The sequence below is a fragment of the Pseudomonas zanjanensis genome, assembly GCF_014268745.2.
In the GTDB taxonomy this organism is placed as follows: Bacteria; Pseudomonadota; Gammaproteobacteria; order Pseudomonadales; family Pseudomonadaceae; genus Aquipseudomonas; species Aquipseudomonas zanjanensis.
On the sequence record NZ_JABWRB020000003.1, the window covers coordinates 115,343 to 173,013 of the forward strand.

General features: G+C 59.7%; 52 protein-coding genes (1 of these 52 cut by a window edge). 17 read left to right on the forward strand and 35 right to left on the reverse strand.

Annotation, left to right across the window (positions count from 1 at the left end; translation table 11 throughout):
• The 7 genes in view from gmd to HU715_RS20320 are tightly spaced (at most 3 nt apart) and all read left to right on the forward strand, a layout consistent with a single transcriptional unit that may run on beyond the window.
• Nucleotides 1–51, forward strand: the 3' end of a protein-coding gene (gene gmd / locus HU715_RS20290) for a GDP-mannose 4,6-dehydratase (RefSeq protein WP_186706486.1). It extends 918 nt beyond the left edge of the window; 51 of the gene's 969 nt are visible here — the last part of the coding sequence; the start codon falls outside the window, past its left edge; its stop codon occupies nt 49–51.
• Between the two features lie 3 nt (nt 52–54).
• The gene (locus HU715_RS20295; protein WP_186706485.1) at nt 55–1,506 is read left to right on the forward strand and encodes a mannose-1-phosphate guanylyltransferase/mannose-6-phosphate isomerase; all 1,452 of its coding nucleotides are present in this window, start codon (nt 55–57) and stop codon (nt 1,504–1,506) included.
• Entirely contained in the window at nt 1,497–2,294 is a 798-nt protein-coding gene (locus HU715_RS20300; RefSeq protein ID WP_186706484.1) for an ABC transporter permease, read from the forward strand. Before HU715_RS20295 ends, HU715_RS20300 begins: the two co-directional genes overlap by 10 nt.
• Nucleotides 2,294–3,559, forward strand: a complete 1,266-nt coding sequence (locus HU715_RS20305) for an ABC transporter ATP-binding protein (RefSeq protein ID WP_186706483.1) — start codon at nt 2,294–2,296, stop codon at nt 3,557–3,559. The genes HU715_RS20300 and HU715_RS20305 overlap by 1 nt, the downstream gene beginning before the upstream one ends.
• Complete coding sequence (locus HU715_RS20310; protein ID WP_186706482.1) at nt 3,556–4,926, forward strand: glycosyltransferase family 4 protein; 1,371 nt, start codon at nt 3,556–3,558, stop codon at nt 4,924–4,926. Before HU715_RS20305 ends, HU715_RS20310 begins: the two co-directional genes overlap by 4 nt.
• Nucleotides 4,917–6,047, forward strand: coding sequence for a glycosyltransferase family 4 protein (locus HU715_RS20315; RefSeq protein ID WP_186706481.1), 1,131 nt, complete (start codon nt 4,917–4,919; stop codon nt 6,045–6,047). Before HU715_RS20310 ends, HU715_RS20315 begins: the two co-directional genes overlap by 10 nt.
• Nucleotides 6,048–7,178, forward strand: coding sequence for a glycosyltransferase family 4 protein (locus HU715_RS20320; protein ID WP_186706480.1), 1,131 nt, complete (start codon nt 6,048–6,050; stop codon nt 7,176–7,178).
• A 151-nt stretch (nt 7,179–7,329) separates the two neighbouring features.
• On the opposite strand, the gene HU715_RS20325 is transcribed toward HU715_RS20320, so the two are convergent.
• Both HU715_RS20325 and HU715_RS20330 read right to left on the reverse strand, forming a co-directional pair.
• Nucleotides 7,330–7,956, reverse strand: a complete 627-nt coding sequence (locus tag HU715_RS20325; RefSeq protein WP_186706479.1) for a glutathione S-transferase family protein — start codon at nt 7,954–7,956, stop codon at nt 7,330–7,332.
• 125 nt (nt 7,957–8,081) lie between these two features.
• Nucleotides 8,082–8,984 (reverse strand): LysR family transcriptional regulator, encoded by a 903-nt coding sequence (locus HU715_RS20330; RefSeq protein WP_186706478.1) that lies wholly within the window; start codon nt 8,982–8,984, stop codon nt 8,082–8,084.
• A 331-nt stretch (nt 8,985–9,315) separates the two neighbouring features.
• Here HU715_RS20330 and HU715_RS20335 point away from each other — a divergent pair, with 331 nt between their 5' ends.
• A complete protein-coding gene (locus HU715_RS20335) occupies nt 9,316–11,538 on the forward strand; it encodes an LTA synthase family protein (protein ID WP_186706477.1) in 2,223 nt (740 codons plus the stop codon).
• Nucleotides 11,539–11,591: 53 nt separating this feature from the next.
• Here HU715_RS20335 and HU715_RS20340 read toward each other — a convergent pair whose 3' ends face one another.
• Nucleotides 11,592–12,581 (reverse strand): aspartate-semialdehyde dehydrogenase, encoded by a 990-nt coding sequence (locus tag HU715_RS20340; RefSeq protein ID WP_186706476.1) that lies wholly within the window; start codon nt 12,579–12,581, stop codon nt 11,592–11,594.
• Nucleotides 12,582–12,711: 130 nt separating this feature from the next.
• Between HU715_RS20340 and ftrA the strand changes: the two genes are divergently transcribed.
• Nucleotides 12,712–13,698, forward strand: a complete 987-nt coding sequence (gene ftrA, locus HU715_RS20345) for a transcriptional regulator FtrA (protein WP_186706475.1) — start codon at nt 12,712–12,714, stop codon at nt 13,696–13,698.
• Here ftrA and nudK read toward each other — a convergent pair.
• The 4 genes from nudK to HU715_RS20365 form a co-directional block, all read right to left on the reverse strand.
• Nucleotides 13,695–14,291: a GDP-mannose pyrophosphatase NudK gene (gene nudK, locus HU715_RS20350; protein WP_186706474.1), complete on the reverse strand. Its 597-nt coding sequence runs from the start codon at nt 14,289–14,291 to the stop codon at nt 13,695–13,697. The genes ftrA and nudK overlap by 4 nt on opposite strands.
• Before the next feature lie 249 nt (nt 14,292–14,540).
• Entirely contained in the window at nt 14,541–15,374 is an 834-nt protein-coding gene (gene nadE / locus HU715_RS20355; RefSeq protein ID WP_186706473.1) for an NAD(+) synthase, read from the reverse strand.
• Between the two features lies 1 nt (nt 15,375).
• Nucleotides 15,376–16,605 (reverse strand): nicotinate phosphoribosyltransferase, encoded by a 1,230-nt coding sequence (gene pncB / locus HU715_RS20360; protein WP_186706472.1) that lies wholly within the window; start codon nt 16,603–16,605, stop codon nt 15,376–15,378.
• A 9-nt stretch (nt 16,606–16,614) separates the two neighbouring features.
• Nucleotides 16,615–17,262, reverse strand: coding sequence for a nicotinamidase (locus HU715_RS20365; RefSeq protein ID WP_186706471.1), 648 nt, complete (start codon nt 17,260–17,262; stop codon nt 16,615–16,617).
• Nucleotides 17,263–17,441: 179 nt separating this feature from the next.
• Here HU715_RS20365 and HU715_RS20370 point away from each other — a divergent pair, with 179 nt between their 5' ends.
• Both HU715_RS20370 and HU715_RS20375 read left to right on the forward strand, forming a co-directional pair.
• Nucleotides 17,442–17,999 (forward strand): adenylyltransferase/cytidyltransferase family protein, encoded by a 558-nt coding sequence (locus HU715_RS20370; protein WP_186706470.1) that lies wholly within the window; start codon nt 17,442–17,444, stop codon nt 17,997–17,999.
• A complete protein-coding gene (locus HU715_RS20375) occupies nt 17,989–18,696 on the forward strand; it encodes an NUDIX hydrolase (protein WP_186706469.1) in 708 nt (235 codons plus the stop codon). The genes HU715_RS20370 and HU715_RS20375 overlap by 11 nt, the downstream gene beginning before the upstream one ends.
• 273 nt (nt 18,697–18,969) lie before the next feature.
• Here the strand turns inward: HU715_RS20375 and HU715_RS20380 are convergent, their stop codons facing one another.
• The 26 genes from HU715_RS20380 to rpmH all read right to left on the reverse strand — a co-directional run bounded on the left by HU715_RS20380 (nt 18,970) and on the right by rpmH (nt 45,623).
• Nucleotides 18,970–20,403 (reverse strand): FAD-binding oxidoreductase, encoded by a 1,434-nt coding sequence (locus HU715_RS20380; RefSeq protein WP_186706468.1) that lies wholly within the window; start codon nt 20,401–20,403, stop codon nt 18,970–18,972.
• 14 nt (nt 20,404–20,417) lie between these two features.
• Complete coding sequence (locus HU715_RS20385) at nt 20,418–21,575, reverse strand: L-talarate/galactarate dehydratase (RefSeq protein ID WP_186706467.1); 1,158 nt, start codon at nt 21,573–21,575, stop codon at nt 20,418–20,420.
• A 70-nt stretch (nt 21,576–21,645) separates the two neighbouring features.
• On the reverse strand, nt 21,646–23,166 hold the full coding sequence (locus HU715_RS20390) for a tripartite tricarboxylate transporter permease (protein WP_046063370.1): 1,521 nt from the start codon (nt 23,164–23,166) through the stop codon (nt 21,646–21,648).
• A 9-nt stretch (nt 23,167–23,175) separates the two neighbouring features.
• Nucleotides 23,176–23,649, reverse strand: a complete 474-nt coding sequence (locus tag HU715_RS20395; RefSeq protein ID WP_186706466.1) for a tripartite tricarboxylate transporter TctB family protein — start codon at nt 23,647–23,649, stop codon at nt 23,176–23,178.
• A gap of 76 nt (nt 23,650–23,725) precedes the next feature.
• Nucleotides 23,726–24,697, reverse strand: coding sequence for a tripartite tricarboxylate transporter substrate binding protein (locus HU715_RS20400; protein WP_186706465.1), 972 nt, complete (start codon nt 24,695–24,697; stop codon nt 23,726–23,728).
• A gap of 504 nt (nt 24,698–25,201) precedes the next feature.
• Complete coding sequence (glmS, locus tag HU715_RS20405; RefSeq protein WP_186706464.1) at nt 25,202–27,034, reverse strand: glutamine--fructose-6-phosphate transaminase (isomerizing); 1,833 nt, start codon at nt 27,032–27,034, stop codon at nt 25,202–25,204.
• Nucleotide 27,035: 1 nt separating this feature from the next.
• On the reverse strand, nt 27,036–27,812 hold the full coding sequence (locus tag HU715_RS20410; protein ID WP_060739917.1) for a DeoR/GlpR family DNA-binding transcription regulator: 777 nt from the start codon (nt 27,810–27,812) through the stop codon (nt 27,036–27,038).
• Nucleotides 27,813–28,024: 212 nt separating this feature from the next.
• A complete protein-coding gene (glmU, locus tag HU715_RS20415; protein WP_186706463.1) occupies nt 28,025–29,392 on the reverse strand; it encodes a bifunctional UDP-N-acetylglucosamine diphosphorylase/glucosamine-1-phosphate N-acetyltransferase GlmU in 1,368 nt (455 codons plus the stop codon).
• Between the two features lie 123 nt (nt 29,393–29,515).
• The gene (locus HU715_RS20420) at nt 29,516–29,932 is read right to left on the reverse strand and encodes a F0F1 ATP synthase subunit epsilon (protein WP_186706462.1); all 417 of its coding nucleotides are present in this window, start codon (nt 29,930–29,932) and stop codon (nt 29,516–29,518) included.
• Between the two features lie 45 nt (nt 29,933–29,977).
• Nucleotides 29,978–31,354 (reverse strand): F0F1 ATP synthase subunit beta, encoded by a 1,377-nt coding sequence (gene atpD, locus HU715_RS20425; protein ID WP_014340987.1) that lies wholly within the window; start codon nt 31,352–31,354, stop codon nt 29,978–29,980.
• A gap of 27 nt (nt 31,355–31,381) precedes the next feature.
• Entirely contained in the window at nt 31,382–32,242 is an 861-nt protein-coding gene (atpG, locus tag HU715_RS20430; RefSeq protein WP_014340988.1) for a F0F1 ATP synthase subunit gamma, read from the reverse strand.
• Nucleotides 32,243–32,292: 50 nt separating this feature from the next.
• Nucleotides 32,293–33,837 carry a F0F1 ATP synthase subunit alpha gene (gene atpA, locus HU715_RS20435; RefSeq protein ID WP_003207093.1) on the reverse strand — a complete coding sequence of 515 codons (1,545 nt, stop codon included), beginning with the start codon at nt 33,835–33,837 and terminating at the stop codon, nt 32,293–32,295.
• A 21-nt stretch (nt 33,838–33,858) separates the two neighbouring features.
• On the reverse strand, nt 33,859–34,395 hold the full coding sequence (locus HU715_RS20440) for a F0F1 ATP synthase subunit delta (protein ID WP_003207094.1): 537 nt from the start codon (nt 34,393–34,395) through the stop codon (nt 33,859–33,861).
• Nucleotides 34,396–34,407: 12 nt separating this feature from the next.
• Nucleotides 34,408–34,878, reverse strand: a complete 471-nt coding sequence (locus HU715_RS20445) for a F0F1 ATP synthase subunit B (RefSeq protein WP_003187193.1) — start codon at nt 34,876–34,878, stop codon at nt 34,408–34,410.
• Between the two features lie 58 nt (nt 34,879–34,936).
• Nucleotides 34,937–35,194: a F0F1 ATP synthase subunit C gene (gene atpE / locus HU715_RS20450; RefSeq protein WP_003097235.1), complete on the reverse strand. Its 258-nt coding sequence runs from the start codon at nt 35,192–35,194 to the stop codon at nt 34,937–34,939.
• Nucleotides 35,195–35,325: 131 nt separating this feature from the next.
• Nucleotides 35,326–36,195, reverse strand: a complete 870-nt coding sequence (gene atpB / locus HU715_RS20455; protein WP_039593180.1) for a F0F1 ATP synthase subunit A — start codon at nt 36,193–36,195, stop codon at nt 35,326–35,328.
• Between the two features lie 16 nt (nt 36,196–36,211).
• The gene (locus HU715_RS20460) at nt 36,212–36,619 is read right to left on the reverse strand and encodes a F0F1 ATP synthase subunit I (RefSeq protein WP_053126821.1); all 408 of its coding nucleotides are present in this window, start codon (nt 36,617–36,619) and stop codon (nt 36,212–36,214) included.
• Between the two features lie 148 nt (nt 36,620–36,767).
• On the reverse strand, nt 36,768–37,640 hold the full coding sequence (locus tag HU715_RS20465; protein ID WP_053126822.1) for a ParB/RepB/Spo0J family partition protein: 873 nt from the start codon (nt 37,638–37,640) through the stop codon (nt 36,768–36,770).
• Between the two features lie 9 nt (nt 37,641–37,649).
• On the reverse strand, nt 37,650–38,447 hold the full coding sequence (locus HU715_RS20470; RefSeq protein ID WP_003187199.1) for a ParA family protein: 798 nt from the start codon (nt 38,445–38,447) through the stop codon (nt 37,650–37,652).
• 18 nt (nt 38,448–38,465) lie between these two features.
• Nucleotides 38,466–39,101 carry a 16S rRNA (guanine(527)-N(7))-methyltransferase RsmG gene (gene rsmG / locus HU715_RS20475; RefSeq protein WP_186706512.1) on the reverse strand — a complete coding sequence of 212 codons (636 nt, stop codon included), beginning with the start codon at nt 39,099–39,101 and terminating at the stop codon, nt 38,466–38,468.
• A gap of 5 nt (nt 39,102–39,106) precedes the next feature.
• Nucleotides 39,107–41,005 carry a tRNA uridine-5-carboxymethylaminomethyl(34) synthesis enzyme MnmG gene (mnmG, locus tag HU715_RS20480; protein WP_186706461.1) on the reverse strand — a complete coding sequence of 633 codons (1,899 nt, stop codon included), beginning with the start codon at nt 41,003–41,005 and terminating at the stop codon, nt 39,107–39,109.
• A 692-nt stretch (nt 41,006–41,697) separates the two neighbouring features.
• On the reverse strand, nt 41,698–43,068 hold the full coding sequence (gene mnmE, locus HU715_RS20485; RefSeq protein ID WP_186706460.1) for a tRNA uridine-5-carboxymethylaminomethyl(34) synthesis GTPase MnmE: 1,371 nt from the start codon (nt 43,066–43,068) through the stop codon (nt 41,698–41,700).
• Nucleotides 43,069–43,147: 79 nt separating this feature from the next.
• Nucleotides 43,148–44,830: a membrane protein insertase YidC gene (yidC, locus tag HU715_RS20490; RefSeq protein WP_186706459.1), complete on the reverse strand. Its 1,683-nt coding sequence runs from the start codon at nt 44,828–44,830 to the stop codon at nt 43,148–43,150.
• Between the two features lie 2 nt (nt 44,831–44,832).
• Nucleotides 44,833–45,078 (reverse strand): membrane protein insertion efficiency factor YidD, encoded by a 246-nt coding sequence (yidD, locus tag HU715_RS20495; RefSeq protein WP_010465488.1) that lies wholly within the window; start codon nt 45,076–45,078, stop codon nt 44,833–44,835.
• Entirely contained in the window at nt 45,071–45,472 is a 402-nt protein-coding gene (gene rnpA, locus HU715_RS20500) for a ribonuclease P protein component (protein ID WP_003207107.1), read from the reverse strand. Before rnpA ends, yidD begins: the two co-directional genes overlap by 8 nt.
• A gap of 16 nt (nt 45,473–45,488) precedes the next feature.
• Complete coding sequence (gene rpmH, locus HU715_RS20505) at nt 45,489–45,623, reverse strand: 50S ribosomal protein L34 (protein WP_003213577.1); 135 nt, start codon at nt 45,621–45,623, stop codon at nt 45,489–45,491.
• 568 nt (nt 45,624–46,191) lie between these two features.
• Here rpmH and dnaA point away from each other — a divergent pair.
• The 5 genes from dnaA (at nt 46,192) to gabP (ending at nt 54,099) form a co-directional block, all read left to right on the forward strand.
• On the forward strand, nt 46,192–47,718 hold the full coding sequence (gene dnaA / locus HU715_RS20510; protein WP_186706458.1) for a chromosomal replication initiator protein DnaA: 1,527 nt from the start codon (nt 46,192–46,194) through the stop codon (nt 47,716–47,718).
• A 38-nt stretch (nt 47,719–47,756) separates the two neighbouring features.
• Nucleotides 47,757–48,860: a DNA polymerase III subunit beta gene (gene dnaN, locus HU715_RS20515; RefSeq protein WP_003196145.1), complete on the forward strand. Its 1,104-nt coding sequence runs from the start codon at nt 47,757–47,759 to the stop codon at nt 48,858–48,860.
• A 14-nt stretch (nt 48,861–48,874) separates the two neighbouring features.
• Complete coding sequence (gene recF, locus HU715_RS20520; RefSeq protein WP_092167953.1) at nt 48,875–49,978, forward strand: DNA replication/repair protein RecF; 1,104 nt, start codon at nt 48,875–48,877, stop codon at nt 49,976–49,978.
• Nucleotides 49,979–49,983: 5 nt separating this feature from the next.
• On the forward strand, nt 49,984–52,401 hold the full coding sequence (gyrB, locus tag HU715_RS20525; protein WP_186706457.1) for a DNA topoisomerase (ATP-hydrolyzing) subunit B: 2,418 nt from the start codon (nt 49,984–49,986) through the stop codon (nt 52,399–52,401).
• A gap of 303 nt (nt 52,402–52,704) precedes the next feature.
• Nucleotides 52,705–54,099 (forward strand): GABA permease, encoded by a 1,395-nt coding sequence (gene gabP, locus HU715_RS20530; protein WP_186706456.1) that lies wholly within the window; start codon nt 52,705–52,707, stop codon nt 54,097–54,099.
• A 120-nt stretch (nt 54,100–54,219) separates the two neighbouring features.
• Here the strand turns inward: gabP and HU715_RS20535 are convergent, their stop codons facing one another.
• The gene (locus HU715_RS20535) at nt 54,220–54,954 is read right to left on the reverse strand and encodes a response regulator transcription factor (protein WP_186706455.1); all 735 of its coding nucleotides are present in this window, start codon (nt 54,952–54,954) and stop codon (nt 54,220–54,222) included.
• A 218-nt stretch (nt 54,955–55,172) separates the two neighbouring features.
• On the opposite strand from HU715_RS20535, the gene HU715_RS20540 reads away from it, so the two are divergent.
• Nucleotides 55,173–56,690, forward strand: a complete 1,518-nt coding sequence (locus tag HU715_RS20540; RefSeq protein WP_186706454.1) for a sensor histidine kinase — start codon at nt 55,173–55,175, stop codon at nt 56,688–56,690.
• Between the two features lie 201 nt (nt 56,691–56,891).
• Here HU715_RS20540 and HU715_RS20545 read toward each other — a convergent pair whose 3' ends face one another.
• Nucleotides 56,892–57,671 (reverse strand): lysophospholipid acyltransferase family protein, encoded by a 780-nt coding sequence (locus tag HU715_RS20545; protein WP_186706453.1) that lies wholly within the window; start codon nt 57,669–57,671, stop codon nt 56,892–56,894.

Sequence of the window (57,671 nt, forward strand, 5' to 3'; positions counted from 1 at the left end):
TTGATCCGCATGATGATGGATGCGGACATGAAACGCGTCGCCAAGGAGTAGGCCATGCTCATTCCCGTGATTCTCTCCGGCGGAGCCGGGACGAGGTTGTGGCCGGTGTCCCGCGAGGGTCATCCCAAGCCTTTCATGCGCTTGCCCGACGGCCAATCGTTGCTGGGCAAAACCTACCGGCGTGCCGCGGGGTTGTTCGATGGCCGGGGCGATATCGTCACGGTCACCAATCGCGAATACTATTTCCAGAGCCGCGATCACTATCAAAGTGCTCACCTGGAGCGTCACCGTGGTCACTTCGTCCTCGAACCCACGGGCCGCAACACCGCGCCAGCCATTGCCACGGCCACCCTCGCCATTCAGGCGTTGCATGGTGACGAGGCGATCCTGGTGGTCATGCCGGCCGATCACCTGATCCAGGACGAGGCGGCCTTCCAGGCATCGGTGGCGCATGCCGTGGAACTGGCGAAGAGCGGTCACCTGGTGACCTTCGGCGTGCTGCCCTCGGCGCCGGAAACCGGATTCGGCTATATCGAACGGGGCCAGCCGCTGGACACCAAGGGCGCGGCCAAGGTCGTTCGCTTCGTCGAAAAGCCCGACTTGCCGACCGCCACGCAGTATCTGGAAAGCGGCCGTTTCTTGTGGAACTCAGGAATGTTCTGCTTCTCGGTCAAGACCCTCTTGGCGGAGTTGCAAGCCCACGCCCCCGAGCTGCTGGAACAGGCGCGCGCCTGTGTCACGGCCAGCACGGCGGTGGAAACCTCAGGGTGCTTGCAGCAGGAGTTGTCCGCGGCGCATTTCGCCGACATGCCAGACATCTCCATCGACTATGCCCTGATGGAGCGCTCCGCCAATGTCGTGGTGATCCCGGCCACATTCGATTGGAGCGATATCGGCTCCTGGAGCGCCGTCGCCGGCCTGGTGCCCGCCGACGCGCAGAACAACCGCGCCACCGGCGAGGCCCTGTTCATCGACAGCCAGCACAACTTCGTCCAGAGCGAAGGCCGTCTGGTGGCGGCCCTGGGCGTGGAAAACCTGATCATCATCGACACCGCCGACGCCGTGCTGGTGGCCCATGCCGACCGCGCCCAGGATGTGCGCCGCGTCGCCCGGCAACTCAAGGACAAGGCGCACGAAGCCTATCGCCTGCATCGCACGGTCAGCCGCCCATGGGGCAGTTATACCGTGCTCGAAGAAGGGCCACGCTTCAAGATCAAGCGCATCGTGGTCAAGCCTGGCGCGTCGCTGTCGCTGCAAATGCACCACCATCGCAACGAACACTGGGTGGTGGTCGAAGGCATGGCCAAGGTCACCAACAATGGCTCGGGTTCGCACTTGGTCGCCAAGAATGAATCGACCTTCATCCCGGCCGGACACAAGCATCGCCTGGAGAATCCCGGCGTGATCGATCTGGTGATCATCGAAGTGCAAAGTGGCGAATATCTGGGGGAAGACGACATCGTTCGCTTCGAAGACCACTACGGCAGGGTCGACGCATGTTGCTGAGCTTGCCCCACTCCCTGTGGAATTACCGCGGCTTCGTCCTGGGCAGCGTCAAGCGCGAGTTCCAGGCGCGGTATCGCAACTCGTTGTTCGGCGCGTTGTGGACGGTGCTCAACCCGTTGTCGATGATCCTCGTCTACACGGTGATTTTTTCCCACATCATGCGTGCCCGCCTGCCCGGGGTCGAAGATGGCATGGCCTATAGCGTCTACCTCTGCGCCGGGCTGCTGACCTGGGGCTTGTTCGCGGAAATCACCACCCGCAGCCAGGGCATGTTCCTGGAAAACGCCAACCTGCTGAAAAAGATCAGCTTCCCGCGGATCTGCCTGCCGGTGATCGTGCTGTTCAACGCCGGGATCAACTTCGCGATCATCCTTGGGCTGTTTCTCGGTTTCCTGTTGATCACCGGACGCTGGCCAGGCATGACCTTGCTGGCCCTGGTGCCGCTGCTGGCCCTGCAAGTGATGTTCGCCGCCGGGCTGGGCATGCTGCTGGGGATCCTCAATGTGTTTTTCCGCGATGTCGGGCAGCTGTTCGGCATTTGCCTGCAATTCTGGTTCTGGCTCACGCCGATCGTCTACCCGATGACGATCCTGCCGCCGTCGATCCAGCAACTGCTCGCTTTCAACCCCATGACCGCCCTGATGCAGAGCTACCAGAACCTGTTCCTCTATAACCAGTGGCCGGCCTGGAGTTCGCTGGTGCCGTTGCTGGTGCTCGCCCTGCTGTTGTGCGCCCTGGGCTTGCGCATGTTTCGCCGGCGCGGCGGTGAAATGGTGGATGAACTCTGATGGGACATTTGCGTGTCACCGGCCTGGGCAAGGCCTACAAGCAGTATCCGAACCGCTGGAGCCGGCTGTTGGAGTGGTTGATTCCCTTTTCCCGCCAGCGTCACCACCTGCACTGGATCCTCCAGGGCGTGGATTTCGAGATACAGCCCGGGGAAGCCGTTGGCATCGTCGGGGTCAACGGCGCCGGCAAAAGTACGTTGCTCAAGATGATCACCGGCACCACCCAACCCACCTGCGGCCACATCCAGCTACAAGGCCGCGTTGCCGCGTTGCTGGAACTGGGCATGGGCTTTCATCCGGACTTCACCGGTCGCCAGAACGCGTTCATGGCCGGTCAGTTGCTGGGCATGCAGGTGGAGGAAATCGAAGCCCTGATGCCCGAGATCGAGGGCTTCGCCGAAATCGGCGAGGCCATCGACCAACCGGTACGCACCTATTCCAGCGGCATGCAGATGCGCTTGGCGTTCAGTGTCGCCACCGCCCGGCGCCCGGACATCCTGATCGTCGACGAAGCGCTGTCGGTGGGCGATGCCTACTTCCAGCACAAGAGCTTCGAGCGCATCCGCAGCTTCCGCAAGGCCGGCACCACGCTGCTGATCGTGTCCCATGATCGCTCGGCGATCCAGTCGATCTGCGACACCGCCATCCTGCTCGAACACGGGCGCATGGCCATGCGCGGCAAGCCGGAAGAGGTGATGGATTACTACAACGCGATGCTGGCCCAGCGCGAAGGCCAAGTGGTCCGCCAGGAAATGCTCGCCAACGGTCAGGTGCGGACCATTTCCGGCACCGGCGAGGCCGGCATCGTCGATGTGCAGTTGCTCAACAGCCAGGGGCAGTCGGTGGAAGTGGCCGAGATCGGCCAGCCGATGGTGCTTCAAGTGCGGGTTGAGATCCGCCAGGACATCGAGCGGCTGGTGCTGGGCTTTCTGATCAAGGACCGCCTGGGCCAGCCCATGTACGGCATCAACACCCATCGCCAGGACAAGGCCGTGACCGACCTCAAGGCCGGCGAACAGATCACCTTCCGTTTCAGTTTCGACATGCGCCTGGGCAAGGGCAATTACTCCGTCGCGCTCAGCCTGTCGCGGCTGGACTCGCACCTGGACCGTAATTTCGAATGGCGCGACTACGGATTGGTGTTCCACGTGATCAATAATCGCCAGGAGGATTTCGTCGGCTGTTCCTGGCTCCAGGCCCGGACCAGTATCCAGCGTTCGAGCCAGACGGCCGTCGAGGCGGTGCCGCAAAAGGAGTTGCCATGAGCCGTCTGTTGGTGGATTGCACCTACGTATACGACCACCCGAATGACAACTCCGGCATCCAGCGAGTAGTGCGCAACGTCATTCGCGAACTGCCGGCCAGGGACCAAGAACGCGAATGCATTCCCGTGGTGATGCTGCAGGGCAAGCTGTACGAAGTGAAAAGCCTGGCCCCCCTGCCATCGAATGGGCTGGATCTGGCTGACCTGCGGGCACGGTTGGTGCAGTTCGCCAACCTGTTCTGGCTCCGGCAGCGGACCCTCGAACGGTGGCGCCCCTTCAACCAGTCGATCTGGGCTCGCCGCTTCTTGTACATTGCCTGCCGGCTGTTCGCCCTGGCATGCCTCAACCTCCCCATTCGAATCCTTGATCGCCTACTAAGACGCGAACCGCCCCCCTCACGCAGCGTACCGCTGAAGCATCGGGCCGGTGATCAACTGGTGTTGCTGGATTCTTCCTGGCACTCGGGCTTTTTCCCCCTGGCCGAACAGCTCAAGCGTGATGGCGTCGGGATCATCTCGGTGATCTATGACCTGATTCCCCTGACCCATCCGCAATTCTGCGATGCCGGACTGGTCAAGGTGTTCAACCATTGGTTCGACTGGATCGCTCGCACCGCCGACGGCTACATCGCCATTTCCACCACCATCCGCGACCAGCTTCGCCAGGAATTGGTCCGGCGCATTGGCGAGCAAGAGGTGCGCAAGCGCTGGTTCGACTATTTCCACCTGGGCAGCGAACTGGACCTGGTTGACGCCACCCAACCCGTCGACCCGCACTTGCTGCGACTGTTCGAACAACCCGAACCGGTATTCCTGATGGTCAGCACCATCGAGCCGCGCAAGAACCACGCTTACCTGCTCGATGCCTTCGAACGGGCCTGGGCCGCCGGTTCACAAGCGCGGCTCTGCATCGTCGGCAAGATCGGCTGGAAATGCGAAGCCCTGATCGAGCGCATTCAACGCCATCCGCAGCTCGACAGCCGCCTGTTCATGTTCAACAACCTGGCGGACCAAAGCCTGGAACACGCCTACCGACACGCCACGGCGCTGGTGTTCCCGTCCTATGTGGAGGGCTTCGGCCTGCCGTTGGTAGAAGCCATGCAACGCGGCTTGCCGGCGATGGGCAGCGACATTGAAGTGTTTCGGGAAATCGGCGGAGAGTTCATGGCCTATTTCGATCTCGACGATCCCCAAAGCCTGGCGAACCTGGTCATCGACATGGAGCGCACCGGGGTATTCCCGGCCAAGCGCAACCTGGATCAATGGCAATGGCTGAGCTGGCGCCAGGCCAGTGCGCAATTGGTGGAGCGAATCGAGGGCCACATTATTGGTGCAGCGATCGTCGACAGGGAAACAACATGCGGATAGCCCTCAACGCACGCATTCTCCAGGCGCCCCGCACCGGCATCGGCCACTACGTAGCGGAACTGACGACTGCGTTGGCGCGGGAGCCGGACGTACAGTTGTCGTTGTTCCACGGTTGGGGCTGGAGCCCGCAGTTGCCACCAACAGCCAAGCCAGGCTATTCCAAGCTGAGCCCGTTGCTGCGACGGGTTCCGGGCGCCTACCAAGCGCGGCGCTGGCTGGAGCAGAAACGCTTCGATCAAGGCCGTTCAAAGGCTATCGACCTGTATCACGAACCCAGCCTGTGGCCGTTGGCTTTCGAAGGACCGACGGTGATCACTCTCCATGACCTCACGCACCTGCGCTACCCCGAGACGCAGCCACCGGCACGCCTGAAGGAAATCGAGCGACGGCTCAGCCGCGCGGTAGAACAGGCGCAGCTGATTCTGACCGATTCGCAGTTCATCGCCGATGAAGCCCAACAGTATTTCGGCCTTCCCGCCGAGCGCCTGCGGGTCGCGCCGCTTGGGGTGGCGACACGTTTCCACCCGCGCGAACCGGAAGTGATCGACAGCGTGCTCAAGGCTCATGGGCTGGAGCACGGCCGATATTTTCTCTGTGTCGGCACCCTGGAGCCACGCAAGAACTTGTCATTGGCCTTGCGCGCCCATGCCGGGCTTCCTGAGTCCATACGTCAGGCTTTTCCTTTGTTCATTGTAGGAATGAGCGGATGGCAACAGGCACAGCTCAATGATGAGTTGAAACGCGCCCTGGCTGATGGTCATGTCTGTCTGGCGGGTTACCTGCCTGACGAACAGGTCGCCCAGTTGTTGGCGGGGGCACGGGCATTGGTTTTCCCGTCGTTCTATGAAGGTTTTGGCCTGCCGGTGCTCGAAGCCATGGCTAGCGGCACGCCAGTGATGACCACCCGCTGCTCGGCGATGCCGGAAGTGGCCGGGGCGGCTGGCATTTATTGCGAGCCCGACGATCCACAAGGCATGCGCGACGCCATGCAGCGGTTGATTGAGGATCGCCCGCACTGGCAGGCGTGTCGGGAAGCAGGCTTACAACAGGCTGCGCTGTTTTCCTGGGAGCGCTGTGCAAAGGTCACTGCCCACGCGTATCGCCAGGTCTTGGGAGGTTGAATGCGAGTCCTGCACTTTTACAAAAGTTATTTGACTGACTCCATGGGCGGTATCGCACAGGTCATTTTCCAGCTGTGCGACAGCAGTGACCAACTGGGTATCGATAACACCGTGCTCACGTTGAGCGAACATCCCGCACCGGGTCCGATCCAGCTTCGACAGCATGTCGTCCATCAAGCCCGAATGGACTTCCAACTGGCGTCCACGGGTTTCTCCTACAGCGTTTTCAAGAAATTCCGTGAGCTGGCCGCCGAAGCGGACATCATTAATTTCCACTTTCCTTGGCCATTCATGGACCTGGTGCACTTTTGCAGTGCCGTGAAAAAACCCTACGTCGTAACCTACCATTCGGACATCGTTCGCCAGCGGCAACTGCTCAAGCTTTATCGGCCGCTGATGAAACGTTTCCTGGACGGCGCCGATCGCATCGTCGCGGCCTCGCCTAACTATGTGCATACCAGCGATGTGCTCAAGGAATACAGCGCCAAGACCCGGATCATCACCTACGGCCTGAACAAGACGAGTTATCCACAGCCTGATGCCGAGCGCATGGCGGGATGGAAGGCCAGACTGGGTGAGCGGTTCTTTTTGTTCGTGGGGGTGATGCGTTATTACAAAGGCCTGCACATTCTGCTCGACGCCCTCAAAGGCGTGGATTACCCCGTGGTCATCGTGGGTGCCGGGCCTCTGGAAAAACAACTGCATGCCCAAGCCGCGGCACTGGGCTTGCGCAACTTGCATTTCCTCGGCCGCCTCGGGGACGAAGACAAGGTTGCATTGCTGGAACTGAGTTATGCCATCGTATTCCCTTCGCATTTGCGCTCTGAAGCCTTTGGCATTTCACTGCTTGAAGGCGCGATGTTCGGCAAGCCGATGATCTGCAGCGAAATCGGCACCGGCACCAGCTACATCAACATCCACGACGAAACCGGCCTGGTAGTGCCACCAAGCAACCCAGAGGCCTTCCGCGAGGCGATGCGTACCCTGTGGGAAAACCCGGCACAGGCCCAGATAATGGGTGCCAGGGCCGAAGCTCGTTACCGCCAATTGTTCACGTCCGAAGAGATGGGCCGCAAGTGGGTGCAGTTGTATGAGGAATTGCTGGAGGAAAAGGCGCTTTCCTACGCATGAATCGCTGCGGTGAGGGGCCTATCTATCCTGTGGGAGCATAGCTTGCTCGCGAAACAGGCACCTGGATCTCTAAAAGACCGCAGTGCTCCCATCGCGGGCAAGCCTTGCTCCCACAGGGCAGAGATAAATCTTCTCGTCACCAGGTTCCGTTTCAGGCGTGCTTTTGCAACCCGACAACCGTACGCGGCATGCCCACGAACCCGGGCAAGGCTTCGATCCGCCCCAGCCAGGCCCGCACATTGGCGTAGCCCTCCAACGACACATTGCCTTCCGGTGCGTGGGCGATGTAACTGTAGCCGGCGATGTCCGCGACGGTCGCCGCGTCACCCGCCAGGAAAGCACGGGCGCTCAATTCTTGATCAATGACGTTCAACACAGTGTGGGATCGGGCAATCACGTCCTCAGCGTTGTAGGCCGCGCCAAACACTGTGATCAGCCGCGCCGAGGCCGGCCCCGCATGGATCGGCCCGGCCGCCGCCGACAACCAGCGCTGCACCCGGGCGGCACCGACTGGATCGGTGGGCAGCCAGCGGCCCTTGCCATATTTTTGCGCCAGGTACACGAGGATCGCGTTGGAGTCCGCCAGCACCACACCGTTATCATCGATGACCGGTACTTGGCCAAACGCATTGAGCGCAAGGAAATCCGCCTGTTTGTGCGCGCCCTTGGCCAAGTCGACAAAGATCTCCTCGACCGGCAGTTCGAGTAACGACAGCATCAGTTGAACGCGATGGGAATGGCCGGAAAGCGGGAAGTGATAGTGCTTGATCGGGTTCATGGTCGACTCCGCTGGAAGTGACGCCATCAGCACAACGGCGTCGATGGGGTCATCTTCCGCCCAAGGCAAAAACAAGAGAATCACCTGCAGATGCAATCCATTGTTTCAGCCAGAGAAACAATGCTTCAGCCGCTCAAGGCTGGATGTTCGCGCAATGCACTGACAACAAAATCGACAAAACTGCGGACCCGCGCCGGCGCATTGCGCCCGCCTTGGTACACCACATGGATCGGCAGCGGCGGCAATTCGAAATCGGCCAGGACGATTTCCAGCTCACCGGCGGCCACGTTGTCCGCCACCTGATAAGACAGGATTCGCGTCATCCCCAGTCCCTGACAAGCGGCGGTAATCGCCGCCTGGTTGGCCGTCACTACCAACCGCGGCACGGGCCGGACGGCCAACGGTTGGCCTGAATCGATGAAGGTCCAGCTTTTGACCTGGCCAATGGCCGATGACGCCACCACGGGCATTCGCTCCAGGTCATCCGGATGCCGGGGCCGCCCGTGGCGCGCGAAGAAATCCGGGGAGCCGCACACCACCCGCCGCACTTCACCGACCCGCACGGCGTGCAGGTTGCTGTCCGGCAGCTCGCCAATGCGCAGGGCAACGTCGATGCCCTCCTCTACCAGACTGACCGTGCGGTCCAACAACAAGGCGTTGATGCTGACCTCAGGGAATCGGTGCAGGTAATCCACTAGCAGCGGCGTGACGAACAATTGCCCAAACAGTACCGGCGCGGTAATCGTCAACTGCCCGCGGGGCTGGACGTGACTGCCAGCCGCCGAATCCTCGGCTTCCTGCAAATCGTTCAGGATCCGCCGACAGTCCTCGAGAAAGCGCTGGCCGGCTTCGCTCAGGTACACGTTGCGAGTGGTACGGACCAGCAGTGGCGTGCCGATGCGTTGCTCCAACGCTGCCACCGCCCGCGTGACGCTGGCCGCCGACAGGCCCAGGCGCCGCGCCGCCGACGAAAACCCCGACGCCTGGGCCACGGCGAGGAAAACCTGCATTTCCTGGAACCTGTCCATCCATCCCCCCGATGAGAAATCCTGATACAAGTTTTCTGCACGCCTCAAAGCAGCGCGACACGGCCATTGTAGGGGCCTGTGCCAGTGAACCACAGCGTAGCGCAGCCGAACACCGGGCCATTGGCCCGGCCAGGGGCGACAGCCCTTGCTACCATCCCTCTTCATGACAGTTTCATGACCGACGGAAGCCCCCTGTGGGAGCGAGCCTGCTCGCGATGGCGGTGTGTCAGTCACTATGAACTCAGCTGATCCGGCGCTATCGCGAGCAGGCTCGCTCCCACAGGGGCAGTGTCCGTCCAGTAGAATGACTTCAACCGAAAGGCCTGCTTTTGTGAACGTTCTTTATCGCGCTTCAACCCATCCCCGCGCCTCGCTCATCGCCCTGATTGGCTGCGTATTGATGGTCCCCATGGGCCTGCGTCTCGCCCTGGGTTGGTCCGACCCGCTGGGTTATCTCTCGGACCTGGGTATCGGCGGGTTGTTGATCGTGCTGCTCCATCGCCGTCCCGGGTGGCTGGCATTCCCGGTATTACTGGCCTGGAGCGCATTGACCCTGGCCAGCATCGAGCTGGTCAGCGCGGTCGGGCGGATGCCCGGTCCTTCGGATATTCATTACCTGACCGACCCGCAGTTCGTTGAAAACTCTACCAGCGGCGGCTTCGCCCATCCGTGGCTGGCCGCGATCCAGTTGGCAGCCCTGGCGTTGTGGCTGGTGAGCCAATGGACCCGCCGCCCCCACCAGGCGCCACGCTTGCCGCGCCGCGCCTGGGCGGTGCCGGTGTTGCTCCTGCTGAGCCACGGCGCACTGCAAGCCTGGCGTCCCAGTGAGGCGGACCAATGGAATGTGTTCAACCTGCCCCACCAACTCGTCACGGCGGGGATCGCCGCCGGGCAGGACCAAGCCCGGCAATGGCTCGATGGCGACACCGTTGACCCAATCCCGCCCATGGAAGGGCTGACCCGCCTGGACCTCGATGGCCGCAAATTGCTGGCCGAACCGGGGCGTGCGCGCAACGTGCTGGTTATCGCCCTGGAAGGCATTCCCGGCGCCTATGTGGGTGCCAATCGCCAGGCCTTGAGAAGCAGCTACCAGGAAAACCTGATGCCACACCTCAGCGCCTGGGCCGAGCGCGGCATGAACACCCCCGATTACGTCCTGCACAGCCACCAGACCATTCGTGGCTTGTACGCGATGCTGTGTGGCGATTACGACAAGCTCGACGACGGCACGCCCAAAGGCGTCGAAATGCTCAACCAGACCCAGCGCAACCAAGCCTGCCTGCCGGCCCAGTTGCGCCAGAACGGCTTTTCCACGCATTTCCTCCAGGGCGCGGGCCTGCGCTTCATGGCCAAGGACCGGATCATGCCGCACATCGGCTTCGACACGACCCTGGGCATGGAGTGGTTCACGCGCCCCGCCTATCTGGAATTTCCTTGGGGCAAGGACGACAAGACGTTCTTCGAAGGCGCGCTGGACTACGTCGGGCAACTGCAACAAGCGAACAAGCCCTGGATGCTGACTCTGCTGACCGTGGGCACGCACCAGCCCTACTCCGCGCCAGACGACTACCTGCAACGCTACGACACGGCCAAGCAGGCGGCGGTGGGTTACCTGGACGACGCACTGGCGAACTTCCTGGCGGGCCTGGAACGCCAGGGCATCCTGGACAACACCCTGGTGGTCATCACCTCGGACGAATCCCATGGCATCGACGATGTGCGGCTGGCCTCGTCCTGGGGGTTCAACCTGACGCTGGCGCCGGAACCCTTGCCCCGGATCAAGTCAGGCACCTACGGGCATGTGGACCTGACCGCCTCGATCCTCGATTACTTCGGCTTTGCGGTGCCCAAATCGTTGTCCGGCCGCTCGATGTTCAGGGACTACCCGACGGGTCGGGAAATCATGTCGTTCACCAACGGCAAGCTGCGCTACCACGATGGCAAGGGCACGTTTACCGAATGCGATTTCCTCCAGCATTGCCGTGACTACACTAGCGAAGGCTTCATCGCCGACCGCGTCATCTATGGCGGGCAATACAGCGGCCAGCGTGCCCGATTGATCAGCGCCCGGGCCACCGCCCTGGACCAGACACTGTTGCGCACGCCCTTGAACCAGCATTATCAGTTCGGCAGCACGGACAAAATCCCGTTGCCGGCCCAGGTCACCAACGACTGGACCGACAACCTGATCGGTGCCCAATACCTGGAAATGCCCAAGGGCTCGCAGACCCGCGTCAGCCTGACCATCCGAGCCGTGGAAGCTGACCATGCCGCCTACATTTCCCTCAAGGCCAAGGAGTTCGAACAGCATGTGCCGATGGACCTGCCGACCGAGGTGGCGGTGACACCCGACCAACCACTGGTGATGAACATCAGTTTCGACAACCCACAACAGCGCAAGGCGTTTTCCTTCCATCTGCTCGGTCATGGGGTCGGCGCCATCGAGATCAGCGACTTCAGCGTCGTGACCGAGCTGCCGGATCAGGCAAGCCAGACGGACCAGCCGCAATACCTGGACGATATGCAGGAAGACAGCGAGGCCCAATCCAGCTGAACAAAAAACGCGCAGCCATGGCTGCGCGTTTCAATGTTCGGGGTTGGACTTGATCAATGTTTGATCAATTGCATGATTTCAAATGCATTCAATGCCGCCCCGCGCAGCAGTTGGTCGCCGCTGATGAACACGTCCAACCCGTACTCGCCGTAGATCAGGTTGTAGCGAATCCGTCCGACTTCCACCGCGTGTTTGTAGGTCGAGGTCATGGGCATCGGATAAGCGCCGTATTCCGGCTCATCCACCACTTCAACCCCTGGCGCGTTGCGTAACAGCTCGCGCACCTGCGCCAGCGACTGGATGGGGGTGTTGAAGCGCAGGCTGAGACTTTCGGCATGGGAACGCAAGGTCGGCACCCGGACCGCGGTGGTGCTGATCGCCAATGCCGGTTCATCGAGCACCTTGCGCAACTCCCAGACCACTTTCATTTCTTCACGGGTGTAACCGTTGGCTTCGAACGAGTCGACCTGGGGAATCACGTTGAAGGCCAGGTTATGGGCGAAGTGCTCGCTGTCATCGCGGTCGCCATAGTCGCTGAAGGACTTGGCCTTCTCCCGCAGTTCCAGCATCGCCGGCTGTCCCGCCCCACTGGCCGCCTGGTACGTAGAGATGATCACGCTCTGCAGCCCGAACGCGTCATGCAGCGGACCCAGCACCATCAGTGCGATGGCTGATGAGCAATTGGGATTGGCGACCAATTTCTCGCCCCTGTAGCGCTGCCCATTAATGGGCGGTACGAGCAAAGGGATATCGTTGTGATAACGGAACGCCGATGAGTTATCGATGACGTAGGAATTTTCCGCCAAGCGCTCACCGTATTCCAAGGCAAAGGCCCCGGAAACACACAGAAAAACGATATCGCACGCGGCGCAACCTTCAAGGGAAAAAGGCTCGATCAGATGTCGCGCCCGCCCCACCGCCAAGCGCTTGCCGGCCGAACGCCCCGAGGCCATGCAGACCACTTCATAGTCGGTATCTTCAAGCAATTGCAGCATGGTCATGCCCACTGCACCGGTGCAGCCCACCACGGCGATTTTCTTCATTTTCCGTCCCTTATCCACCTTTGCAAGGCTCAACCGTCTTGGTGTCCCTGATTGCCTGCGATCGATTGTAGGGAGACGGGCCAGTCCGCTACAGTGCGGCGCAAGACAATAAACGGTGGAATCACGCCAAATGCACGCTCACCCCGGAACCGTGGCGATCCTGGTTTATGAAGGCTTGTGTGTATTCGAATTTGGCATCGCCCTGGAGATTTTCGGCCTGCCGCGCCCGGAACTGGATGTAGCGTGGTATGACCACCAAATCGTCGCCGTCGATCCAGGACCGATGCATGCGCTGGGCGGCCTTCGGATAGCCGTCGACGCGGGGCTCGAAGCCCTGGACAGCGCGCGAACCGTCATCATCCCCGGCTGGCGCAGCCACCACGAACCGCCTCCCGAGGCGTTGCTGCAAGCACTGCGCCGCGCCCACGCCCGCGGCGCACGCCTGTTGTCGATCTGCTCGGGGGTGTTTGCCCTGGCCGCCACCGGGCTGCTCGACGGCAAGACCGCGACCACCCATTGGCAATTCTGCACGGAACTGGCCGAGCGGTTCCCGCTGATCAAGGTTGATCCAAACGTGCTGTACGTCGATTCCGGACCGTTGATCACCTCAGCCGGCAGCGCGGCGGGCATTGACGCCTGCCTGCACCTGATCGCCCGGGATTTCGGCACGCATGTCGCCAACTCCGTGGCCCGTCGCCTGGTCATGGCGCCGCAACGGACCGGCGGCCAGGCGCAATTCATCGTCGCCCCCGTAAGCAAGTCGCCACGCAACGAACTGAGCCGCGTCCTGCAGTGGCTTCGCGAGCATCTGGATCAACCCTTGAGCGTCTGCGACATGGCGGCCCGCGTCGCCATGAGCGAGCGCACCTTCCTGCGGCGCTTCGTCGAGACCACCGGCCTGCCGCCCAAGACCTGGCTGCAACAGGAACGCTTGAACCGGGCCCGGGAGCTGCTGGAAAGCACCGACCAGAGCACGGCCGGCATCGCCCAGGCTTGCGGCTATCGGTCGGTGGAAAGTTTCCGCGCCGCGTTCCGCAACGCTGTCGGTTTGCCGCCCACCGCCTATCGCGAACGATTCGGCAGCGGCGCGCCCCGCCCACAGCAGGCCCGGGGCTAATCCAGCAACCGGTGCAGCTTGGCGTACTGCAACAGCATGATGGTCTTGCCGTCGCAAATTTCCCCGGTCTCGATCATGCCCAAAGCCTGGTCGAGGGACAGCTCCAACACTTCGATCTCCTCGCCTTCGGCTTCCAGGCCACCGCCTTCGTGCTGCTTGTCTTCGTCAAAATATTCGCCGACGAAAAAATGCACCCGCTCAGTCACCGAGCCCGGGCTCATGAAGGCGTCGAACACCTTGCGCACGTCCTGGATGATATAGCCGGTTTCCTCCTGGGTTTCCTTGCGGATGCAGGTGTGGGGATCGTCGTTGTCCAACAGGCCGGCGCAGGTTTCTATCAGCAGGTCATCGTGCCCGTTGACGAAGGCCGGGAAACGGAATTGCCGGGTCAACACGACCGTTTGCTTGGCCTTGCTGTAGAGCAGGATGGTGGCGCCGTTGCCGCGGTCATAGGTTTCGCGCGTCAGTTCGCGCCATTGGCCGTTGCGGCCGAGGTAGTCATAGGTGGTCTTGCGCAGCACATACCAGTCGTCCGAGAGGACTTCGACGTGCTTGATGCGTACACGGTCCTTGATGCCGATTGCCTGTGTCATTTACCCACTCCGTTCAAGGTCAAAAGTCTCCTTTGGAACCCAATGCTGTTCACTTGAGAGAAATGATGGACCTATGGCCAGAGATTGCTCCCGCTCGGCTGCGAAGCAGTCGTAAACCGGCGTGGGCGGTATGCCTGATGCTCCGCATTAGGCAGGTTTTGGGGCCGCTTCGCGGCCCAGCGGGAGCAAGCTCCCTCGCCACGGGTTTGTCGATTGCCTTAAGTGAACAGCATTGCATTTAGAACCCTATTACAACGATGCAGGGACGCGTGGCAATGCTCGTTTGTGGGCTGTCTTGAGGTAGGCGCCTTCAATGATCTGTCGCGCCTGCGGCGACACCTCTTCACCCATCAGGTACGCATCGATTTCCTCATAGCTACAGCCATACGCCACTTCATCCAACTTACCGGGCGCCAGGTCTTCCAAATCCGCGGTCGGCGCCTTGCGCACCAGGTACGCGGGGGCACCCATCGCGTCGGCCAATAATCTCACCTGGGTTTTCGTCAGCCCGGACAGCGGTGCCAGGTCGCAAGCGCCGTCGCCGAACTTGGTGAAGAACCCCATCACCGCCTCCGCCCCATGATCGGTTCCCACCACCAATCCGTTGCTCAAGTTGGCAATGGCGTATTGCGCCAGCATCCGTGCCCGGGCCTTGGCGTTGCCTTTGGTAAAGTCGATGAGTTCGGCCGAAGATTGCAAGCCGTCGATGGCGATACTGCCCATCAGCCCGTCGACACACGCGGCGATGTTGCTGGTGGTGATCGCGTCCGGTCGGATGAAGTCAAGGGACGCCTTGGCGTCCTGCTCATCGGCCTGGGCCTTGTACGGCAGTCGGACGGCGATAAACCGCGCCGCGTAGTCTTCCCCCCGCAGTTGCTCCACCGCCAACTGGCACAGGCGGCCGGCGGTGAGCGAGTCGACGCCGCCGCTGATCCCCAGCACCAGGGACTGGCAGCCCGACTCGCGCAGGATCTGCTTGATGAACTCGACCCGGCGAGCAATCTCAGTGGCTTCGCCACCCCGAGTAAGTTGGCGGTCGATGCCCAGCTCCCGGGCAATGCGTTCTTGCGCGAGCGTAGTCATATCAGGCTCCCATTTGTGGATTGATCAGGGCGACGTTGAACACTTGGGCGGCGTAGCGCAGGAACGAGGCATCCTCGCAGACGTTCTTGATCGGATCGTCGGAGAACTTCACCACCGGCTCGCCGTGGACCCGCACCAGTTTCATGACAATGCTCAGCGGTTCGACACCGTCGACATCACAGGCCAGGCTGGTGCCCATGCCAAAACCGAATTTGGCCTTGCCGCGAACATGACGCAGGATCGGCAGGCACTTCTCGAAATTGAGGCCATCGGAGAACATCAGGTCCTTGGTGCGCGCGTCGATGCCCAGCGCCTGGTAACGCCCCAGCACCTTGTCCGCCCAGACGATCGGGTCACCGGAATCCTGGCGCAGGCCGTCATAGAGCTTGGCAAAGTACAGGTCGAAATCCTTGAGAAAAAAATCGGTGCTGATGCAGTCCGTCAAGGCGATACCGAGGCGGCCGCGATACTCGCGCACCCAATTTTCCAACGCCGCGTTCTGGCTCTCGCGCAAACGCCCGAGTTGCTGGTGCACCATCAGCCATTGGTGGGCCATGGTGCCGATCAGGGGGAGATCGAACTCGTAAGCTAGGTGCGCGTTACTGGTGCCGACAAAGACGCCAGGAAAATCGCTGCGCATGACGTTCACCACTTCACGCTGGGCCCAGAACGACAGCCGCCGCCGGGTGGAGAAGTCTGAAACGCGAAACTCGGCGAGCTCTTCACGGCTGGCATTTTTCTCCAGCCATTCGAACTTCTGGTACAGCTTGCGAGTGACGTCGGCCAACTCGACTTCGGGGTACTTCTCGCGGTTGCGCAGTTCGCTGACCATCGCCAATACCGGTTGCTCGAACATGATGCAGTGCAGCATCGGCCCGCGGACGCGGATGTGCAGTTGGCCGTCGACTTCCGAAACGTGGATGTAGCGCAAATTGAAGCGAAACAGGCCGAGAAACTGTTCGAAGTCCGGTGTCAGGTACTCACGGAAACGCTTGTTGAACAAAAACCGCTGCTCTCCCTCGCGCAGTTGCAACCCGGCGAGTTTTTCCAGTTCGACACGAATGTCCGGGATCAGGTGACCGAGCCGCTCCTTGGAACGCACGATGAACTGGTATTCCACCTCGACATTCGGGTGCTGGTGCAAGACCGCCTGCATCATGGTGAAGGTGTAGTAGTCGGTATCCAGAAGACTCTGGATGGTGCCGCTGTTTGTGTCGAATGCACTGTCCATGTCTGTTCCTTATGCGTTTGCCAAGCGGAGGATGTCTTCGCGCGTCGCGGCGACCGAGATGCCCGCTTGCTGCATGTCGGCAATGGCTTGAACGGCCCCCTGCTCACTGATGGCCCGGCAGGCCGGAAGGTGAACGATCACCTTGAAGCCAGCGGCGGCCAGTTGCAGCGCGGTGGTCTTGACGCAGAAGTCCAGCGCCAGCCCACCAACGATGACCTGCTCCACAGCCTGGCCTTTGAGGTACTCGATCACCCCGGTGGACAGCTTGCCGTGCAGGTCGTGGTAGCAGGCGCCGTACGGGTGCAAATCCGGCTCGACGCCCTTCCAGACGAAATAGTCGTAGTCGTAGGGGGTCGGCAGTTGGTCCAGCAAGGCGAAACCTTCGGTGCCGGGAACGCAGTGGCTGACCCAAGTGATGTCGGCGTGCTCCAGCCCGGTCGGCACGAACATCTGTGCGTGATCGGCGACCACCCAAGGGGCCTTGGGCGAATGGGCGTCCTTGCTGCCGATGCGGAGGCTGGCCAGGGACGCGATGAAATTCAGCTCACCGGCAATCTGGTCACCGCCCGGCACCGGGAGCTCATCGGGGCATAGCGGCGTGAAGCTCTTTTGCGCATCGACATCGAAAGAAGCGGTTTTCCGGGTCAGGCTGTTCATGCTGGGTTTCTCCTCTTCATGGCCACGAGAGTACATAAGGTGTACTTTCATAACAAGCTATTCGGAGAAATATTTTTGATGATTCATTCTTATCCAATGAAGTCGCACCAAAAAAGCAGGTTTCCGTCAAAAAGATTTTTCTGCTAGAGTACATGTCGTGTACCAAAAGAGGATAAGCCATGTTCGAAATTGCCCTGTATGGCGGCGCCTTCAATCCCCCTCACGCCGGCCACGCCCAAGTGATGATCGAGGCCTCACGCCAGGCCAGGCGCGTGCTGGTGGTCCCCAGCTTCCGGCATCCTTATGGCAAGCAAATGGTCGACTATGAGGTGCGCCTGAACTGGCTGGAATCGATCGTCGAGAACGTCCAGCCGCTGTGTTGCGCCGAAGTGCGTGCAAGTCGGGTGGAGCAAGTCGTGGCCCGTGGCGTCGAAGGCGCCATCTACAGCTACACCCTGCTTGCCCACCTCGCCGACAGCCTGGCCCTGAACGGCAAGCGGATCGCGTTGGTGGTGGGCCAGGATGTCGCGGATTCGCTGCCGACCTTCTATCGCGGCCAGGAATTGCTGGAGCGGTTTTCTGTCCTTTGCGTGGAGGAAAAGATCCACGTGCGCAGCACCGGGGTTCGCGAACGCCTGGCCTTGGGCAAGCCGCTTCCCACCGACTGGATGGCACCCGGCATGAACCCGTTAAACTATGACCTATACGCTACCCACGGAAATCGACATGCCCACTAGCACAGCCCCTGCGCGCGGTTATCTGCACACTATCGACCTCTGTGTGCTGCGCTTTTGCCGGGAGACCCAGGCGCTGGAAATCCTCCTGAACCGACGGGAAGCCGAGCCGTTCGCCGGCCATTGGGCGCTGCCCGGGATCGTGGTCAATGGTGACGTCGAAGACCTCACGCTGAACGACGCCGTGGAGCGCCTGCGCAATTCAAGCAAGGTCGGCATGCCGCTGGCCTGGATCGAACAGGTCGGCACCGTCGGCGACGCGTTCCGCGATCCGCGCTGCTGGTCGTCCTCGACGTTCTACCTGGCGATTGTCAGCGAAGCGGTCCAGCTCGCCGAACACCAGGGGTTTTTCCCATTCAAGGACGTCGCGAACGCCTCGATCAAACTCCCTTTTGATCACAACAGCCTGGTGGCGACGGTCCAGGAGCGGTTGCTGTCCAAAGCCCTCTACAGCAGCCTGCCGCTGATGTTCCTGGGCCCGGAATTCAGCGCGCCGGAAGCGGTGAACATCTTCTCCGTAGTACTCGACCGCCCGGTGCTCAAGACCAGCATGCGCCAGCGTTTGCTGAAGATGACCGAGGCGGGCTATTTGCAGGAAACCGGCCGTAAAAAAGCCGGCGACGGCGGACGCCCGCAACGCACGGTGGAAAATCTCAAACCGGCTAGCGTTTATCTGTTTGATCGGTGTTTTCTGGAGTGACTTTTGCGTATGGCCAGCACACCTTCCTGGCCCGATATCAGAGGCCATGGAGTCTCTGCTAGATCAGAAAACAGCTTAGGAGAGGCCTTCGAGCAATCCGGCCTCGCCCAATAAGTCCATGATGCCTCGAGAGACGCATAGTGATCGCCTTTGGCACTCATGACGCGGACAACGGCGAACGCCGCGTTCTCATTTATAGACAATTATAGAGCGACTATAGACCGATCAGCCTGAGCGCTTCCCAGCGCTAGTTTTTCTGATCCCGAAAGCTGTTCACTCCAGCCCGGCAGTAAAGACCTTGCCAGGGTTCATCAGCCCCGCCGGGTCTAGCGTGCGTTTGATGGCACGCATCAGCTCGATCTCCAGGGGATCCTTGAACTGGGCTGCGGCATGAGGCTTGGCTTGTCCCAGCCCATGTTCAGCACTGATGCTGCCATTGAACGCACTGGTCATCCGGTAGATGACTTGCATGATCGCGTGTTCGCGGGCCTTGAACGAGGCGTCGTCATCGCCGACCGGCTTGCTGATGTTGTAGTGCAGGTTGCCGTCGCCCATGTGGCCATAGGAAACGATGCGCACGCCGGGAAAGTCCTGTTGCAGGGCTTTGTCGGTGCGTTCAATGAATTCCGGTATCCGGCTCACGGGTACGCTGATGTCGTGCTTGAGGCTGGGGCCTTCATGGTTCTGCGCCTCGGAAATACCTTCGCGCAGCGCCCACAACGCCGCGGCCTGCGCCTGGCTGCTGGCCAATACCGCGTCGATGACCCAACCGCATTCGAAGGCATGGGCCAGGCCGTTTTCCAGCAACAGGGCCAAGGGCGCGTCGGGCACGGTGTCGCGCAGTTCAATCAAGGCGTACCAAGGGTGCTTCGCTTCCAAGGGATCCGTACAACCCGCCACATGGTCCAGGACAAACTCCAGGCTCTGGCGCGACATCATCTCGAAGCCGGTCAGGCGGTCGGCGCACAGGCTGCGCACATGGCCGATCAAGTCCACCGCCGCTTGCGGCGAAGGCAGCGCCACCCAGGCTGTCGCGGTGCTGTGGGTCGCCGGAAACAGCTTCAGCACCGCTGCCGTGATGATGCCCAGCGAGCCCTCCGAGCCGATGAACAAATGCTTGAGATCGTAACCGGTGTTGTCCTTGCGCAAGCCTCGCAAGCCATTCCAGACACGACCGTCAGGCAGCACCACTTCCAGCCCGAGGGTCAGCTCACGCATGTTGCCGTAGCGCAGTACCGCCGTGCCGCCGGCATTGGTCGCCAGATTACCGCCCACCGTGCAACTGCCCTCCGCTCCCAACGACAGCGGGAACAGGCGACCGGCCTGGCTGGCGGCGTCCTGTAGCTGCTGCAGGATCACCCCGGCCTCGACCGTGATGGTTTCATTGGCCAGGTCGATTTCACGGATGCGCCGCATACGGGTCAAGGACAACACCACTTGGTTGCCGGAGGCATCAGGGATCGAGCCGCCACATAACCCGGTGTTGCCGCCCTGCGGCACCAAGGCAACCTGGGCGTCATGGCAGATGCGTACAACCTCGGCGACTTCTTCGGTCGTTGCCGGGCGCACCACCAACGCAGCCCGGCCTTGATAGGCGTTACGCCAGTCCGTCAGATAGCGGTGCACCAGTTCAGGGTCGCGCACCAACCCTGCCTGCCCGACCACTTGCTCGATCCGCTGGAGCACTTCATCGCTCAACGATGACATTCCTTCCCTCCCGGTTACGGACGCTGCCCGAACTCTGCCTGACCGGCCGTCCAGCCCGCCACGCGCTCGCTCAGGGACAGCCCAAGGCCAGGCCGGGTGGGCACCAGCATGCGCCCATCGCGGGTTTGCATGCGTTCGTTGAACAACGGCTCCAGCCATTCGAAATGTTCCACCCAAGGCTCGCGGCTGTAAGTTGCGGCCAAATGGATGTGCAATTCCATGGCAAAGTGCGGCGCGATCATCAGCCCCGCTTGCTCGGCCAATGCCTGGACCTTGAGATAGGGGGTGATGCCACCGACACGAGGCGCGTCGGGCATCAGATAATCCGCCGCACGCAGCTTGATGAATTCCCAATGCTCGGCAACGCTGGTGAGCATTTCACCGGTCGCGATCGGCGTATCGAATTGCTCGGCCAGCGCGGCATGACCTTCGGCGTCGTAGCAATCCAGCGGTTCCTCGATCCAGACCAGGTTAAGCGGCTCAAGACGGCGGCACATGCGCTGCGCAGTGGGCCGGTCCCATTGCTGGTTGGCGTCGACCATCAAAGGGAAGTCATCCCCCAGGTGTTTGCGGATGGTGCTGACCCGGTGCAGATCCAGCGCCTGGTCAGGCTGGCCGACCTTGAGCTTGATCCCGCCGATACCCTTCTCCCGAGAGAGGTCAGTATTGATCATTAATTGATCAAGCGGTGTATGCAGGAATCCACCCGATGTGTTGTAGCACTGGACAGAATCGCGATGGGCACCCAGCAAGCGAGCCAGGGAAAGATTGGCCCGCTTGGCTTTCAAATCCCACAGGGCGACATCAAATGCGCCGATCGCCTGGGTTGCCAGGCCGCTGCGCCCCACCGAGGCACCTGCCCAGCAGAGCTTGTCCCACAGTTTGGAAATGTCGCTGGGGTTTTCGCCAAGCAGGCTGGGGGCGACTTCCTGGGCATGGGCAAATTGCCCGGGGCCACCGGCTCGCTTGGAATAGCTGAACCCCAGGCCACGGTGGCCGTCCCTGGTTTCGATCTCCACGAACAGAATGGCGATTTCGGTCATTGGCTTTTGCCGACCGGTCAACACCTTGGCGTCGCTGATGGGGTTGGCCAACGGCAGGAAAACCGAGGCCACGCGCACCCAGGCAATGCGGTCGTCGTCGGCCGAAGGCGTTTGAGGCGTGTCTTGCATGACTGTGCTCCGAACGGTTGGGTTCGGCTGCTGCAACACGGCGTCGTGTTACAGCAGCGAATGCAATGGGCTAGCTGCGCATCAATTCAATCGCCGCACTTTTGCGGTTGCGAATGACCGTCACCAGGTGCCAGGAGATGGACGCGGCGGCCAGGATGAGGAAGCCCGCCGAGATGGGATTGGTCAGGAAGCCGCCGAAATTGCCATCGGACAGCATCAAGCCGCGACGCAAGTTGGTTTCAGCCATCGGACCGAGGATGAAACCGATGATGAACGGTGCAATCGGCAAACCGGCCTTGACGAACCCATACCCCAGCAAGCCAAACAGCAGCACCGCCCAGACGTCGAAGATCCGGCTGTTCAGGCCAAAGGCACCGACCACACAAAGCACCAGGATGATCGGCAACAGAATGTGCTTGGGCACCGCCAGCAACTTGATGAACATGCGCAGGCCGTAGAACTCCAGCACCAGCATGAGCACGGAAGCGAGGATCAGCGCGGCGAAGATCGTGTAGACCAACGGTGCCTGGCTGATGAACAGCAGAGGCCCGGGCTGGATGCCGTGGATCATGAAACCACCGAGCATCACCGCTGTGGTGGTGTCGCCGGGAATGCCGAGCGTCAGCAGGGGAATCATCGCGCCGCCAATACCGGCATTGTTCGCCGTCTCGCTGGCGACCACGCCGTCGATCTTGCCTTTGCCGAACTCCTCCGGGGTCTTGGAACGTTTCTTCGCCACGATGTAGGAGACGATATTCGACGTACCGGCACCGATGCCGGGCAAGATGCCGATGCCCAGGCCGATCAGGGATGAACGGGTAGCATTGGGCAGTTGGCCGACGAACTCCTTCATCGAAAAACCAAACCCTTTCACGCCTTTCATGCTGACGTGCTGGGGTTTGGCCCGGTGGCTCAGGCGCGCGCTTTCCGCGAACTTCAGCACTTCGGCGACCGCGAACATACCGATCATCACCGTGAGCATGGCGAAGCCGCCGTTGAGGCTCGGCAGGTCAAAGGTAAAACGACGGATGGCCTCGACCGGGGCAATCCCCACGGTGGAGAAAGCAAAGCCCAAGGCACCGGCAAACAAACCTTTGACCAGCGAGCCGGTGGACAGCGTGGCAATCAGCGTCAGCGAAAAGATCGCGATGGAAAAGTATTCGTGCGGGCCAAAGCTCAGGGCCAGTTCCGCCAGGATCGGGGCGATGAACATCAGCGCGGCGATACTGAAAATCGTGCCGAGGAACGAGAACACCACGCCAATGCCAAGGGCCTTGACGCCATGACCTTGTTTCATCAGCGGCCAACCATCGAACGTCGTCGCGATGGAGGCCGGCGTTCCCGGTATGTTGAGCAATATCGCCGATATCAGCCCTCCCGAGGTGGCGCCAACGAACAGCGCAACCAACAGCGCCAGGCCAGTACCAGGCCCCATCGAGTAAGTCAGCGGCAGAAATAGAGCGATCGCCATCGTGGCCGAAAGTCCAGGAATCGCACCAAAGATAATTCCTACTACCACGCCGAGGGTGATTATCAGGAAAGCGTAGGGTGTCAGTACGGCTGCGAAGCCTGTTTGCATGAGTTCAATCATGGCCGTCCCCTAGAAATCCAATAGGCCGACCGGCAGAAGCAAGTCGAAGCCATGGCGAAAGATGTAAAAGATCAGAACAGCCGAAACGACCGCGATCAGTGCGTATCGCAGGTGCTTGACCTTTTCGTCCGCCGGGGTCAATACGATGAACTGGGCATAGAGATAAAGCACAGTGGTGATCACGAAACCCAGCGGTTCCATCAGCGCCGTGTAAAGCAGCACCAATGCCATGGATTTGATGACGGTTGGGTAATCGATCGCCTCGGGCTTTTCCACGGGCTCGGCACTTTTATCCGGCAGCTTGCGCCACACCCACAATTGCAACGCCCCCAACAGGCACAACGCGACGGCGAGTACCCAAGGGACAAACGCGGCATCGATCGTCCCGCGACGCGGCAGGTTCATGGTCAATACCAGGTAAGCGATGCCGGCGCCGAGCATGGCCAGGCCGGCGATCAACTCGTTTCTTTTATAGGAATCCATACAGGCTCCTCTTGCTGGGAAGGACGGGGAGTCGGGTGCTGGCCAGCGCGGCGCGCACCCGAACCGTTACGCAAAATTATTTGGCTTTACGCATCTCGTCCTTGAACTGCATGAAGCTGTCGCGGGTTTTATTCAACGTGGCGACGGCTTCTTCGGAGCCCTGGAAGCTGACCGGCTGCTTGAAGGACTTCTTCAGTTCTTCGGCATATTCCGGCTCTTCGGTGATTTTCTTCATGGTGTCGGCCATTTTCTTGACGATGGCCGGGTCGGTGCCTTTCGGGAAAGCAACGACGTAAGGCTTGTCCAGGACCAGGTCCACGCCTTGCTCCTTGAAAGTCTTGACGTCGCCCAGCAGCGCGTTGCGCTCGGCGTTAGGCTGGCCCAGGGCGGTCATCTTGCCGCTGGAAATGTAATCCTGGACCGAGCCATAGCTGATCGCACCGAGGTCGATGCGCTTGCCCAGCAAGGCAACGATTTTTTCCGAGACGGTGCCGCTGTCGACCATTTTCAGTTTCACGCCGGCGAGCTTCTCGAACATCAAGCCTTGCAGATGAGAGAAGTTACCCATCTCGGTGCCGTAGGTGATGGTGCCGGGCTTGGCCTTGGCCTTCTCGATCAGCTGGTCGAGGCTGTCGATGCCCGAGCTTTTCGCCGAGACGAACACAGCGCCCTTGTCGACGCCAGCGATACAGGAAATATCGAACGCATCAAAACGGTCTTCGGACAGCCCCGCGACCTCGTTGACGATCAACTGGCCGGTGTGAGTAAACAGGATGGTATTGCCATCCGGCGCTGCGCTCTTGACCGCATCGGCGGCGATGGTGCCGCCCCCACCGGCCATGTTGGTGACCACCATGGTCTTGCCAGTGACCTTGGTGAAGTACTTGGCCATCATCCGTGCGTTGAAATCAGTGTCACCGCCGGCGTTGGCGATCACTACGACCTGTACCGGACGGCTTGGCCAATCGCTTGCGTCGGCGGCCATTGCCGTGCCGGCGGTCAGGCTCAGGAACGAGGCGATCAAAGAGGCGCAGAGTGTTTTCTTCATTATTGTTCTCCGGGTACGGCCATTCATTGTGGGTTTGAAGTTGAGCAGGAAACGAACAGGCCCAGCACTAACGCCAGGCGAGACTGATCGAGCGTTGAGATCGCGGAATTCGACTGCACTGGAGGGCAGGGTTTTTCGGAAGGTAAAAAAGAAGATAGCGGGCGCACGGCGATAACGCGTGGGGCCGATGGACTGCAAATTCGCTGGGCGGCAAATGTAGAAAACATGACTGCGCCTTTCGTTTTTATTATTTTTGATGTCATACGTTGTCGTATGACTCGATATCATCACCTATGCCTCACGTTGTCAACGCAGTTGTTCAGCGGCTCGCATGAATACGACGAACAGGACGGGTGAACCAGGCGTATCGAATCGTTGCTCCTTGGGCGAAGTCGGCCTGAAGTTTTTTGCTCCCAATAAAAAACCCCCTGAATTTCAGGGGGTTGGTTTTTGAGCGTTTCGGATCCTAGCCGACAGGCTAGCTCCCTGGCCCGCGCTCCGGCCTTACTCGACCGTGACCGATTTCGCCAGGTTACGCGGCTGGTCCACATCGGTGCCCTTGAGCACGGCGACGTAGTACGACAACAACTGCAGCGGGATGGTGTAGAGAATCGGCGACAGGATGTCGTGGATGTGCGGCATGTGCACCACGTGGGTGCCTTCGCCGTTGGTCATGCCGGCCTTCTCGTCAGCGAAGACAATCAACTGGCCGCCACGGGCGCGCACTTCCTGCAGGTTGGACTTGAGCTTTTCCAGCAGCTCGTTGTTCGGCGCGACGGTGACGACGGGCATGTCGTTATCCACAAGCGCCAGCGGGCCGTGCTTGAGCTCGCCGGCCGGGTAGGCCTCGGCGTGGATGTAGGAGATTTCCTTGAGCTTCAAGGCTCCTTCCATCGCCACCGGGAATTGCGCGCCACGGCCCAGGAACAGGGTGTGGTTCTTCTCGGCGAACAGCTCGGCGATTTTTTCCACGGTGCTGTCCATGGCCAAGGCTTCGCCCAGGCGGGCCGGCAGGCGACGCAGTTCTTCCACCAGCTTGGCCTCGACGCCCTCACCCAGCGTGCCACGGACCTGGCCCAGGGACAGTGTCAGCAACAGCAGACCCACCAGTTGCGTGGTGAACGCCTTGGTCGACGCCACGCCGATCTCACGACCGGCCTGGGTCAGCAGGGTCAGGTCGGACTCACGCACCAGCGAGCTGATACCGACGTTGCAGATCGCCAGGCTGGCGAGAAAACCCAGTTCCTTGGCGTTACGCAGGGCGGCCAAGGTGTCGGCGGTTTCGCCGGATTGGGAAATGGTGACGAACAGCGTGTCGGGTTGCACCACTACCTTGCGATAACGGAACTCGCTGGCGACTTCGACCTGGCACGGAATACCGGCCAGCTCTTCCAGCCAGTAACGGGCGACCATGCCGGCGTGGTAACTGGTGCCGCAGGCGACGATCTGCACGTTGCGGACCTTGGCGAACAACTCGGCCGCCTGTGGACCGAACGCCTGGACCAGCACCTGGCTCTGGCTCAGGCGGCCTTCCAGGGTGCGTTGCACCACGGCCGGTTGCTCGTGGATTTCCTTGAGCATGAAGTGGCGGAACTCGCCCTTGTCGGCGGCTTCGGCACCGTCGCGGTACTGGACGGTCTCACGCTCCACGCTTTTGCCATCCAAGTCCCAGATCTGCACGCTGTCGCGGCGAATCTCGGCGATGTCGCCTTCTTCCAGGTACATGAAGCGGTCGGTGACCTGGCGCAGCGCCAACTGATCGGAAGCGAGGAAATTTTCCCCCAGGCCCAGGCCAATCACCAAGGGGCTGCCGCTGCGGGCCGCCACCAGGCGGTCGGGTTGTTTCGCGCTGATGACCGCCAGGCCGTAGGCACCGTGCAGTTCCTTGACGGTTGCCTTGAGGGCGACAGTCAGGTCTGCCAGGTCCTTGAGCTTGTGGTTGAGCAGATGGGCGATGACTTCAGTGTCAGTGTCCGAAGTGAACACATAACCGAGCGCCTTGAGCTGTTCACGCAGGGCTTCATGGTTTTCGATGATGCCGTTGTGCACCACCGCCAGGTCGCCGGAGAAATGCGGGTGAGCGTTACGCTCGCATGGCGCGCCATGGGTGGCCCAACGGGTGTGGGCGATGCCCAGGCGACCGAGCAGTGGTTCGGCGTCCAGCGCCTGTTCCAGCTCGCTGACCTTGCCTGGGCGACGCATGCGCTCGAGCTTCTCGTCTTGGGTGAACACCGCTACACCCGCGCTGTCGTAGCCGCGATATTCGAGACGCTTGAGACCTTCAAGCAAGATGGCAGTGATGTTGCGTTCAGCAACGGCGCCGACAATTCCACACATGCTACTTCTCCTGGCTGACAGGCGCGCAGATCACGGTAATGCCGCGGGCCTGAATCTGATCGCGGGCCTCTACGGGCAGGCGATCATCGGTAATGAGGGTATGGACGCTGCTCCACGGCAGTTCCAGGTTGGGGATCTTGCGGCCGATCTTGTCGGCCTCCACCATCACGATCACTTCCCGGGCAACCTCAGCCATCACGCGGCTCAGGCCCAGCAGTTCGTTGAAGGTGGTGGTACCTCGAACCAGATCGATGCCGTCGGCGCCGATGAACAACTGGTCGAAATCGTAGGAACGCAGCACTTGCTCGGCCACCTGCCCCTGGAACGACTCGGAGTGAGGGTCCCAGGTACCGCCGGTCATCAACAGCACCGGTTCGTGCTCCAGTTCGCTCAAGGCATTGGCGACATGCAGGGAATTGGTCATCACCACCAGGCCCGGCTGTTGGCCGAGTTGAGGGATCATGGCGGCGGTCGTGCTGCCGCTGTCGATGATGATCCGCGCATGTTCGCGGATCCGCTTCACAGCGGCCCGGGCAATGGCGAGTTTGTACTTGGAAACGGTTTGCCCGTTATCGGCCACCAACTCCTGCGGCATCGGCACCGCACCACCGTAGCGACGCAGCAGCAGGCCATTGGTCTCCAGGGCGGCAAGGTCCTTGCGAATCGTAACCTCCGAGGTTTCGAAGCGCTTGGCCAACTCATCCACACTGACCTCGCCCTGCTCTTGGAGCAAAGCAAGGATGTTGTGACGGCGCTGTGGCGTGTTGCGTTTCGACATGGCGGCTTAAGTTTCGATTCGAAAGATAACGTAAGCAATCAAAACCTATTGCGGCGGTATCGTCAAGGCGCCGATAGAAAAATTCAGAAATCCCGCAAATCGAATGTGGGAGCGGGCTTGCTCGCGAATGCGTTGGGTCAGCAACGAATTAATTGGCTGAACCACCGCTTTCGCGAGCAAGCCCGCTCCCACAGAATGGGCTGTGGATAACTTCAGGGCTTCTTGATTTTCTCTGGTCGCTTCCAGCCGTCGATGTTGCGCTGGCGGGCGCGTCCGACTGCCAGTTGGCCGTTATCCACATTCTGGGTCAGGGTCGAACCGGCCGCCGTGGTCGCACCGCTGGAGATATCCACAGGCGCCACCAAAGAGTTGTTGGAACCGATAAAAACATCTTCGCCTAGAACGGTTTTCCACTTGTTGGCGCCATCGTAGTTGCAGGTGATGGTGCCGGCGCCGATGTTGGTGCGCGCACCGACTTCAGCGTCACCCAGGTAGGTCAGGTGGCCAGCCTTGGCGCCTTCGCCCAGGTGAGCGTTCTTGAGCTCGACGAAGTTACCCACATGGGCCCGGGCTTCCAGCACCGAGCCTGGCCGCAAGCGGGCAAACGGGCCGGCATCGCTGCCTTCGCCCATGACCGCGCCGTCGAGATGGCTGTTGGCCTTGATCACCACGCCTTTGCGCAGGGTGCTGTCCTTGATCACGCAGTTCGGGCCGATGATCACGTCATCTTCGATGACGACCTTGCCTTCGAGAATGACATTGATGTCGATGACCACGTCGCGACCTACGCTGACTTCACCGCGTACGTCAAAACGGGCAGGGTCGCGCAGGGTCACGCCTTGGGCCATCAGGCGGCGGGCGGCGCGCAGTTGGTAGTGGCGCTCCAGCTCGGCCAGTTGTCGGCGATCGTTGGCGCCCTGCACTTCCATGGCGTCCAGCGGCTGCTCGGTGGCGACGACCAGCCCGTCGGCAACGGCCATGGCAATCACATCGGTCAGGTAGTACTCGCCTTGGGCATTGTTGTTCGACAGACGACTCATCCAGTCACCCAGGCGCTCGGCCGGCACCGCGAGAATACCGGTGTTGCCCTCGGTGATCGCGCGCTGGGCTTCGTTGGCGTCTTTTTGCTCGACGATTGCCGTCACTTGGCCGTCGGCGTTGCGCACAATGCGGCCATAGCCGGTGGGATCATCCAGTTCGACGGTCAGCAAACCCAACTGCTGTGGCGCGACCTGCTTGAGCAAGCGCTGCAAGGTCTCGACTTCGATCAGCGGCACATCGCCGTAGAGAATCAGCACCGTATTGGCCGTGATGAACGGCACGGCCTGGGCCACGGCATGGCCAGTGCCCAGTTGCTTGTCCTGCAGGACGAAATTCAGGTCGTCCGCCGCCAGGCGCTCGCGCACCGCATCGGCACCATGGCCGATCACCACGTGAATGCGCTGTGGATCAAGTTGCCGGGCGCTGTGGATAACATGACCGAGCATGGAATTGCCGGCGATCGGGTGCAAGACCTTGGGCAACGCCGAACGCATGCGGGTGCCTTGGCCGGCCGCGAGGATAACGATTTCAAGAGACATGACTGGCTACCAATCCTGGGTGGTCAGCGGCTGCGACCAGGTAATGAATGTCGGGAAAAGAAAAAAGGGTAGCCGAGGCTACCCTTTTTAATCAATCGCACAGAAAGCAGACGGCTTAGCCGCTTACTTCTTGCGGATCTGCTGAAGCGTACGCAGCTGGGCTGCGGCTTCTGCCAGACGTGCAGCAGCAGAACCGTAGTCGAACTCCGCGCCTCGTTCGTGCAGGGCCTTCTCGGCGGCCTTGACGGCCTCCTGAGCGGAGGCTTCGTCCAGGTCGGCAGCACGTTGCACAGTGTCGGCAAGGACCTTGACCATGTTCGGCTGAACCTCGAGGAAACCACCGGAGATGTAATACACCTCGGCTTCCCCGCCCTGCTTGATCAAGCGGATCGGACCCGGTTTCAGATTAGTGATCAGCGGTGCGTGACCCAGAGCGATACCAAGATCCCCCAGCTCACCATGCGCAATCACCATCTCGACCAGACCGGAGAAGATTTCCCCTTCCGCACTGACGATATCGCAATGGACTGTCATAGCCATCTGATTGCCTCAACCTAAATTAGCGCCCGTTGCCGGGCGCCGGGATTACAGTTTCTTGGCTTTCTCGATCGCTTCTTCGATGCCGCCGACCATGTAGAACGCTTGTTCTGGCAGGTGGTCGTAGTCACCGTTGAGGATGCCTTTGAAGCCAGCAATGGTGTCTTTCAGGGAAACGTATTTACCCGAGGCACCGGTGAAGACTTCAGCCACGAAGAACGGCTGCGACAAGAAGCGCTGGATCTTACGAGCGCGGGATACCAACTGCTTGTCGGCTTCCGACAGCTCGTCCATACCCAGGATCGCAATGATGTCCTTCAGCTCTTTGTAGCGCTGCAGCACGTACTGGACGCCGCGAGCGGTGTCGTAGTGCTCCTGGCCGATCACGTTCGGGTCCAGCTGGCGCGAAGTCGAGTCCAGTGGGTCAACCGCTGGGTAGATACCCAGGGAAGCGATGTCACGGGACAGAACGACGGTGGCGTCCAAGTGGGCGAAGGTGGTCGCTGGCGACGGGTCGGTCAAGTCATCCGCAGGTACGTATACCGCTTGGATCGAAGTGATCGAACCTTCCTTGGTCGAAGTGATACGTTCTTGCAGAACGCCCATCTCTTCAGCCAGGGTCGGCTGGTAACCTACGGCCGAAGGCATACGGCCCAGCAGTGCGGAAACTTCGGTACCGGCCAGGGTGTAACGGTAGATGTTGTCGACGAACAGCAGAACGTCGTTACCTTCGTCACGGAACTTCTCGGCCATGGTCAGGCCGGTCAGGGCTACGCGCAGACGGTTTCCCGGCGGCTCGTTCATCTGGCCGTAGACCAGTGCCACTTTGTCCAGAACGTTGGAATCCTTCATCTCGTGGTAGAAGTCGTTACCCTCACGAGTACGCTCACCCACACCCGCGAACACGGAATAACCGCTGTGCTCGATGGCGATGTTACGGATCAGTTCCATCATGTTTACGGTCTTGCCTACACCGGCACCACCGAACAGACCGACTTTACCGCCCTTGGCGAACGGGCAAACCAGGTCGATAACCTTGATGCCGGTTTCCAGCAGGTCGTTGCCGCCCGCCTGTTCAGCGAAGGATGGCGCAGGACGGTGAATGCCCCAGCGCTCTTCGGTGTCGATCGGACCCGCTTCGTCGATCGGGTTACCCAGTACGTCCATGATCCGGCCCAGGGTCGCTTTACCGACCGGTACGGAGATGGCAGCGCCAGAGTCGACAACGTCCAGACCGCGCTTCAAGCCTTCGGTAGAACCCATCGCAATGGTACGAACGATGCCGTCGCCCAGCTGCTGCTGAACTTCCAGGGTAGTTTCCGCGCCTTGTACTTTCAGCGCGTTGTAGATGCTCGGTACGCTGTCGCGTGGGAATTCCACGTCGATAACGGCGCCGATGATTTGAACGATACGTCCGCTACTCATAGCTGGATCCTCTGAATATTTGAACCGTTAAACCGCGGCAGCGCCGCCGACGATTTCCGAGATCTCTTGGGTGATCGCAGCCTGACGCGCCTTGTTGTAGATCAGCTGCAAATCGCTGATCAAATCACCGGCGTTGTCGGTAGCGTTCTTCATCGCGATCATCCGCGCCGCTTGTTCAGCTGCGTTGTTCTCGACCACCGCCTGGTAGACCTGCGACTCCACGTAGCGGACCATCAAGCCGTCAAGCAGCTCCTTGGCATCCGGTTCGTAGAGATAGTCCCAGTGGTGCTTGAGTTCCTGTTCCGGGGTCGCCACCAGTGGAACCAATTGCTCCACGGTTGGCTGTTGCGTCATGGTGTTGATGAACTTGTTGGATACCACGGACAGGCGGTCAATCCGGCCTTCCAGGTAAGCATCCAGCATCACCTTGACGCTGCCGATCAGGTCATTGATCGACGGTTCTTCACCCAGGTGGCTGATAGCAGCGACGACGTTGCCGCCGAAGTTGCGGAAGAAAGCCGCACCCTTGCTACCAATCACGCACAGATCGATCTCGACGCCTTGTTCGCGGTTTACAGCCATGTCCTTGACCAGGGCCTTGAACAGGTTGGTGTTCAAGCCACCACACAGACCACGGTCACTGCTCACCACGACGTAACCGACGCGCTTGATAGCACGGTCGATCATGAACGGGTGGCGATATTCCGGGTTGGCGTTGGCCAGATGACCAATAACCTGGCGGATGCGCTCCGCATAAGGGCGGCTAGCAGCCATGCGCATTTGAGCCTTGCGCATTTTGCTGACCGCCACTTTTTCCATGGCGCTGGTAATTTTTTGCGTGCTTTTGATGCTCGCAATCTTACTGCGAATCTCTTTTGCGCCTGCCATGTAACACCTATCAGGTTAGCAAGCGGGAGCCTTGCGACTCCCGCTGCGGCTTACCAGGTTTGGGTGGCCTTGAACTTCTCGATACCGGCTTTCATGCCAGCGTCGATTTCGTCATTGAAGTCACCCTTCACGTTGATCTTGGCCAACAAGTCGGCGTGATCGCGGTTGAAGTAAGCAATCAGCGCTTGTTCAAAGCTGCCGACCTTGGCGATTTCAACGTCAGTCAGGAACCCACGCTCAGCGGCATACAGCGACAGCGCCATGTCAGCGATCGACATTGGTGCGTATTGCTTCTGCTTCATCAGCTCGGTAACGCGCTGACCATGCTCAAGTTGCTTACGGGTCGCTTCGTCCAGGTCAGAAGCGAACTGGGCGAATGCCGCCAGTTCACGATACTGGGCCAGGGCGGTACGGATACCACCGGACAGCTTCTTGATGATCTTGGTCTGAGCGGCACCACCCACACGGGATACCGAAACACCGGCGTTCACAGCAGGACGGATCCCGGAGTTGAACATGGCCGATTCCAGGAAGATCTGACCATCGGTGATGGAAATCACGTTGGTCGGAACGAACGCGGAAACGTCGCCAGCCTGGGTTTCGATGATCGGCAGAGCGGTCAGGGAGCCGGTCTTGCCGGTCACTGCGCCGTTGGTGAACTTCTCTACGTACTCTTCCGAAACGCGGGATGCACGCTCCAGGAGACGGGAGTGGAGATAGAACACGTCGCCTGGGTAGGCTTCACGGCCTGGTGGACGGCGCAGCAGCAGGGAGATCTGGCGGTAAGCCACTGCCTGCTTGGACAGATCGTCATAAACGATCAGCGCGTCTTCACCGCGGTCGCGGAAGTATTCGCCCATGGTGCAACCGGAGTACGGTGCCAGGAACTGCAGCGCAGGAGATTCCGATGCGCTGGCCGCCACGATGATGGTGTTGGCCAGGGCGCCGTTTTCTTCCAGCTTGCGAACCACGTTGGCGATGGTCGATTGCTTCTGACCAATGGCTACGTAGACGCAGAAAATGCCGCTGTTCTTCTGGTTGATAATCGCGTCGATCGCCAGAGCGGTCTTACCGATCTGACGGTCACCGATGATCAGCTCACGCTGGCCACGGCCGACAGGGATCATGGCATCGACAGCCTTGTAGCCAGTCTGTACAGGCTGGTCTACCGACTTACGCCAGATCACGCCAGGAGCAACTTTCTCGACCGCGTCGGTCTCGGTGTTGTTCAGCGGACCTTTGCCGTCAACAGGGTTGCCCAGTGCGTCGACGACGCGACCCAGCAGTTCCTTACCAACCGGAACTTCGAGGATGCGGCCGGTGCACTTGGCGCTCATGCCTTCGGCCAGCGACTGGTAGGAACCCAGTACAACGGCACCTACGGAGTCTTGCTCCAGGTTGAGGGCCATACCGTAGACGCCGCCCGGAAACTCGATCATCTCGCCGTACATGACGTCGGCCAGACCGTGAATCCGCACGATACCGTCAGATACGCTGACGACAGTGCCTTCGTTACGGGCTTGGGAGGTCACATCGAGCTTGTCGATGCGGCCCTTGATAATTTCACTTATTTCGGAAGGATTGAGTTGCTGCATTGCTCTGCTGCCCCTTCAAACTCAAGATTTCAATGCTTCGGCAAGTTTCGCGATTTTGCCGCGAATCGAGCCATCGATAACCAGGTCGCCGGCGCGGATTACAACGCCCCCTATCAGGGACTTGTCTTCCTCGACTTGCAGGCGCACTTCCCGGTTGAGTCGTGCACTGAGAACCTTGGCGAGTTTGTCTTGCTGTTCTTGGTTCAATGCGAAAGCACTGGTCACTTCCACGTCTACCGACTTCTCTTGCTCGGCCTTGTACAGGTCGAAAAGAGTGGCGATCTCCGGCAGAAGCAGGAGACGGTCGTTTTCGGCAACGACGTGAATGAAATTCTGTGCCTTGGCATCGAACTTGTCGCCGCACACGTCAATGAACGTGGCGGCCTTTTCTGCGCTCGTCAGTCGCGGGGCCTTGAGCACGCGCTGCATGGTGTCGTCTTGCGACACCGCTGCAGCCAGGCCGAGCATGGCTGACCAATTGGCCAGTTGCTGGTGGGCCTGAGCGTGCTCGAAGGCCGCCTTAGCGTAAGGTCGGGCCAACGTGGTCAGTTCTGCCATGATCGCCCTCGCTTAGATTTCAGCAGCCAGTTGGTTAACCAGCTCTGCGTGCGCGTTTTGATCGATTGTGGCACCCAGGATCTTCGAAGCACCGCCAACGGCCAGGGCACCCACTTGGGCACGCAGCGCGTCTTTGACACTGTTGAGTTCCTGTTCGATCTCGGCTTGAGCCTGAGCCTTCACACGGTCAGCTTCGACGCGAGCCTGTTCACGGGCTTCGTCGACAATCTGGGTACCGCGTTTCTTGGCTTGCTCGATGATTTCAGCTGCCTGAGCTTTCGCTTCGCGCAGTTGCTGACCCACTTTCTCATGGGCCAACTCCAGGTCGCGAGCTGCACGGCTGGCAGCGTCCAGACCATCAGCGATCTTCTTTTGACGTTCGTGCAATGCCGCAATGACCGGAGGCCATACGAACTTCATGCAGAACAGTACAAAAATCAGGAACGCAACGGACTGGCCAATCAGGGTCGCATTAATGTTCACGCCAACACCTCGCAGTTACGTTGTCCATCACACCAATCTACTCGAGACATCCGAGTAATTAGCCAGCGATTTGACCAACGAACGGGTTCGCAAAGGTGAAGAACAGCGCGATACCAACACCGATCATGGTCACGGCGTCGAGCAGACCGGCCACGATGAACATTTTGACTTGCAGCATTGGAACCATTTCTGGCTGACGCGCGGCGCCTTCCAGGAACTTGCCGCCCAACAGGCCGAAACCAATTGCGGTACCCAGTGCGCCCAGGCCGATCAACAGTGCAACAGCGATAGCGGTTAGACCAACTACAGTTTCCATCTTTCCTCCCGACTTTTACGTCGTATGGTTTAGGTTTTTTAGATTAAAGCGGTAAAACAAATCGTTTCTCAGCCCGGTTCGGGCTCCTTCCCGTTTGACCGGGAAGGACATCAGACTAGTCGAGACTGGCCTTAATGGTTTTCTTCGTGCGCCATCGACAGGTAGACGATGGTCAGCATCATGAAGATGAACGCCTGCAGGGTGATGATCAGGATGTGGAACACAGCCCACGCCCATTGCAGGACTACACCCAGGCCGCTGAGCCACAGCAGGCCGCTGCCGAACATCACAGCGATCAGGATGAACACCAGTTCGCCGGCATACATGTTGCCGAACAGACGCAGTGCCAGAGAAATCGGCTTGGCGATCAGGGTCACGAATTCCAACAGGAAGTTCACCGGGATCAGCAGGGCTTGAACGAGGATGTTCTTGCTGCCGAACGGGTGCAGGGTCAGTTCGCCGATGAAGCCGCCGATGCCCTTGACCTTGATGCTATAGAAAATGATCAGTGCGAAAACCGAGAACGCCATGCCCAGGGTCGCGTTCGGGTCGGTGGTCGACACGGCGCGGAATGGGATGTGTGCATCGCCGGAGATGAGGATGGCCAACTGAGGAATCCAGTCGACCGGTACCAGGTCGATGGCGTTCATCAGGAACACCCAGACGAAGATGGTCAGTGCCAGCGGTGCGATCACCGGGCTGCGCCCATGGAAGCTGTCTTTCACGCTGCCATCGACGAATTCGACCAGTACTTCAACGAAGTTCTGCAGTGCACCAGGCTGACCGGAAGTCGCCTTCTTGGCCGCCATGCGGAAAAGAAGAACGAAGATCAGGCCCAGTGCGACCGACCAGCCGAGGGTATCGACGTGGAAAGCCCAGAAGCCCATTTCCTTGGCTTCTGCTGCGGTATGGGCGAAGCCCCAGCCGCCGTTGGGTAGCTGACCGAAGGTCAGGTTCTGCAAGTGGTGCTGGATATAGCCCGAAGCGGTTGTCTCTGCCATGGTTGCCTCAAACGCCCTAAGGTCTCGAAAGTCTTGTTCTCATTAGCAGGGGAGCGAACCAGCTGACCAGTTGGGTCAGCACGAAGACGCCGAATACAGCCAGCGGCGCCAATGGCTTCACACCTGCGAACGTCAATGCAAACAGCACTGCCGTCAAAATCAGTTTCCCCGCTTCGCCGGCATAAAAAGACCGGACGATAGCCTGGGCTGCTCGGGCGCCGGAAAACCGAAAGGCCCTGTGAGCAAAGTAAATATTGGGAAGCAAGGCTATCAGGCCTCCGCAAAGCCCTGAGTATCCGGCGACGACTCCTTTCCATTGCCAGAGCGCCAATGTGGCGATCAGTACGACGGTAAATTGAGCCATCAGAACCGGGAAAACTGCCAGACGATGGAACGGCAAGCGGTTTGGCGTGCGGGTTTCCATCGCTTTTGCTCTCCAATAGTCGGCCGCCATAATTCAATAACTTGGCATAATTTGTGCCGACAAAATGCGCGCAGAGTATAGGGGCGGTTCTGCCCCTATTCAACCTTCAGGTAGTGATTTCCGACTGCGCGCTACAAGAGCAATTGTTTCAGCGAATGTGCGCAAGAACACCTTGCAGCTCATCGAGAGAGTTATAGCCAATCACCAATTGCCCTTTGCCCTTCTTTCCGTGGCGAATCTGCACCGCAGAGCCCAGGCGCTCGGCCAGGCGCTGTTCAAGACGGGCGATATCCGGATCAGGTTTTGGTGCTTCGACAGGGGCGGGTTTACCGCTCAACCATTGACGAACCAGTGCCTCGGTCTGGCGCACGGTAAGGCCGCGTGCGACAACATGTCGCGCCCCTTCAACCTGTTGATTTTCCGGCAAACCGAGCAATGCCCGGGCATGACCCATTTCCAGGTCGCCATGGGACAGCATGGTCTTGATGACTTCCGGCAACGCAATCAGGCGCAACAGGTTGGCCACGGTCACGCGGGATTTGCCCACCGCCTCGGCAACTTGTTGCTGGGTCAGCTGGAATTCCTGCTGCAAGCGCTGCAGGGCAACGGCTTCCTCGATCGGGTTGAGGTCTTCGCGCTGGATGTTCTCGATCAACGCCATGGCGATGGCCGTTTCATCCGGGACGTCACGGACCATTGCCGGGATGGTTTCCTGGCCGGCCTGCTGGCTGGCGCGCCAGCGACGTTCTCCGGCGATGATCTCGAAGCGGCCATTGGCGATCGGCCGGACCACGATCGGCTGCATCACGCCCTGGCTCTTGATCGACTGGGCCAGTTCTTCCAGCGCCTGCGGGTCCATGTCCCGGCGCGGCTGGTATTTGCCGCGCTGGATCAGGTCCAGGGGCAGGTGCTGCAACTCGCGCTGGTCGGCCTGCACGGCCTGTTCTTCCAGCGAGCTGACAGTCGGACCGCTGAGCAGTGCATCCAGTCCACGTCCGAGACCTCGTTTCTTGACGGCCATGGGGTTTCCTTAAGTTGGCTGGGCTGCAGCGGTGCGTGGGTTGCGGCGCTGACGGCGAACCATCTCGCCCGCCAGGGCCAGGTAAGCCAACGCACCACGGGATTGTTTGTCGTAGGCCAGGGCCGGCATGCCGTAGCTCGGGGCTTCGGCCAGACGGATGTTTCGCGGGATGACGGTGTCGTAGAGCTGCTCGCCGAAATGTTCCTTGAGCTGGGCCGAAACGTCGTTCATCAGGCTCAGGCGCGGGTCGTACATGGTTCGCAACAGGCCTTCGACCTTCAGTTCCGGGTTCAGCAGTTCGGCGATGCGCTTGATGTTATCCACAAGGTCGCTCAACCCTTCCAGGGCGAAGTACTCGCACTGCATGGGGATAATGACCCCATCGGCGGCCACCAGGGCGTTGAGGGTCAGCATCGACAGCGACGGCGGGCAATCGATCAGGATGTAGTCGTAGTTTTCCCGGATCGGCGCCAAGGCGCTGCGCAGGCGGCTTTCCTTCATCTGCATTTCCAGCAGCACCACTTCCGCCGCCGTCAGGTCGCGGTTGGCCGGCAGCAGTTGATAACCGCCATGTTCAGAGAAGTGCATGGCCTGGCCCAGATCGCATTCGCCGATCAGGACGTCGTAGATGGAATTTTCCAGGCCATGCTTATCCACACCGCTGCCCATGGTGGCGTTGCCCTGTGGATCGAGATCGATCAACAGCACCCGGCGCTTGGTCGCGACCAGGGATGCTGCGAGGTTGATGCAGGTGGTGGTCTTGCCCACACCACCTTTCTGGTTCGCTATCGCGAATACCTTAGCCATTCTTGCTTGTGTTCCCAATCATGCCGTGCGGCGCAGTATCAGCAGATGGCGTTGGCCTTGGCAACCGGGTACGGCCAAGGCGTGTTCGCTATCGAGGTGGAAGTCTGCCGGCAATGCTACCAGCTCATCGGCCGGATGAACGCCCTTCATTGCCAGCCAGCGCGTATTGGTATCGCCCAGGTGGCGAGTCCAGTTGCTGAAGTTCTCCATGCTGCTGAACGCCCGGGAGATGATCCCGTTGAACGGCTCGGCAGGCTGGAACGCTTCGACGCGGCTGTGGATAACTTGCAGGTTATCCAGTTTGAGTTCGAGTTTGACCTGGGTCAGGAAGCGGGTTTTCTTGCCGTTACTGTCCAGACAGGTCACTTGCGAGTCGGGAAACAGGATTGCCAGCGGGATCCCCGGCATGCCGCCGCCACTGCCGACATCCAGCCAGCGACCGTTTTCGATGAAGGCCATGACACTGAGACTGTCGAGCAGATGCCGCGAGACCATTTCATCCGGATCGCGTACGGCGGTCAGGTTGTAGGCCTTGTTCCACTTGATCAACAGCGCCAGATAGCCCAGCAATTGCGCGTGCTGGGCTTCGGTCAGGCTGACACCGAGCTGACGGGCACCTGTGGATAACTCTTCAGCGTGTTGCGAGGTGACCATCGAACTCAAGCGCTTTGCTCCAACTGGCGGCCCGCGCCGCGTTTTTTCAAATGAATCATCAACAGCGAAATCGCCGCCGGCGTGACGCCGGGAATGCGCGAAGCCTGGCCCAGGGTCTCTGGACGGGTCGCACCGAGCTTGCCCTGGATTTCTTTCGACAACCCGGAAATGCCGGTGTAATCGATATCCACAGGCAGCCTGGTGTCTTCACTGGCGCGCAGACGGGCAATTTCGTCCTGCTGGCGGTCGATGTAACCGGCGTATTTGGTCTTGATCTCGACCTGCTCGGCAACCTGTGGATCTTCCGCGCCCTGGCCGGTCACTTCCACCAGCCCGGCGTAATCGATTTCCGGGCGGCTCAAGAGATTGAGCAAATTGTATTCGTGGGTCAGCGGCGTGCCGAATTTCGCCGCGATGGCATCGCCTTGCTCGGTACCGGGACGCACCCAGGTACTTTTCAGGCGCTGCTCTTCCAGCTCGATACTTTCGCGTTTCTGGCAGAACGCGGCCCAGCGCGCGTCATCCACCAATCCCAGTTCACGACCTTTCTCGGTCAGGCGCAGGTCGGCGTTGTCTTCCCGCAGGATCAGGCGATATTCCGCGCGGGAGGTGAACATCCGATACGGTTCCTGGGTACCCAAGGTGATCAGGTCGTCTACCAGCACACCGATGTACGCCTCATCGCGGCGCGGGCACCAGGCTTCTTTGCCCTTGGCGAGCAGTGCGGCGTTGGCGCCGGCGAGCAAACCCTGGGCACCCGCTTCTTCGTAACCGGTGGTGCCGTTGATCTGCCCGGCAAAGAACAAACCGCCGATAACCTTGGTTTCCAGGCTGTACTTCAAATCGCGCGGATCGAAGTAGTCGTACTCGATCGCATAACCTGGACGCACGATGTGCGCGTTTTCCATGCCACGGATCGATTGCACGATCTGCAACTGCACGTCGAACGGCAGGCTTGTGGATATCCCGTTCGGATACAGCTCATGGGTGGTCAAACCTTCCGGTTCGATGAACACCTGATGGCTTTCCTTGTCGGCAAAGCGATGGATCTTGTCTTCGATCGACGGGCAATAGCGCGGGCCGACACCTTCGATTTCACCGGCGGCGGAGTACATCGGCGATCGATCGAGGTTCGCCGCGATGATTTCGTGGGTGCGGGCGTTGGTATGGGTGATCCAGCAACTGACTTGCCGCGGATGCTGTTCCTTGTTGCCCATGAACGACATCACCGGGATTGGAGTATCCCCAGGTTGCTCGGTCATCACCGAGAAATCCACGGACTTGCCATCGATGCGAGGTGGCGTACCGGTTTTCAGACGCCCGACACGCAATGGCAACTCACGCAGACGGTGAGCCAGAGCAATCGACGGCGGATCCCCGGCACGCCCGCCGGAAAAATTCTGCAAACCAATGTGGATAAGTCCGCCGAGGAAGGTCCCGGTGGTCAACACCACGCAATCGGCGAAGAAACGCAGGCCCATCTGTGTGACGACACCACGTACCCGGTCCTGCTCGACGATCAGGTCATCGGCCGCTTGTTGAAATATCCACAGGTTCGGCTGGTTTTCCAGGATTTCGCGGACAGCGGCCTTGTAGAGGACTCGGTCGGCCTGGGCGCGAGTAGCGCGCACGGCCGGGCCTTTGCGGCTGTTCAATACGCGAAATTGGATACCACCCTTATCGGTGGCCATGGCCATCGCGCCCCCAAGGGCATCGATCTCCTTGACCAGGTGGCTTTTGCCGATCCCGCCAATGGCAGGGTTGCAGCTCATGGCGCCGAGGGTTTCCACGTTATGCGTCAGCAACAGGGTTTTTGCCCCCATGCGTGCTGATGCAAGTGCTGCCTCGGTACCGGCATGACCGCCGCCGATGACGATCACTTCAAAACGGGAAGGGAAATCCACCACGCACCTCGTGCCTGCTTTATTCAGGTAATTCGGAAATAGGTTTTGAGTCTGGCCCTGGGCGTTTTTCGAACCAGGTCGGCAAGTATAGGGACTTCGCCCTTTCTAAAGAACCCTTTGCACAAAATTTAACCAGCTGTGGAGAACTCGCGGTTAAAAAAAATAAAAAAGAAAGAATTTTATAAAATCTTTGTTTTTATGTTTATTCTTACTGAGCCCCCTATCTGTGGATAACGTTACGCAGGCCTTTATTTTCAATGTGTACAGAGATTCAAAACCCTGTGGTCATGTGCCATTGAGGGGCTTGGATAACCGGTGTAAGCCTGTGGATGAATGGGACGGTTATCCACAGAGGCAGTTATCTTCAGTTTCGAAGGCGGTTTATCAACCGACCTCAATGGCAGTTATTCACAGGGCTTAATCCACAGAAAACCGTCGACAAGGGGTCGTCCAAGCGCCCGCAGGCACGCCGCCATTAAGGGCAATCGGTTCAAAAAAGAGAGGAGGTAGCGGGTTTGTGTTGCGCTCGATAGGCCTGTGGCGAGGGAGCTTGCTCCCGCTGGGTCGCGAAGCGGCCCCAAAACCTGCCGAATGCGCAGTACCTGACACACCGCACCCGCCGGTTTACGACTGCTTCGCAGCCGAACGGGAGCAAGCTCCCCCGCCACGGGTTCGTCGTCAGTCCGGTGGGATTATTTACCGATGCAGAAGCTGGAAAAGATTCGTCCCAGCAGGTCATCGGAGCTGAAGGCACCGGTAATTTCCCCCAGGGACTGTTGCGCCTGGCGCAAATCTTCAGCCAACAACTCCCCAGCCCCTGCCAAGGTCAGCTGCGCGCGACCGTGTTCGAGGGCCGCGCTGGCATGGCGCAATGCTTCAAGGTGCCGCCGGCGAGCGCTGAAGCTGCTCTCCGAGGTCTGCTCATAACCCATGCAGGCCTTGAGATGCTCGCGCAGCAGCTCCAGGCCTTCACCCGCCGACTTCGCGCTCAGGCTGATGGTCACGTGCCCGTCATCACTGACGTCGAGGGTAATCGCTTCCCCGGTCAAATCGGCCTTGTTGCGAATCAGGGTAACTTTCGCCGGATCCGGGCGCACCTCGAGGAATTCCGGCCACAAGGCAAAGGGATCGTCAGCTTCCGGTGCGGTGGCATCCACCACCAGCAATACCCGGTCGGCTTCACCGATGGCCTTGAGTGCCCGTTCAACGCCGATTTTTTCCACCTGGTCCTCGGTGTCGCGCAAACCGGCGGTATCCACCACGTGCAGCGGCATGCCGTCGATGTGGATATGTTCACGGAGGATGTCCCGGGTGGTGCCGGCGATCTCGGTGACAATTGCCGCCTCGCGACCGGCCAGGGCATTCAACAGGCTGGATTTGCCGGCATTCGGTCGTCCAGCGATCACCACGGTCATGCCATCGCGCAACAAGGCACCCTGCCCGGCTTCGCGCAGTACTGTGGATAACTCATCGCGCACCTTATCGAGCATGCTCAGCACGTGGCCATCGGCGAGGAAGTCGATTTCCTCCTCCGGAAAGTCGATGGCGGCTTCGACGTAGATCCGCAGGCCGATCAATTGTTCGGTGAGGTTATGCACACGCTGGGAAAACGCTCCCTGTAAAGAACGCAAGGCGTTGCGGGCGGCCTGTGCGGAACTGGCTTCGATCAAATCGGCAATCGCCTCGGCCTGGGCCAGGTCGAGCTTGTCGTTGAGGAATGCCCGTTCGCTGAATTCCCCCGGCCGGGCCAGGCGGCAGCCCAGTTCAAGGCAACGCTTGAGCAGCATGTCCAGCACGATAGGGCCGCCATGCCCTTGCAGTTCCAACACGTCTTCGCCCGTGAACGAATTAGGCCCCGGGAAATACAAGGCCAGACCTTCGTCGAGCACCTGTTGGTCATCACTGAAAAACGGGCCGTAATGGGCGAATCGCGGCTTGAGTTCACGGCCGCTGATGGCCTTGGCCGCGACACTGGCCAACGGCCCGGAAATACGGACGATGCCGACACCACCGCGACCTTGGGCGGTGGCAACAGCGGCGATGGTTTCACGCGGTGCGCTCATAAACCGGTATCCAGACAAAAGTGGCAGATAGCAAAACGCCCCACTAGGGGGCGTTTTGTGTGGTTATCCACAGAGCAAGTTACGCCTCGGCTTTTTTCGTCGCCGCTTCGATCTTACGTGTGATGTACCACTGCTGAGTGATGGACAACACGTTGTTCACAACCCAGTACAGCACAAGACCCGCCGGGAACCACAGGAAGAAGAAGGTGAAGATGATTGGCATCATTTTCATGACCTTCGCTTGCATCGGATCCGGAGGCGTTGGGTTCAGTTGCTGCTGGATGAACATGGTCGCGCCCATGATGATCGGCAGGATGAAGAACGGATCCTTGATCGACAGGTCGGTAATCCACAGCATGAACGGCGCCTGGCGCATCTCCACGCTTTCCAGCAGTACCCAGTAAAGCGCCAGGAACACAGGCATCTGCACAAGAATCGGCAAGCAACCACCCAGCGGGTTGATCTTCTCTTTCTTGTACAGCTCCATCATGGCCTGGGACATTTTCTGCCGGTCATCGCCATGTTGTTCTTTCAGGGCGGCCAGTTTCGGGGCCACTGCACGCATGCGCGCCATCGACTTGTAGCTGGCGGCCGACAACGGGAAGAAGATCCCCTTGATCAGCATGGTCAGGAAAATGATCGACCAACCCCAGTTGCCGACAAGGCTGTGGATATGTTGCAGCAGCCAGAAGATAGGCTGGGCAATGAACCACAGGAAGCCATAGTCAACGGTCAGTTCCAGGCCTGGGGACAACTCTTTCAGCACGGCCTGGCTTTTTGGACCGGCGTACAGGACGGCACTGGTTTCGGCTTTTGCACCGGGCGCGGCAGTCAATGTCGGGCCGGTGTAACCGATGATGAAGTTGCCTTTGCTGTCTTTACGCGTCTGGACGACGTTGCTGTCGCCTTTCTGCGGGATCCAGGCTGTTACAAAGTAGTGCTGCAGCCAGGCAACCCAGCCACCTTGGACGGTTTCCTTCAGCTGGGCCTTGTCCATGTCCTTCATGGACACTTTTTTGTACGGTTCCGAACTTGTCCACAGGGCAGCGCCCAGGTAAGTCGCGGTGCCGGTGGCGGTGCTGGAAGAAGGATCGTCGCTGGCGTCACGCTTGAGTTGCGCGAACATCGCACCGGACCAAGGCTGGGCGCTCTGGTTGTCGATCAGGTAAGAGACGGTTACGTCGTACATGCCACGTTTCACAGTGAAACGCTTGATGTAATTGACGCCATCCTTGCTGAACTTCAGGTCCACGACCAGTTGGTCCTGACCATCAGCCAGTTGATAAGTCTTCTTCTCGGCAGAGTAAATCGGGCGACCGGCCGGGTTCGAATCCGGACCGTTGGTACCGATCAGGCCACTTTGGGCCAGATAGGTGCGCTCGTTACCGTTGTCGAACAGCTGGAACGGGATTTCCGGATGATCCTGGCGACGTGGGTACAGCGGCAGCTTCAGCTGGGCGACGTCACCACCTTGTGGATCGATTGCCAGCTCGAGCACGTCCGTCTTGATCTGGATGAGATCTTTGCTTACGGCCACTGGGGCTTCGGCAGGAGCGCTGGTATCGCTTGCCGCGCGTGGGATGTCGTCATTGCTGGCAGCGTTGTTGCCAACTGGAGCATCCGGCAGGCTCGGTGCGGTATTGCTGGCTGCAACATTCTGAGTCGGCAGGGCAGCCTGGCCATAGTCCTGGTTCCATTTAAGGACCATGACGTAGGACACGATTGCCAGGGCGACGATCAGGATCGTGCGTTTGATATCCATGATTACTCGGCCATCGAAGAAGAACGGGAGGTAGGGATAGGCGGAACCGGGTCATAACCGCCGGGATTCCACGGATGACAGCGACCTAAACGACGAAAGGTCAGCCAGCCACCGCGCAGGAGGCCATGATTTTCTATGGCTTCGTACGCGTAGCAGGAACAACTGGGGTAGAAACGACAGTGACTGGCCATCAAAGGACTAATGGCATAGCGATAAAACTGGATCGGAACGAGTGCCAGTTTACGCATCGGGACTGTCTACCCCTACAGTTTCGGTGTTGACTGCTGGTACTGGCTTGTTGCGTGCCAGACGCTTCCAGAGCTTGCCGAAATGCTGAATCAATTCGGGGTTTTCTACGTCACCCAAACCTTTGCGCGCGACGATAACGATGTCCCATCCGACCAGTGAATCCTGGTTCAGGCGAAACGATTCGCGCATCAGACGTTTGAGGCGATTGCGCTGAACGGAGAGCTTGACGCTCTTTTTCCCGATGACCAGCCCTAGTCGGGGGTGATCGAGATCGTTACTGCGCGCAAGGAGCAGGAGATTTTTCCCCGGAACCTTGCCGGTAGGGGAGTCAAAGACTGCCTTGAAATGCCGGGGGGTAAGCAGACGCTTTTCCCGACTGAAGTCCTGACTCACCTCCAGTGCCGGATTATCAAACTGCCAGACGCGCACGACCTTTGGCGCGACGACGCGACAGGACGGCACGACCGTTCTTGGTAGCCATGCGAGCACGGAAACCGTGGGTACGAGCGCGTTTGATAGTGCTTGGTTGGAAAGTACGTTTCATTGTCGTGTTACCTGGTTCGTCCACAACGGGCCGGAATGGCCCCCGTTTTAAGAGACCGGGGATTCTAGAGAAAGCAAGCCTCTAGGTCAATTTCCAACCAGCGTTTCCTTTAAATAGATATCCAGGCGTTTTTCGCGGATCCATCACCGAGCGCTAGATATAGATATAAAGAAGGGAATTATTTAAAGCTTTTCTGTAAAGCTTATAAAAGCTAGGCCGCCACTTGTCTGTGGATAACCATGTCAAGGCCTTGTAATCCGCCATGTACAGAGAATGACAACTACACGGGAAAGCAGTGGCCAGCCTGTGCTGCGCTGTCGGATAAGCTGTGGGTGGAATGGCTGGTTATCCACAGGGTGGTTATCCACCGAGTTTCGCCCCCGGTTGTGCAACGACCTCAGGCACGGTTATCCACAGAGCTTATCCACCGACCGCTGGTCGTCTTTCTCTCGGTAAACGCACTGATAAATCATGGCCGATGAGCAAGCTGCGTGTGGATAAGTGCACGTCTGCTCGCTACAATGGCCGCTTGTTTTTGCCTCACCGGCTTTCAACTTAGGGGATATCCGTGTCAGTGGAACTTTGGCAGCAGTGCGTGGAGCTTTTGCGCGATGAGCTGCCTGCCCAACAATTCAACACTTGGATCCGTCCACTACAGGTCGAAGCCGAAGGCGACGAGTTGCGTGTCTATGCACCGAACCGTTTCGTTCTCGACTGGGTCAACGAAAAGTACCTGGGCCGGGTCATGGAACTGCTCGACGAGCATGGCAATGGCATGGCGCCTGCGCTGTCCTTATTAATAGGCAGCAAACGCAGCTCGGCACCCCGCGCCGCGCCCAATGCGCCGCTGGCTGCCGCCGCGTCACAGGCCCAGCAGGCTGCGCCGGCATCGGTCAACAACCATGCAGCCCCGGCGCCCGCGCCTGCTTCGAGCAAGCGCAATACACAAAAGGTTGCCGAAGTCAGCGAGGAGCCTTCCCGGGACAGCTTCGACCCTATGGCCGGCGCCAGCTCCCAGCAGGCACCGGTGCGGGCCGAACAGCGCACCGTCCAGGTCGAAGGCGCGCTCAAGCACACCAGCTACCTGAACCGGACCTTTACCTTCGAGAACTTCGTCGAAGGTAAATCCAACCAACTGGCCCGCGCGGCGGCCTGGCAGGTGGCGGACAACCCCAAGCACGGCTATAACCCGCTCTTCCTGTATGGCGGCGTAGGCTTGGGTAAGACCCACTTGATGCATGCCGTGGGCAACCACTTATTAAAGAAGAACCCGAATGCCAAGGTCGTGTACCTGCATTCCGAGCGTTTCGTGGCCGACATGGTCAAGGCGCTGCAACTGAACGCCATCAACGAATTCAAGCGTTTCTACCGTTCGGTGGATGCCTTGCTGATCGACGACATTCAGTTCTTCGCCCGCAAGGAACGTTCCCAGGAAGAGTTTTTCCACACCTTCAACGCATTGCTTGAAGGCGGGCAGCAGGTCATTCTCACCAGTGACCGCTACCCGAAAGAGATCGAGGGCCTCGAGGAACGCCTCAAGTCGCGTTTCGGCTGGGGCCTGACGGTGGCCGTCGAGCCGCCGGAACTGGAAACCCGGGTGGCGATCCTGATGAAGAAAGCCGACCAGGCCAAGGTCGAGCTGCCTCACGACGCCGCCTTCTTCATTGCCCAGCGTATTCGCTCGAACGTGCGTGAACTCGAAGGTGCCCTCAAGCGGGTGATCGCTCACTCGCACTTCATGGGTCGCGATATCACCATCGAGCTGATTCGCGAATCCTTGAAGGACTTGTTGGCGCTCCAGGACAAATTGGTTTCTGTGGATAACATTCAGCGAACGGTTGCCGAATACTACAAAATCAAGATCTCCGACCTGCTGTCCAAACGCCGTTCGCGTTCGGTGGCACGTCCACGCCAGGTGGCCATGGCCCTGTCCAAGGAACTGACCAACCACAGCCTGCCGGAAATCGGCGATGTGTTTGGCGGACGCGACCACACCACCGTGTTGCACGCCTGCCGCAAGATCAACGAACTTAAGGAATCCGACGCGGACATCCGCGAGGACTACAAGAACCTGCTGCGTACACTGACCACTTGATGACCACCAGCGCAGCTTTTAAGGCAAGGGACTAGACCATGCATTTCACCATTCAACGCGAAGCCCTGTTGAAACCCCTGCAACTGGTCGCAGGCGTCGTCGAACGCCGCCAGACCTTGCCGGTACTTTCCAACGTGCTGCTGGTTGTCGAAGGCCAGCAATTATCGCTGACCGGTACCGACCTGGAAGTCGAGCTGGTCGGTCGCGTGCAACTTGAGGAACCGGCTGATCCGGGTTCCATCACCGTGCCGGCGCGCAAGCTGATGGACATCTGCAAGAGCCTGCCCAACGACGCGCTGATCGACATCAAGGTCGATGAGCAGAAGCTCGTGGTCAAGGCCGGTCGCAGCCGCTTTACCTTGTCCACACTGCCAGCCAACGATTTCCCGACCGTTGAAGAAGGCCCGGGTTCTCTGACTTGCAGCCTGGACCAGAGCAAACTGCGTCGCTTGATCGAACGCACCAGTTTCGCCATGGCCCAGCAGGACGTGCGTTATTACCTCAACGGCATGCTGCTGGAAGTGTCGGCCGGCGTTATCCGCGCTGTTGCCACCGACGGGCACCGCCTGGCCATGTGCTCGATGCAGGCCGATATCGGCCAGCCGGATCGCCATCAGGTGATCGTGCCGCGTAAAGGTATCCTGGAGCTGGCCCGCCTGCTGACCGAGCCGGACGGCAATGTCAGCATCGTGCTGGGCCAGCACCACATCCGCGCCACCACGGGCGAGTTCACCTTCACGTCGAAACTGGTGGACGGCAAGTTCCCGGACTACGAACGTGTGCTGCCAAAAGGCGGCGACAAGCTGGTGCTGGGCGATCGCCAAGCGCTGCGCGAAGCCTTCAGCCGTACCGCGATCTTGTCCAACGAGAAGTACCGTGGCATTCGTCTGCAACTGGCCAATGGTCAGCTGAAGATCCAGGCGAACAACCCGGAGCAGGAAGAAGCGGAAGAAGAAGTAGGCGTTGAGTACAACGGCGGCTCCCTGGAAATCGGCTTCAACGTCAGCTATCTGCTCGACGTGCTGGGCGTGATGACTACCGAGCAAGTGCGTCTGATCCTGTCCGACTCCAACAGCAGTGCGCTGGTGCAAGAGTCCGACAACGACGACTCGGCTTACGTTGTCATGCCGATGCGTCTGTAATCAGAATCAGCTAGATGTCCTTAAGTCGCGTCTCGGTCACCGCGGTGCGCAATCTGCACCCGGTGACCTTCTCCCCTTCCCCCCGCATCAATATCCTTTACGGCGCCAACGGCAGCGGCAAAACCAGCGTCCTGGAAGCCGTGCACTTGCTCGGGCTTGCCCGTTCGTTTCGCAGCACCCGCCTGTTACCTGTCATCCAGTACGATCAGTTGGCGTGCACGGTGTTTGGCCAGGTGGAGCTGGCGGAAGGCGGCCACAGCGCCCTGGGGATATCGCGAGATCGGCAAGGCGAGTTTCAGATCCGCATCGATGGGCAGAACGCTCGCAGTGCGGCACAGCTGGCCGAGATCCTGCCGTTGCAGCTGATCAACCCGGACAGCTTCCGTCTGCTGGAAGGCGCACCGAAGATTCGCCGGCAGTTCCTCGATTGGGGCGTGTTCCACGTGGAACCGCGTTTCATGTCGACGTGGCAACGCTTGCAGAAGGCGCTGCGCCAGCGAAACTCTTGGCTGCGGCATGGTACACTTGACGCCGTTTCGCAAGCGGTTTGGGACAGGGAACTGTGTCAGGCCAGCGCTGAAATCGATGAATACCGCCGCGCTTACATCAAAGCCTTGAAACCGGTCTTCGAGCAGACCTTGAGCGAACTGGTTGAGCTTGAGGGTCTGACACTCAGCTATTACCGAGGCTGGGACAAGGACCGGGAACTGAGCACCGTGCTGGCTGGCTCGCTGCAGCGAGACCAGCAGATGGGCCATACCCAGGCTGGACCACAACGCGCTGACTTGCGCCTCAGATTGGGCGCACATAACGCCGCGGACATCTTGTCCCGGGGGCAGCAGAAGTTGGTGGTGTGTGCCTTGCGTATCGCCCAGGGGCATCTGGTTAGCCAGGCCCGTCGCGGTCAGTGTATTTATCTGGTGGATGACTTGCCGTCCGAGCTGGACGAAGCCCACCGTCGCGCCCTGTGCCGCTTGCTGGAAGACTTACGCTGCCAGGTGTTCATCACCTGTGTAGACCACGAATTATTGAGGGAAGGCTGGCAGACGGAAACGCCAGTCGCCCTGTTCCACGTGGAACAGGGCCGTATCACCCAGACCCACGACCATCGGGAGTGAAGGCATTGAGCGAAGAAAATACGTACGACTCAACGAGCATTAAAGTGCTGAAAGGCCTGGATGCCGTACGCAAACGTCCCGGTATGTACATTGGTGACACCGACGATGGCAGCGGTCTGCACCACATGGTGTTCGAGGTGGTCGACAACTCCATCGACGAAGCCCTCGCCGGCCACTGCGACGACATCAGCATCATCATCCACCCGGATGAGTCCATCACCGTTCGCGACAACGGCCGTGGCATCCCGGTAGACGTGCACAAAGAGGAAGGCGTTTCCGCCGCCGAGGTCATCATGACCGTCCTCCACGCCGGCGGTAAGTTCGACGACAACTCCTACAAGGTCTCCGGCGGTCTGCACGGCGTAGGTGTTTCGGTAGTGAACGCACTGTCCGAACAGCTTGTTCTTACGGTTCGCCGTAGCGGCAAGATCTGGGAACAGACCTATGTCCACGGCGTGCCCCAGGCACCGATGGCGATCGTTGGTGACAGCGAGTCCACCGGCACCCAGATCCATTTCAAGGCCTCGAGCGAAACCTTCAAGAACATCCACTTCAGCTGGGACATCCTGGCCAAGCGGATTCGTGAACTGTCCTTCCTAAACTCTGGTGTCGGCATCGTCCTCAAGGACGAGCGCAGCGGCAAGGAAGAACTGTTCAAGTACGAAGGTGGCCTGCGTGCGTTCGTTGAATACCTGAACACCAACAAGACCGCGGTCAACCAGGTGTTCCACTTCAACGTCCAGCGTGAAGACGGCATCGGCGTGGAAATCGCCCTGCAGTGGAACGACAGCTTCAACGAGAATCTGTTGTGCTTCACCAACAACATTCCCCAGCGTGACGGCGGTACTCACCTGGTGGGCTTCCGTTCGGCGCTGACCCGTAACCTGAACAACTACATCGAACAGGAAGGCCTGGCGAAGAAGCATAAAGTCGCCACCACCGGTGACGATGCCCGTGAAGGCCTGACCGCGATCATTTCGGTGAAGGTGCCCGATCCGAAGTTCAGTTCCCAGACCAAGGACAAGTTGGTGTCTTCCGAAGTGAAGACCGCAGTTGAGCAGGAGATGGGCAAGTACTTCTCCGACTTCCTGCTGGAGAACCCGAACGAAGCCAAGCTGGTGGTTGGCAAGATGATCGACGCCGCCCGTGCCCGTGAAGCGGCGCGCAAGGCCCGTGAGATGACCCGCCGTAAAGGCGCGCTGGACATCGCCGGCCTGCCGGGCAAACTGGCTGACTGCCAGGAAAAGGACCCTGCCCTGTCCGAGCTGTACCTCGTGGAAGGTGACTCTGCTGGCGGTTCCGCCAAGCAGGGCCGCAACCGCCGCACCCAGGCCATCCTGCCGCTCAAAGGCAAGATCCTCAACGTGGAGAAGGCGCGCTTCGACAAGATGATTTCCTCCCAGGAAGTCGGCACCTTGATCACCGCGCTGGGCTGTGGCATCGGCCGCGAAGAGTACAACATCGACAAGCTGCGCTATCACAACATCATCATCATGACCGATGCTGACGTCGACGGTTCGCACATCCGTACCCTGCTGCTGACGTTCTTCTTCCGTCAGTTGCCAGAGCTGATCGAGCGCGGCTACATCTACATCGCCCAGCCGCCGCTGTACAAGGTCAAGAAAGGCAAGCAAGAGCAATACATCAAAGACGACGACGCCATGGAAGAGTACATGACGCAGTCGGCCCTGGAAGACGCGAGCCTGCACCTGAACGAAGATGCCCCAGGCATTTCCGGCGAAGCCCTTGAGCGCCTGGTCAACGACTTCCGCCTGGTGATGAAGACCCTCAAGCGCCTGTCGCGCCTGTACCCACAGGAGCTGACCGAGCACTTCATCTACCTGCCAGCCGTGAGCCTGGAGCAACTGTCCGATCATGCAGCGATGCAGGATTGGCTGGCCCAGTACGAAGTACGCCTGCGCACGGTTGAGAAATCCGGCCTGGTCTACAAAGCCAGCCTGCGTGAAGACCGTGAGCGTAACGTCTGGCTGCCGGAGGTCGAACTGATCTCCCACGGCCTGTCGAACTACGTCACCTTCAACCGCGACTTCTTCGGCAGCAACGACTACAAGACCGTTGTATCCCTCGGCGCGCAACTGAGCACGCTGCTGGACGAAGGTGCCTACATCCAACGTGGCGAACGCAAGAAAGCCGTGACCGAGTTCAAGGAAGCCCTTGAATGGCTGATGGCCGAAAGCACCAAGCGCCACACCATCCAGCGATACAAAGGCCTGGGTGAGATGAACCCGGATCAGCTGTGGGAAACCACCATGGACCCGGGCTCGCGCCGGATGCTGAAAGTGACCATCGAAGACGCCATTGGCGCGGACCAGATCTTCAACACCCTGATGGGTGATGCGGTCGAGCCTCGTCGTGACTTCATCGAGAGCAACGCGCTGGCGGTATCCAACCTGGATTTCTGATTCTTCTGCAGCGCCCCGCTCCAACAAAAAGCCAACGCACATGCGTTGGCTTTTTTTTACGCTTGAAAATATCCGCTTCCTCTCGGACCCATCGGCACAAACGGGGTAGCTGGGTAACATCCTGGCATAAAGCCTTCATTCTCAATGGGTTAGGAATCTGTGAAAGGCCCCGGCTACCGGGGACCTCAGGTTTTCTGGCGTAAAACTTGCGTGTTTAATAACTTACACATCGTTTTTTTAAATTTACAGAAAACGATGGAATCGAGGTGGTACGAATAAATCCAAATGCCAAGGGTTGTCTCAATGAGTGGTACGCAAACTTCCGATAATCTGACGCAAGGGCTCAAGCCCCGTCATGTGACGATGCTCTCCATCGCCGGTGTGATTGGCGCCGGCCTGTTCGTCGGCTCCGGCCACGCGATCGCCGCGGCCGGTCCCGCCGTGCTGCTGGCCTACGCTGCCGCGGGTGCCTTGGTGGTGCTGGTGATGCGGATGCTCGGCGAAATGGCAGTGGCTTCGCCGGACACCGGCTCCTTCTCGACGTATGCGGACCGAGCGATTGGGCACTGGGCCGGTTTCACCATCGGCTGGCTCTACTGGTGGTTCTGGGTCCTGGTGATTCCGCTGGAGGCCAACGCTGCCGCAACGATTCTTCATGCGTGGTTCCCGGACATTGCAATCTGGGCCTTCACGCTGGTCATTACCCTGCTGTTGACGGTCACCAACCTGTTCAGCGTGAAGAATTACGGCGAGTTCGAATTCTGGTTCGCCCTGGTCAAGGTGCTGGCGATCATTGGCTTCATCGGGCTGGGTGTGATGGCGATCTTTGGTTTTCTGCCCTCCAGCCAGGTCAGCGGCGTTTCGCATCTGTTCGACACCCAGGGCTTCCTGCCCAACGGTATGGGCGCGGTGCTGGGGGCGATCCTGACCACCATGTTTTCGTTCATGGGCACCGAGATCGTGACCATCGCCGCGGCCGAATCGAAGAACCCAGGCCAGCAGATTTCCAAGGCGACCAACTCGGTGATCTGGCGGATTGGCTTGTTCTACCTCGTCTCCATCTTCATCGTCGTGGCCCTGGTGCCGTGGAACGACCCACTCCTGGCCAGCGTCGGCTCCTACCAGACGGTGCTGGAACGCATGGGCATTCCCAATGCCAAGCTGATCGTCGATATCGTGGTGTTGGTGGCGGTCACCAGTTGCTTGAACTCGGCGCTGTACACGGCCTCCCGGATGATGTTCTCGTTAGGCAAGCGCGGTGATGCGCCGGCCGTTTCCCAGCGCACTAACAAGAGCGGTACGCCTTATTGGGCGGTGATGCTGTCGACCGGTGCGGCCTTCCTCGCGGTGTTTGCCAACTACGTGGCACCGGCGGCGGTCTTTGAATTCCTGCTGGCCAGTTCGGGTGCCATTGCGTTGTTGGTGTACCTGGTCATCGCGGTTTCGCAGCTGCGTATGCGTAAGCAACGTATAGCCCGTGGTGAAAAAATCGCCTTCAGCATGTGGCTGTTCCCCGGCCTGACCTACGCGGTGATTATCTTCATCGTCGGGGCCTTGACCATCATGCTGTTCCAGGAAGCCCACCGTGTGGAGATCCTGGCGACGGGGCTGCTCAGCGGGCTGGTGGTCGTGTCCGGATTGCTGATACAGCGCCGCCGGATCGCAAAGGCTGGGAGCCTGGTGCGGACGGTCAGTTGATATCCATTGTGGCGAGGGAGCTTGCTCCCGCTTGAGGACGGAGCACTCACAGAAAAGGGGCTGCTGCGCAGCCCAGCGGGAGCAAGCTCCCTCGCCACAGAGGTATCCAACTGATCTTTTTTAACTCGCGACAGACGCCTCACTCCCCGCCGCGACACTCTCCAACCGATACCCATACCCATAAATCGTCAGCAACTGCCAACCCCGATCCGCCGTCAGCCCGAGCTTGTTGCGCAGACGGTAGATGTGGGTGTCGAGCGGGCGGGACGAGGTCATTTCCTCATGGGTCCAGAAGCGCTCGTAGAAGTATTCCCGGGACAGCGGCCGGCCCAGGTTGGCGAACAGGCACCGGGCCAGGCGGTATTCCCGTTCGGTCAGGCTGATGGGAATGCCGGCGCGGGTGATGGTCAGTTCGGCGTCGTCGAACGCCAGGTCGTTGAACACCAGCACGTCGCTGGCGGGCGCGCGTTGCAGGTTATGACGGCGCAGCACAGCGGTGACCCGGGCCTTGAGCTCGTTGGGCCTGAAGGGTTTGCTCACGTAGTCGTCGGCACCGGCATTGAGGGCCTGGACGATGTCGTGTTCGCCGTCGCGGCTGGTCAGCATGATGGCGGCCGGTGGCGAATCCATGTGTTCGCGGGTCCAGCGCAGTAGCGAGAGCCCGCTGAGGTCGGGCAGTTGCCAGTCGAGGATCAACAAGTCGAAGGTTTCCCGGCGCAATTGCCGCAACAGGTCTTCGCCTCGCTCAAAGCTGTGCAGCGTCCAGGCTGGCTCGTTCCTGCCGGGGATTTGTTGCAAGGTCTGTTCTACCCGGCGCAGCTCGGCCGGTTCATCGTCCAGTATGGCGACACGCATGGAATGCGATTCCTTGATCTCGAAAATAACGGACATCTTCAGGTGGCAATAAAAGGCAGCCAGGGGCTGATCCATTGACCTGTCGCTGGCTGCGACAATACCGGCTCGCCGCACGGAGGGAAAGGCAGCAGCGCGCCACCCATCGAGTTCGTTATAGTCGTGGGCTTGATACAGACCTGTGAAGAGATCCCCAGTTCTTGAGTTCGGCCAGGAGGCCTATGAGTAACCAGCGTCGCCGTGAGAGTCGTGAGCCCACCCAGGTCCAGCGGTTGTTCCGCCAGTTGGTGCGGGAGTGGTTGTGGATAAGTCTGCTGCTGTTGCCGTTGACGGCCTTGCTGTCATTGAGCAGCCAATCAACGGGCGACCATTCAGGTGCTGCGTTGTTGTCGGTGTGCCTGGTGGGGGGCGTGTTGGGTTTGTTGCTGTTGCGCCCGCGCCTGGCCCTGTGGACAACCGTGGGCGGCATGAGCCTGGCCCTGCTGATCAGTGCCGTATTGGGCGCGCAGGGTTGGTGGTGGTCGCCCATGGCCAGTGTGCTGGGCATCATGTTCGGCTACTTGATTTGGAATTGGCGACGCCTGAGTGTGGTGCTGGCCTATTTCGGCTGGGAGCTGGCGCGTCTGGACGCGGAGCCCAAGGTCTTCCCGGAACGTCGTCGTACTTCGTACACCGGCAGCGATCGTTTGCAGGGGCAGATCATGGCCCTGGAACAAGCCATGAGCCGAACCCGCGACACCCGGCGCTTCATCGCCGACGGCCTGGAATACCTGCCCGTGGCGACCATGATCAGCGATCCTCAAGGCAAGTTGCTGCTCGGTAATCGCAAGGCCCGTGAGCTGTTCGGCCATGGCCTGGCGGGCGGCGATGTGCTCGAGCATCTCGCGCAATTGGGTTATCCCGGGTTGGAGCATGGGGCGCATCACCGGTTATCCACATTGCCCTTGGTGGAGTTTCGCGATATTCGCGAGCGCAGCTTGCGCTTGGAACGGGCCGCGCTGTTCCCGGTTGATGGCGATGCGCCGATTGGCTGGTTGCTGAGCCTCACGGATCTGAGCGCCGAACGTGAGGCGGAAGAACAGCGTAGCGTCATGCTGCGTTTCCTCTCCCATGATTTACGCGCGCCTCACTCGGCAATCCTTGCGCTGCTCGATGTGCAGCGGCACCAGGCGGGCGGCGATCATCCGTTGTTCGACCAGATCGAGCGCCAGGTACGTCGCGCGCTGGACCTGACCGAGGGCTTCGTGCAATTGGCCAAGGCGGAATCCGAGGCGTATCAGTTCCAACCCACGCTGTTCGCGATGCTGGTGCTGGATGTGCTCGACCAAGCGCTACCCATCGCCCAGGCAAAGCGCATCCAGTTGGTTCATGAACTGGAAGATGAAGAGGCGATGGTGAGGGCGGATCAATCGTTGCTGACCCGTGCGCTGTTCAATCTGCTGGAAAATGCCATCAAGTACAGCCCGCCCGACGCCTGCATTTCCCTGCAGGTGCATTGCGCGTCGGGCTGGTTGATCTGCAATGTCGCCGACCAGGGCAAAGGCATCAGCGCCGAAGAACTGCCGGACCTGTTCAGCCAGTACCGACGATTTTCGTCGGCCCAGGGGGTGGATGGCATTGGCCTGGGATTATCGATGGTCAAGGCCGTGGTGGACCATCACGAGGGGAAAATCGAGTGCCACAGCGTAGTGGGCAAGGGCACGACGTTCAGCCTGCGCTTCCCGTTGCTGGAGGATTAAGGATCGCAGCCTCCGGCAGCGACTACAGGACCTATCCAATCCTCGTAGGCGCTGCCGAAGGCTGCGATCTTTTGAGTGCTATAAAAACTTATGCACCTGAACACGGCTTTTATGTGTTTATGAAATATGTATTAAAAACAAACACATACAGCATAAAAACAACGAATTCCGAAAAAACGGTACACAGGTTATCCACAGATCTCAAACAGCGGCTTGTTCCGTGGGGACTTCCGCCACAGGGCCGGGAGGAAGCGAGCCCATGTCCCGTTGTGCCTGTTCATTCCAGGCTTGTACGCGGTCATTGAGCTCGGCGATGGCGCGGGGGCCAGTGCCTTCGGCATACATCGGCGCGCCGATCACCACGGTGATGACCCCCGGCGTCCTGATCCAGCCAGCCTTTGGCCAGAATTTGCCGGCATTGTGTGCAATCGGCAGCACCGGCAGTTCAGCGTTTACCGCCAATGCGGAACCGCTGCGGGAGAACTTTCCAACCGTCCCGTAAGGAACACGGGTGCCCTCGGGAAAGATCAGCACCCAGGTGTTGTCCCTCAGCAGCTCGTCACCCTTCTTCGCCACTTGCTTGAGCGCCAGTTTGGGGTTGTCGCGATCGATGGCAATCGGGCGCAGCATCGCCATGGCCCAGCCGAAGAACGGTACGAACAGCAGTTCACGCTTGAGAACCTGACTCAACGGCTCGAAATAGGCCGAGAGAAAGAACGTCTCCCAGGTGCTCTGGTGATTGGACTGAATCACGCAGGGCCGGTCCGGCACGTTCTCGGCGCCCTTCACTTCATAGCGAATGCCCAGGAACACCTTGCTCAGCCACAGTGCGCAGCGGCACCAGTACACGTTAATGAAACGGTAGCGCGCCCGGAACGACAAAAAAGGCGCGATAAAAAAACTCAAGGAACACCACAACAAGGAACTGGTGCCCAGCAGCAGGTAAAAGAGGAAGCTTCTGATGGCCTGCAATATCGACAT

Bases quoted from the DNA above. Each gene is read 5' to 3' on its own strand.
- HU715_RS20295 (WP_186706485.1), top strand. From the start codon at position 55: ATGCTCATTCCCGTGATTCTCTCCGGCGGAGCCGGGACGAGGTTGTGG.
- HU715_RS20300 (WP_186706484.1), top strand. From the start codon at position 1,497: ATGTTGCTGAGCTTGCCCCACTCCCTGTGGAATTACCGCGGCTTCGTC.
- HU715_RS20305 (WP_186706483.1), top strand. From the start codon at position 2,294: ATGGGACATTTGCGTGTCACCGGCCTGGGCAAGGCCTACAAGCAGTAT.
- HU715_RS20310 (WP_186706482.1), top strand. From the start codon at position 3,556: ATGAGCCGTCTGTTGGTGGATTGCACCTACGTATACGACCACCCGAAT.
- HU715_RS20315 (WP_186706481.1), top strand. From the start codon at position 4,917: ATGCGGATAGCCCTCAACGCACGCATTCTCCAGGCGCCCCGCACCGGC.
- HU715_RS20320 (WP_186706480.1), top strand. From the start codon at position 6,048: ATGCGAGTCCTGCACTTTTACAAAAGTTATTTGACTGACTCCATGGGC.
- HU715_RS20325 (WP_186706479.1), bottom strand. From the start codon at position 7,956: ATGAACCCGATCAAGCACTATCACTTCCCGCTTTCCGGCCATTCCCAT.
- HU715_RS20330 (WP_186706478.1), bottom strand. From the start codon at position 8,984: ATGGACAGGTTCCAGGAAATGCAGGTTTTCCTCGCCGTGGCCCAGGCG.
- HU715_RS20340 (WP_186706476.1), bottom strand. From the start codon at position 12,581: ATGAAGAAAATCGCCGTGGTGGGCTGCACCGGTGCAGTGGGCATGACC.
- ftrA (WP_186706475.1), top strand. From the start codon at position 12,712: ATGCACGCTCACCCCGGAACCGTGGCGATCCTGGTTTATGAAGGCTTG.
- nudK (WP_186706474.1), bottom strand. From the start codon at position 14,291: ATGACACAGGCAATCGGCATCAAGGACCGTGTACGCATCAAGCACGTC.
- nadE (WP_186706473.1), bottom strand. From the start codon at position 15,374: ATGACTACGCTCGCGCAAGAACGCATTGCCCGGGAGCTGGGCATCGAC.
- pncB (WP_186706472.1), bottom strand. From the start codon at position 16,605: ATGGACAGTGCATTCGACACAAACAGCGGCACCATCCAGAGTCTTCTG.
- HU715_RS20365 (WP_186706471.1), bottom strand. From the start codon at position 17,262: ATGAACAGCCTGACCCGGAAAACCGCTTCTTTCGATGTCGATGCGCAA.
- HU715_RS20370 (WP_186706470.1), top strand. From the start codon at position 17,442: ATGTTCGAAATTGCCCTGTATGGCGGCGCCTTCAATCCCCCTCACGCC.
- HU715_RS20375 (WP_186706469.1), top strand. From the start codon at position 17,989: ATGCCCACTAGCACAGCCCCTGCGCGCGGTTATCTGCACACTATCGAC.
- HU715_RS20380 (WP_186706468.1), bottom strand. From the start codon at position 20,403: ATGTCATCGTTGAGCGATGAAGTGCTCCAGCGGATCGAGCAAGTGGTC.
- HU715_RS20385 (WP_186706467.1), bottom strand. From the start codon at position 21,575: ATGCAAGACACGCCTCAAACGCCTTCGGCCGACGACGACCGCATTGCC.
- HU715_RS20390 (WP_046063370.1), bottom strand. From the start codon at position 23,166: ATGATTGAACTCATGCAAACAGGCTTCGCAGCCGTACTGACACCCTAC.
- HU715_RS20395 (WP_186706466.1), bottom strand. From the start codon at position 23,649: ATGGATTCCTATAAAAGAAACGAGTTGATCGCCGGCCTGGCCATGCTC.
- HU715_RS20400 (WP_186706465.1), bottom strand. From the start codon at position 24,697: ATGAAGAAAACACTCTGCGCCTCTTTGATCGCCTCGTTCCTGAGCCTG.
- glmS (WP_186706464.1), bottom strand. From the start codon at position 27,034: ATGTGTGGAATTGTCGGCGCCGTTGCTGAACGCAACATCACTGCCATC.
- HU715_RS20410 (WP_060739917.1), bottom strand. From the start codon at position 27,812: ATGTCGAAACGCAACACGCCACAGCGCCGTCACAACATCCTTGCTTTG.
- glmU (WP_186706463.1), bottom strand. From the start codon at position 29,392: ATGTCTCTTGAAATCGTTATCCTCGCGGCCGGCCAAGGCACCCGCATG.
- HU715_RS20420 (WP_186706462.1), bottom strand. From the start codon at position 29,932: ATGGCTATGACAGTCCATTGCGATATCGTCAGTGCGGAAGGGGAAATC.
- atpD (WP_014340987.1), bottom strand. From the start codon at position 31,354: ATGAGTAGCGGACGTATCGTTCAAATCATCGGCGCCGTTATCGACGTG.
- atpG (WP_014340988.1), bottom strand. From the start codon at position 32,242: ATGGCAGGCGCAAAAGAGATTCGCAGTAAGATTGCGAGCATCAAAAGC.
- atpA (WP_003207093.1), bottom strand. From the start codon at position 33,837: ATGCAGCAACTCAATCCTTCCGAAATAAGTGAAATTATCAAGGGCCGC.
- HU715_RS20440 (WP_003207094.1), bottom strand. From the start codon at position 34,395: ATGGCAGAACTGACCACGTTGGCCCGACCTTACGCTAAGGCGGCCTTC.
- atpE (WP_003097235.1), bottom strand. From the start codon at position 35,194: ATGGAAACTGTAGTTGGTCTAACCGCTATCGCTGTTGCACTGTTGATC.
- atpB (WP_039593180.1), bottom strand. From the start codon at position 36,195: ATGGCAGAGACAACCGCTTCGGGCTATATCCAGCACCACTTGCAGAAC.
- HU715_RS20460 (WP_053126821.1), bottom strand. From the start codon at position 36,619: ATGGAAACCCGCACGCCAAACCGCTTGCCGTTCCATCGTCTGGCAGTT.
- HU715_RS20465 (WP_053126822.1), bottom strand. From the start codon at position 37,640: ATGGCCGTCAAGAAACGAGGTCTCGGACGTGGACTGGATGCACTGCTC.
- HU715_RS20470 (WP_003187199.1), bottom strand. From the start codon at position 38,447: ATGGCTAAGGTATTCGCGATAGCGAACCAGAAAGGTGGTGTGGGCAAG.
- rsmG (WP_186706512.1), bottom strand. From the start codon at position 39,101: ATGGTCACCTCGCAACACGCTGAAGAGTTATCCACAGGTGCCCGTCAG.
- mnmE (WP_186706460.1), bottom strand. From the start codon at position 43,068: ATGAGCGCACCGCGTGAAACCATCGCCGCTGTTGCCACCGCCCAAGGT.
- yidC (WP_186706459.1), bottom strand. From the start codon at position 44,830: ATGGATATCAAACGCACGATCCTGATCGTCGCCCTGGCAATCGTGTCC.
- yidD (WP_010465488.1), bottom strand. From the start codon at position 45,078: ATGCGTAAACTGGCACTCGTTCCGATCCAGTTTTATCGCTATGCCATT.
- rpmH (WP_003213577.1), bottom strand. From the start codon at position 45,623: ATGAAACGTACTTTCCAACCAAGCACTATCAAACGCGCTCGTACCCAC.
- dnaN (WP_003196145.1), top strand. From the start codon at position 47,757: ATGCATTTCACCATTCAACGCGAAGCCCTGTTGAAACCCCTGCAACTG.
- recF (WP_092167953.1), top strand. From the start codon at position 48,875: ATGTCCTTAAGTCGCGTCTCGGTCACCGCGGTGCGCAATCTGCACCCG.
- gabP (WP_186706456.1), top strand. From the start codon at position 52,705: ATGAGTGGTACGCAAACTTCCGATAATCTGACGCAAGGGCTCAAGCCC.
- HU715_RS20535 (WP_186706455.1), bottom strand. From the start codon at position 54,954: ATGCGTGTCGCCATACTGGACGATGAACCGGCCGAGCTGCGCCGGGTA.
- HU715_RS20540 (WP_186706454.1), top strand. From the start codon at position 55,173: ATGAGTAACCAGCGTCGCCGTGAGAGTCGTGAGCCCACCCAGGTCCAG.
- HU715_RS20545 (WP_186706453.1), bottom strand. From the start codon at position 57,671: ATGTCGATATTGCAGGCCATCAGAAGCTTCCTCTTTTACCTGCTGCTG.